Origin of the sequence: Paenibacillus sp. FSL P2-0173 (assembly GCF_038008045.1) — a bacterium.
In the GTDB taxonomy this organism is placed as follows: Bacteria; Bacillota; Bacilli; order Paenibacillales; family Paenibacillaceae; genus Paenibacillus; species Paenibacillus polymyxa_B.
In genome coordinates this window covers 807,400-865,070 of sequence record NZ_JBBOYK010000001.1, presented here as the reverse complement: position 1 = coordinate 865,070, position 57,671 = coordinate 807,400, and the positions used below count along the sequence as shown (strand labels likewise).

Sequence of the window (57,671 nt, the reverse complement as noted above, 5' to 3'; positions counted from 1 at the left end):
ATTAGTAAACTCATGAGAAAGCCCCAGCTTCCTCTCCATAGCATATCCACAATCCCATATGCACCCAAAGCAAGGGTAAGCCAGAAAATAACGGCATGTCTGTTCATTATTCACTCATCCTTTCACAGGATCAAGGACCGGACTGTTGAAGGTCTCCTTTACAGGTACGTTTTCCAACTCAGCATCCAATTCAAGCATACGCTTAAATGAGGCAATGGATACCTCCACTTGATCATCAGTCGGTTCTTTGGTGGTAAGTAGTTGCAGCCACAGACCGGGGTAACCTAAATAACGAAGTAACGGAATTTCACGAAGAGCATTGGTCAGCTTGAGAAATTCAAAAGAAAGCCCCAGTACGATCGGAAGCAGTAGAAGCCGTTGCCCCATGCGCTCCCACAGATTATCGTAGGTAAATAGGGAATAGACAAGTACTCCGATGATCACGGTCAGCATAATAAAGCTACTACCGCAGCGGTAATGCAGACGGCTGTATTTTTGTACATTGGCCGGGGTTAGTTCTTCCCCTGCTTCGAATGCTGTAATTACTTTATGCTCTGCGCCGTGATATTGAAACAGTCGCTTAATTAACGGAGTTTGGGAAATACTCCACAAATAAGCCAGTAGCAGAATCAGCTTAATAGCTCCTTCTGCGAGGTTATGCAAAATTTGGCTGTGAAACAAGCTTCCGAACAGGAAATTCTCTACAATAACCGGAACGAGAGTCAATACAATTTTGCCAAACAGGAATGACAAAATACCGACTGCCGCCACACCGATCATCATACTCAGACTCCAGCGAGATTCTTCTTTTTTCTTTTGCTCAGCGCGTTCTTCCGGATCTACTTCATCATCAGCATACGCATCGGCTGAATAGTTTAAATGCTTGGTACCCTTGGCGCTGGAGTCGATGATGCTTACAATCCCCCGCAATAAAGGAATTCTGCGGAATTTGGATACCCAGGATTGCTCCTTGCGTGGTACTTCCAAATATGTGATTTCGCCAGTTTTGCGGCGAACTGCCGTGACATTGACACGCTTGCCGCCGAACATGACACCTTCAATGACTGCCTGACCGCCGTAGCTCACAGGCTTGGATGCTTGTGACAACCGTCTCACCTCTCTTAATACATGCTTTTTTGTATATTGTATCGAATTTGGAAGGGAATATCTAGTTAGATGAAACTGAGTGTAGTAATTAGGCCACTCCAAGCTAAGATTCTGCTTTTAAAGGAGAAGGTAGAAATTCTTATCGTGGAGAAAGCTCATGCCACAGGCTTATAAAAAAAGCATTTATGGAGCTCAGACTGCTCACATAAATGCTACTCATTATAAAACCGAATGAATATTTGGAGACAACTTATTGCGTAATTGCCCCGACAACCTGGTCAACCAGCCCTTTTGAAGAGAGGGGGCCGCCAAATGTCCATGTCGTACCGCTCAGTGAATAGGTACGTTTTTCTTTAACGAAATTTAGACCATTCCAGACCGAATTATTTTTCATGGGTGCGCCGAAAACATTATCGTCCGGCTGAACAATATAGATAAAGTTGCTGTCCTGAACGGCAGACAGAGCTTCAATGCCTACGGTTGAAAAGCCATACTGTTCAACTTTGCTCGGTTTCCAATCGTTAATCATGCCGATCTTCGCCAGTGTTGCCACGACGACTGAGTTATCTGAAAACATACGAAGGCTGGCCGCATTTTGCGAAGTGAAAGCCTGTGTCAGTATATAATGATAATCCGACTTGCCAGCAGCGGTGAGCTTTTCTTTGGCTTCAGCATAATGCTGATCCAGTTCGGCAAGCACCTGCTTAGCTTTGTCTTCTTTTCCAAGAGCACCTGCGATGCTATTAAAAATTTCTAGCATTTTATCATGATCGTAGCCGTTACCATCGTTCAGATTATATTCGATCGTTGGAGCGATGGCCTTGAGTTGCTCATAGATAGCCTCATTTCCATCAACATTTGAAATGATCAGATCCGGCTTCAATGCAGCAATCGCTTCCAGATTCGGCTCGTTACGCGTGCCGACATCGACCACGCTACTATCGAGAGCCGCCTCCGGTGTCACGTACACCTTGTAGTTGGCATTGTCTGCATTACCAACCGGCTGAACGCCCAGCGCAATCAAATCCTCTGTAAATGTCCATTCCAGCACTACGACACGCTGTGCGGGCTTGTTGAGCGTGACCTCACCACGATTATGCTTTACCGTCACAGGACCAGTCGCTGTGTCAGTCGGTTTGCTACCCGACGTGGCTGTCTGATCTTTATCCGATGCTTTGTCGGCTGCTCCGCAACCTGCCAGAGTGAGCGTAAAAACCATTAACAATAAAATCCCGATTAATCCCTTTTTCATAGAAGCGTTCTCCCGTATATATGTTTTTAGGAAATGATAATGATTATCATTTTCATCATTATATTATGATAGAGGATTGAAATTTTGTCAATGTAAAAAACGGGTCCGTACCCTCAATTGGAAAGCTGCCATTATTCAGCATTCCTGTTCATTGTTAAACTATTCCCCCTTGGAGCATACTACCTAGCAAAATGGAATGCAGAATCCGATGGACGTACATGCATTTCCGATTGCAATTGTCTTTACGATGGGAAAAGTTTGCATATTGAAAGGGGATTAAACAACATGAGTGAAACCTACTCTATACCCAAGATAGGACATGAACAGGAGCAGTCTCGCGGATCTCAGGATCAACGTCATCATAACGACAGTGGTAGAGGCAGGCAGCAGTCAGGCAAAATACATACGCCTCTCATTCCTTTTGCACTTGAGTTGGGTTTTTTTGCGGGTTTACTCTGGGGATTGCTGCGCTGGCTGTTTTATAAGTTGCATTTTACGGTAGTAGCGCCTGGCTTTCTCGCGGAGCCTTTTTTCAAGCATTCGTTTATGAACACCATGGCGGGACATCTGGTAGGGCTACTTTTTTTTATTGGATTATCCGTCGTAGCTTCACTGGTGTACACTCTGTTGCTGCGCAGATTTAAGGGTCCTATACCCGGAATTGTGTATGGTCTGATTTGGTGGGTTGTTTTATTTGTATTAACAGGTCCTAAGCTAGGAATGATGAATGCTCCTGATCGGTTAACATGGAATTCCTTATATACGGAAATTTGTGTGTTTATACTGTGGGGACTATTTATCGGATATACCGTTGCTGTCGAGTATACGGATGAAAGAAAGCGCGAGCCTGAGAAAGCTGAGGGCTGAACGTAACAAAAACTTCTCAAGCGCCTATCCCCTGTGTTAAAATAGCATTTGGTTATTTGACAGAGGGGAGCGGAATGAAAGATGAAGAATGACCGGGTGTTAAAGCTGCGGCAGGCGCTGGGCGAGCATAATCTGCGGGCTATGCTGATTACTAGCCCTGTCAATCGTCGATATTTGACAGGCTTCACAGGTTCGGCGGGTTATGTGCTGATTACGGAATCCCATAGCTATTTGCTGACTGACTTTCGCTATATGACACAAGCGACCGAACAAGCCGAAGGCTTCACGGTGGTGCAGCACGCTGCACAGGTCATGGAAACGGTGAAAGAATTACTGTCTTCCCATCAGATCAGCGAAACAGGCTTCGAGCAAGACGCTGTAACTGTTGCGACGCATAAAGCTTATAGCGAAGATTTGTCACCTATTTCACTGGTTCCGGTGTCGGGCATTGTGGAGAAGCTACGGGTGTACAAGGATGCAGAAGAGCTGGAAGTGATGCAGCGGGCAGCGGATTTGGCAGATGCTACTTTTGCACACATTTTACCTTACATCAAGCCAGGTGTCAGCGAGCGTGAGCTGGATCTGGAAATGGAATTCTTCATGCGCAAGCAGGGAGCTACATCCTCTTCATTTGACACCATTGTGGCTTCCGGGGTTCGTTCGGCATTGCCTCATGGCGTAGCCAGTGCTAAGTTAGTACAAGCAGGCGAGCTAATTACGTTTGATTTTGGTGCGTTGCTGGATGGCTACTGCTCCGATTTGACACGTACAGTGGCTACACAAGGGGATTTAGCGCCTCAGTTGCGTGAGATCTACGATATTGTGCTTAAGGCGCAACTTCACGCACTCGAACATATTAAGCCGGGCATGACAGGCCGTGAAGCGGATGCACTGACCCGGGATATTATTGCTGGCCATGGCTATGGAGACAATTTCGGTCACAGCACAGGTCATGGTCTGGGTCTGGAAGTACATGAATCTACACGCCTGTCTAAGGTAAGCGATGATATTCTGGAGCCGGGTATGGTTGTAACGGTCGAGCCAGGTATTTATGTGCCTGGATTGGGCGGTGTACGGATCGAGGATGATATCGTTATTACAGATAGCGGCATCAAGGTATTAACACATTCGAGCAAAGAATTTACAGTCGTTTAATAACGATAACAGTCCTGTAGGAGGGGTATTTTAGTGATTAACGTTAATGATTTTAAAACAGGATTGACCGTCGAGGTAGACGGAGATATTTTTACGGTGCTGGATTTCCAACACGTAAAACCGGGTAAAGGTGCGGCATTCGTGCGCTCTAAGCTTAAAAACCTGCGTAACGGCAACACTGTTGAACGTACATTCCGTGCGGGTGAAACGATCGGCCGCGCGCAAATTGAAAACCGTGGTGTGTCTTACCTCTATGCGAGCGCAGACGAGCATACATTCATGGATAATGAAACATATGATCAATTCACACTTTCCAGCGATCAACTGAAATGGGAACTTAACTTCCTGCAAGAAAACATGAATGTAAACATCATTAGCTATAATGGTGAAATTCTCGGGATTAACCTGCCTAACAGCGTAGAGCTGAAGGTTATTGACACTGAGCCGGGTATTAAAGGTAACACCGCTACAGGTGCTACTAAAAATGCAAAAGTTGAAACAGGACTGAACGTTCAGGTTCCATTGTTTATCAACCAGGACGACGTATTGCTGATTGATACACGCGATGGTAAATACATTTCCCGCGCATAAATTTTGCAGCTTTTAGATTTCCTCTGTCCTTGTTAAGGGCAGGGGATATTTTTATAAGCACTAATATTAAAAAACAATGGCTCCGTACAGCACTTTCGTATTATACTGTACTAAAGTTATGCCGCAGGATGTCACGTTCAAGTCGTTTGGTGCCATCTCAAGGTTACATACTGTTGAGTCTGAGGGAGTGAATATCGTTGTCATTGTATGTCATGAAATTCGGAGGCAGTTCCGTCGGTGACACGGAGCGCATGAAACGCGTGGCAAAACGCGTTGTGGAGAAACAGAGTGAAGGGCATCAATGTGTAGTGGTCGTTTCCGCAATGGGAGACACGACAGACGAACTGATTGACCAGGCCAAATTGTTGAATGAGGAGTTGCCTGCACGTGAGCTGGATATGTTGATGACGACAGGTGAACAAATTTCAATCGCCTTGTTGTCGATGGCTATTCAGCAGTTGGGTCATGAAGCGGTATCGTTTACGGGATGGCAGGCTGGTTTCCGTACTGAATCTGACTTTGGTCGAGCACGGATTACGGATATTCAACCTCAGCGTGTGCTGGATGCACTGAGCAGCAACAAGATCGTTGTTGTAGCTGGTTTCCAAGGGATGTCTGCAGAGGGAGACATTACGACGCTGGGACGTGGTGGATCTGATACGACGGCGGTTGCGCTGGCGGCGGCAATTCAAGCGGACGCCTGTGAAATTTACACGGATGTGGACGGCATATATTCAACAGATCCACGGATCGTGAAGGTTGCTCGTAAGCTAAAAGAAATTTCTTATGATGAAATGCTGGAATTAGCTAATCTGGGTGCAGCTGTATTGCATCCTCGTGCGGTAGAATATGCCAAACATAACCGGGTACCGCTGATTGTGCGGTCCAGTTTTAACCATAATGAAGGAACGGTCGTAAAGGAGGATGCAGTAATGGAACAAGGCGTTGTAGTCAGTGGGATTGCATATGATAAAAATGTAGCAAGAATCAGTATTTTGGGCGTCGCCGATATCCCCGGTGTACTGGCGAAAGTATTTGGAACACTGGCGGCAGCCAAAATTGATGTAGACATTATTGTACAAAGCGGGGTTGAAGCTGGTAAAGCGGATTTCTCCTTTACAGTAGCTCTGACGGATCGTGAAGCAGCACTGAAGACGCTGGAAGGTATTCGTGGAGAGCTTCCGTACCGTGAAGTAACGTCTGAGGAAAACCTGGTGAAGGTGTCCATTGTAGGTGCAGGAATGGTTAGTCATCCGGGTGTTGCTGCGCAAATGTTTGCCGTACTGGCAGAGCAAGGCGTTAGCATTAAAATGGTAAGCACATCTGAGATCAAAGTATCGTGTGTAATTGAAGCGGGTAAACTTCATGAGGTTATTCAGGCGTTGCATACAGCTTATAACCTGGACACCGAGGAGCAAGCGTTTGTGGGTGGACCGCAGGACCGTCGTTAATAACTGCAACGTGAGATCTAGACACTGAATATGTCTAATGTGAACGATGCTTATGATAGGTAAAGGTTGATACAGGCCCTCTATTTATAGTTTGATAAATCATAGAATACAGCAGTAGGTTAAGAGGTTGTTCCATCAGTGAGAGTTAGACTGAGGGGCAGCCTCTTTTTTTGCTGAATCTATCTTTTCTACCCAAGGGTATCCCTTAGCCGACAAGGCTTTGAGAGGCCCTTTTTTATTGTGCGAATTAGAGAATGGTGCTTAAACAAGCGGGAGAAAGGTCTGTTGAGTGTTGATAGGAGTTAGCAAAAGTTTGCCTAGGTTTTCAATATATTTTCGGCATAAAAAGCGAGAGTCAACCATAGACTTGTCTTAAAGAAAAAGGACAACTGTGAGGGGGCGGCATCGGTATGGAATGGCTGGAATTATTTCCCGAACCGTTGCACGGTATACTCGGAAGGCTTCCAGAAACGGTATTTAAGCAACTGGAAGAAATCCGGGTCAGGGAAGGAAGGCCGTTGGAAATTAATGCAAATGGTGATCATCATTTTGTAACGTCTGCTGGTCGGCTGACTTTGAACCATGTGGAAGCCTATAAGCCTGACCGTGAGGATGCCCACCGACTGCTGGATTTTATCAGCAATCATTCCCTGTATACCATGGAAGAGGAGCTTCGTAAAGGGTTTATTACGATCCCTGGCGGTCATCGTATTGGCTTGGCAGGGAGAACCGTGCTCAACCGAGGACGAGTGGAGCATTTGAGGGATATAAGCAGCTTTAATGTAAGAATTGCTCGTGCAATTCCCGGCATAGCTGATCGGATATTGCCTTATGTAGCAGATCGAATGTCCGGGAAAATCCGGCACACCCTCATTTTGTCCCCTCCTCAGCATGGCAAAACGACACTGCTTAGGGACTTGGCTCGGCAACTCAGTTACGGAGGGATGGAAAGCAACGGGGGGCGACGGAATGGACTCAAGGTAGGCATTATAGACGAACGCTCTGAGATCGCTGGTAGTCACAAAGGTATCCCCGGTTTTGATGTCGGGCCTCGCACCGATGTATTGGACGGATGTCCGAAAGCAGAAGGCATGATGATGATGATCCGCTCGATGTCACCGGATGTCCTCATTGTTGATGAAATCGGACGACCGGAAGATGCGGAGGCGGTGCGCGAAGCGCTTCATGCAGGCATTGCAGTCATTGCTTCCGCACATGGCCGCGATGTGGCTGAAATGGCGACCCGGTCTGCGTTTGCTGGATTAACTACAGGACAAGAGCTGTTTCAACTCTACGTCATGCTGGAGCGGACGAGCCGGGGCGTCTCATTCCGGCTGGCAGATGCCAAGCAGCGCAGGCTTACACTGCCTGGAGAAGGGCAGAATGGGGGCATCTCCTATGCTTAAGCTGCTGGGTGCAGCCTTGGTTATACTGGCCGCTACGCTGGCAGGCTGGCAGCGGGCAAGACAGTTTGCGATGAGGCCGCGGCAAATCAGGGAGTTGATTCTTGCGCTGCAAAGATTGACCACCGAGGTTTCCTACGGGGTGTCTCCGCTACCAGATGCTTTCGCCAAGACAGGAGAGCCCTTGCGAGAGCCGCTGCGCACTCTGTTTCAGCAAGCCTCACGCTGGATGCACCCCTCTTTTGGCCTGACTGCCAGAGAAAGCTTGCATAAAGCTATTGAAGACTCGTGGAACCGTTCCTCTATGAAGCAAGCCGAGAAGGAAGCGATGCGGCAGCTTGCTTACAGTCTTGGAACCAGCGACCGTGAAGACCAGATCAAGCACATTGCGCTGACCATCCAACAGTTATCCCATGAGGAAGCGCAGGCGCAGGCAGATCAGGTGAGGTACGAGCGTATGAGCAGGAGCCTGGGACTGCTGATCGGAGCATTGATCGTCATTTTGATCTATTAGCGGGGTGCTCGAATGAATTTAGAAGTGAACGCAATTTTCCAGATTGCCGGAATTGGCATTATTATCGCTATGATTCATACCGTATTAAAGCAAATGGGCAAAGAAGACATGGCCCACTGGGTAACGGTCATTGGTTTCGTCGTGGTCCTGTTCATGGTGGTGCGAATGCTGGATAACCTTCTGCAAGAGATCAAATCTATCTTTCTTTTTCAGTAGGTGGACACATGGAAATCATTCAGGTGGTGGGCTTCGCCCTCATTGCCACAGTCCTCATTTTAGTCATTAAGGAACAGAAGCCGATGTTTGCCTTTTTGATTGCAACAGCTGCGGGAATCGTCATTTTTTTGCTGCTGATTGGCAAGATCGGATCTGTGGTTGCTGTACTGGAGCGACTGGCCCGGTCTTCAGGCATGGATATGATCTATTTTAAAACCGTATTGAAAATAATCGGTATCGCTTATATTGCTGAATTTGGAGCGCAAATCGTTCGGGATGCAGGACAAGACGGGATTGCTTCCAAAATTGAGCTTACCGGAAAGGTACTCATTATGGTGCTCGCAATCCCGATTATCAGCATTATTATTGATACCATTCTGAAGCTGATGCCCGCCTGAGGGGGTGATGCCATGAAAAGGCTAGGGGGCATGCCGAATCTCAAAGTAATTGCAATGTTGCTGCTATGTCTCTGGTGTGCCTCAGCTGCGGTCCTCTTTGCAGATACACCGACAAACGAATGGATCAGACAGCAGGCGGAGCAAATGCCCAAAGATGAAGTAGAACATTATTGGGACGGGCTCATGCAGCAATACGGCGGATTTTTCCCTGATCAGAAAACGCCTTCCTTCATGGACATGCTGCTTCCAGGCGGTGAAGGGTTCAGCATAAAGGGTGTATTGAGCGCTATAGCTGATTTTTTCATCCATGAAATCCGGGTAAATGCCAAGTTGCTCGTCACCATCGTCATGCTCAGCATTATGAGTATGGTGCTGGAAACGCTGCAAAGTGCTTTTGAAAGCAAACAGGTCAGCAAAGTGGCCTACGCTATCGTATACATGGTCATTATCATTCTGGCGATTAATAGCTTTAGTGTAGCGATTGGTTATGCCAAAGAAGCGATTGATAGCATGATTCACTTCATGATGGCAATGTTGCCTTTGTTGTTTACCATGTTAGCCTCGATGGGTAACGTCGTAACAGTTTCGGTGACCCACCCGCTGATTGTATTTATGATCAACACAGTCGGAACAGTCATTCATACGCTGGTTTTCCCGCTACTGTTTTTCTCGGCTGTGCTCTACTTGGTCAACTCGCTGACAGGCAAATACAAACTGACCCAGCTAGCCGACCTGTTGCGGAACGCTGGAGTAGCAGTGCTGGGAGTGTTGCTGACCATATTTCTAGGAGTCATTTCGGTACAAGGCTTGACATCGTCAGTTACTGACGGATTAACGATCCGCACAGCCAAATATATTACAGGTAGCTTTGTTCCGGTGGTCGGCAAGGCGTTGGCAGATGCGACAGATACAGTCATTTCGGCTTCGCTGCTCGTTAAAAATGCCATTGGTCTGGTAGGAGTCATTATTATTTTGTTCCTGTGCGCATTTCCTGCTCTCAAGATTCTGACACTGGCTCTCATTTATAAAGTGACAGCAGCGATCATGCAGCCTTTGGGTGATACGCCTATCGTGGAATGTCTCGATGCGATCGGCAAGAGTATGATTTATGTTTTCGCGGCACTGGCGGCAGTGGGTTTAATGTCCTTCCTTGCGATTACAATCATGCTCGCAGCAGGAAATATGACGGTCATGATGAGGTGAACCAATGCACGTAAACCAACAAGGGGGGAGGGGAGTGACGTGACCTGGCTGGGAGGTTGGCTTAAGGAACTGGTGCTAATCGTGTTGCTGGCTTCTTTTGTCGATATGATCTTACCGAGCCGATCTATGGAAAGGTATGTCAAACTCGTTCTCAGCCTGCTTATTCTGCTGACGTTGCTGTCTCCGGTCGTGCGCTTACTGAGCAGCAGCCCCTCCGAGGTTTTAGGGCGAGCATTGGATCTTCAACGTCAGGCTGAGACAGGCAAGAGGGAACCGACATTGGAGGAGATTTTGGCAAAAGGCAGCCAGTTAAAGCAACAGCAAGAACAAAGCTCCATGCAATGGGCTGGCAAAGAGGTAGCTAAGGAAATGAAAGGACAATTGGAACAGTATACTGGGTTAGCAATTCAGTCGGTCCAGGTTACCCTTGCAAAGATTCAACAGAAGGAATCGGGGCTGGAGGCAGGAACGGGTGTCCAGTCGGTAGTGGTCAAATTGGCGGAGCAGCAGCCAGAAAAAGAAAAGAAAAACACAGACGTCTCGCCTGGTGCAGATGCTAAGCCGATTATGGTGGAGCCTGTGGCCGAAAAGACAGTGAATATTCGTGTGGAGCCGACACATACAAAAACTTCAGATTTTAATGAAGGAACGCGAGAAGATGATCGTAATCCTGATAAAACTGCTGAGGACGGAAAGCCAACGGATACGAAAGCTTTTGACTTAATTACAGGACTTCTACGTGAAAAATGGGGGATAGACAGCAAAAATGTTCAGGTGGTTTCTTCGCAGGATGGAACACATGAATGGTAACAGGAGGTGAGCAGAAATGAGCAAATGGCTGAAAAAGCTCGAGCGATGGCTGGGTGGAGGGGCGGATGGGGCGAAAAGATTCAACTCATTTCGTTGGCTGCTTATACTTGGCCTTATCGGTGTAGCGATCATGCTTTTTAATTCATTCGTTAATGTGAAAAAGGTCGATCCAGAAAACGTAGGGCGTGAGCCGCCTGGCGTGATGAAAAATGAGCCTACATTAGAGACAACAACAGGTGAAGAAAGTTCCTTTGCCGGGATCGAGAAGGTTTTTGAGGACAATATGAAACAGATGCTGGAGCAGATTGTTGGCGTAGGAACCGTCGATGTCATGGTTACGGTAGATTCCACCGAAGAAGTTATCGTTCAACGCAATGTAAAAGATATGCAGGAAGAGAACAACGAGACGGACGCCAATGGTGGACAACGGCACACTACTCAATATACACGTGATGGCGAGATTGTCACCTATGAGTCATCAGGTGGTCAGCACACCCCGATTGTGACAAAAAAAGTAAAACCGCAGGTGAGGGGAGTGCTTGTTGTGGCTATGGGGGCAGAAAACCCTACAGTGAAGCAGCTAATTGTCGATGCTGTACAGAAGGGACTAAATGTACCTTCCTACAAAATTTCAGTCGTACCGCGCAAGCAGGGATAATATGGAATTGAGGAACAAAGAAGTTTATATTTTAAACCATTAATGAATATGGAGGACGGAACATGAATAATAAAAGACAAACCGTTTGGCTGGTGTCCATGCTGAGTTTAATGGTCGTGCTGTCTGCGTATTATTTGTTTACGGAGGACTCGAGCCCTGCAAATCCACCAGTAGCCGATAGTGAGCAAGTGAGCAAGGTTAAGCAGGATGCCGCACAGGAAGCAACGACGAAGGCAGAGGAACAATTGAACGAACTGAAGGTAAATGAAGTAGTGACGAATGGCGAAGTAACTGATGGAGCATCAGCAACTTCCACAAAATCGGATACGGCTTCCACAACTGACCCAGCAACGGAAAACTCAAAAGGCGATAAAGATACGGCAGCTGCCCCTACTACTGAACCGGCGACATCCGATCAAAACACAACTGCGACTAAAACGGACGCGACAGCACAAAGTGACGACAAAGCAACCTCTACAGCCAAAACCGACCAGCAGGTACTGGATCAAGTGGCAACCGATCAAGCTGCCCAACCTACAGCAGCAGCAGTGATTGACAACTATTTGCTGGAACGGGATGTGGAAAATCAGAAGAAAAATGATGAACTGACTACCGCAATGAACGACAGCACACCAAAGAAAGCTGCTGAGGCTCAAAAGGAATTACATGTACTTGAAGATAAGCAGGCTAAAATTACTGGAATTGAAGAAGAGCTTCAGCAGCAGTTCGCCAATGCGGTCGTCCGTGAGGAAGATGCTGATAAATACAAAGTAGTGGTTCTGAGTGAAAAATTGGATGCTAAGCAAGCGGTAACAATTGTCGATAAAGTCATGAAGGAACTGAATGTAACGCAGGATAAGATCAGTGTCCAGTATGTTACACAATAAGACAAAAAACGCGAAAAAGCCCGGATTTCTGCATTATTCCGGGCTCTTTCTATTTTTAATGATTGTGATATAATACATAAAGCTGTTTCAACAATGTTATCAGCAACCGGCAAAATGCTGAAGGAGTGATTAATAGAGATGTTTAAATTAAGCGAGATTAAGGAATTGATCAAGCTGGTGGATGAAACGTCTGTGCATGAGCTTGAAATTGAAAATGAAGGAACTCGCCTGTTGATCCGGAAACCGGGCAAAAGCGAGATCGTTACGGTACAGGCTCCTGTGGCAACACCTGCTTATGCAGTGGCACCACAAGCTGTTATTCCAAATCCACAAGTACAGTCCGATGTTGGACTTGCTGGGGAACCGAGGGAATATGCAAGCAATCTACATAAAATCGTATCTCCGATGGTAGGCACTTTCTATAGTTCTTCATCTCCGGATACGGCTCCGTATGTGAGTATCGGCAGCAAAGTGGGCGAAAAAACAACGGTATGTATCATTGAAGCGATGAAGCTGATGAACGAGCTGGAAGCTGAAGTGAAGGGCGAAATTGTGGAAATTTTGGCCGAAAACGGACAGTTGGTCGAGTATGGCCAGCCATTGTTCCTTGTGAAACCGGAGTAAAAAGCTTGTTTGAACCCTCTTTTGAGGGTTCGGCAAGACTACTCCCAGGGAGGATAAAGTCATGACATTTCAAAAAGTATTGATTGCGAATCGTGGAGAAATTGCGGTTCGTATCATTCGCGCTTGCCGCGAAATGAATATTTCGACAGTTGCCGTATATTCGGAAGCTGACAAGGATTCGTTACATGTGCGTCTCGCAGATGAGGCTTACTGTATCGGACCGACGCTATCTAAGGACAGCTACCTTAATTTTACGAATCTGATGAGCGTTGCTACATTGACTGAATGTGATGCCATTCATCCAGGTTACGGATTTTTGGCGGAAAACGCAGACTTCGCTGAAATTTGCGAATCGTGTAATATTACGTTTATTGGTCCTTCTCCTGAAGCCATTAACAAAATGGGAGATAAGGCCGTAGCCAAACAGACCATGAAGGATGCCGGAGTTCCGGTTATTCCGGGTTCAGACGGGCTGGTTGAGGATTTGCAGGATGCGATCAGCATCGCACGTGATATCGGATATCCGGTAATTATCAAGGCCACAGCAGGTGGCGGAGGTAAAGGTATTCGTATCGCCGAAGATGAGGATAACCTTATTCAGCAAATCACTACTGCTCAGCAGGAGGCGCAAAAAGCATTTGGCAATGCGGGTGTCTACCTGGAAAAATACTTGACCGGTATGAAACACGTGGAAATACAGATCATAGCGGACAAGCATGGTAATGTTGCCCATTTGGGCGAACGGGACTGCTCTGTGCAGCGTCGTCGTCAGAAGTTATTGGAGGAAGCACCATGTCCTGTACTATCGCAGGATGTTCGTGAAGAAATGGGTCAGGCAGCTGTTCGTGCAGCTTTGGCCGTTCAATACTCTGGTGCAGGTACTCTCGAATTTTTGCTTGGCCCGGACAATAATTTCTATTTCATGGAAATGAATACACGTATTCAGGTAGAACATCCAGTAACAGAAATGATTACTGGTGTAGACCTGATTAAGGAAATGATTTCTGTCGCTGAAGGACATCCGCTTTCCTTTACGCAGGAAGAAGTCACCATCAATGGCTGGGCGATAGAGTGTCGTATTAATGCTGAGGATCCGGATCGTAATTTTATGCCTGCACCGGGTAAAATCGGATTTTATCTGCCTCCAGGCGGTCCTGGAGTACGGGTAGACAGCGCAGCATATCCAGGTTATAGCATTCCTCCTTATTATGACTCTATGATCGCCAAGCTGATTGTGTGGGCACCTACACGGCAAGATGCAATTGCCAAAATGAAGCGGGCTTTGTCTGAGTTTGCTATTGAGGGCATACCCACAACGATTTCTTTTCATCAGCGCTTGCTAGAGCATCCTACCTTTATTAAAGGCGATTTTGATATTAAATTTTTGGAGGAAAACGAAGTTTAATCGGTATATTTCCTCAGTTTGTCATAATGAACGCCAAATGATATAGTATGGATAATAAGTGAGCATGTCTGCTTTGAAATCCAAAGCTGGAATGAAACTTATTTTGACCGAAAGGTGTTGAAGGTATGAGCACAGTGCCAACCGAATTCGAACGTACAGAAATTGGGGAGATTCAAATTGCCCCAGAAGTTATTGAAGTCATTGCCGGACTGGCTACCGTTGAGGTACCGGGCGTTGCGGGAATGAGTGGCGGATTTGCTGGTGGGTTTGCCGAATTGCTAGGCCGCAAAAATTTATCTAAAGGTGTAAAAGTGGAAGTCGGACAGCGTGAAGCTGCTGTAGACGTCTCCGTCATTATTGAGTACGGTAACCGTCTGCCTGAGGTGGCTGCTGCTATTCAGCATAATGTTAAGCGTTCGATTGAGAACATGACAGGTCTTAACGTTGTTGAAGTGAACGTGCAAATTCATGATGTTCAATTCAAAAGTGCCGAAAAAGTAGAAGAGCCGGAAGTGCTGGGCGCCGGACGGGTTAAATAGAGCGATACTTTGTACAAACCCCCGACCCTTATGGGTCGAGGGTTTACTCTAATTTAAGGAGGCTGTGCGTTTCGTGGCTAAAGTTATGGACAGACTTCTGCTGTTCTTGTACAGCTTAAGTATCGGAATTATTTCCATTCTCGCCATCCTCCTCCTGAGCGGGGCCATTCCGTATGTTTTAAGTATTGAGGATGAGCGAGTGGTGTGGTTTACCAGCCTGATTATTGCAGGGGTTCTGTTGTTATTGAGTCTTCGTTTTTTTTATATCTCTATTCGACGGAACCAAACCGTACAGCATTCTATTGATCAACGAACGGAATATGGTGACATTCAGATTTCAGTGGACACCATTGAAAATTTGTGCCTCAAAGCAGCTTCCCGATTTCGCGGGATGCAGGATTTGAAAGCACGCGTTCGCGTGTTGGAATCGGGACTTGATATTACGATTCGGGCGGTTGTAGACGGGGAAAGCTCCATTCCGGTGTTAACCTCCGAGGTACAAAAGGGGGTACACGATCATGTGGAAGAAATTACAGGAATTCCTGTGTCCAATGTGTCGGTGTACATCGCTAATGTTTCTCAGTCACCCAGCTTTAAGAGTCGTGTGGAATAGAGGTGATTTTCCCTGATGCCCTGGAAAGAAATATGGGGAAGTTACAAGGGCCGGATCATGGGGATCACGGCTGGTATTTTTTTCGGTTTTATTTATTTGTGGGCAGGCTTTTGGAATATGTTGTTCTTTGCATTGATGGTGTTCATCGGATATACGCTAGGAAGACGTAGCGATTCAGCGCTTGGTTCATTCCTCCCTTGGAAGGAATGGGGCGATTGGTTGTCGCAGCGTTGGCGTCCTTTTAAATGAACCCTGTGATACGTGTTCTCCAAAATAGAGCTGTAGCTTCTTTGCGCCCAACGTTTTGGAGGATGCGTTCACAGGTTTTTTTGTGGAAATTGGTTAGAATGAAAAATAGATATAGGCAAGCGTAGGAGGCAGGGCATGAAAAGACGTCTGGCGAGGGAATTAGCGGTACAGAGTATGTACCATATGGAAATGAATGAAGTGGATGCGGCAGCAGCCGTGGACATGTTGCTTCAGGAAGCCGCTGAGGAAAACGAAGCGGAAGTTGTCGTTAAAAACGCGGCAGTTTTAAGAGCGTATGTTTTGGAGCATGTGCGGGGTACGTGGGAGCACAAGGAAGCCATTGATGGGCTGTTGGTGGATTATCTTAAAGGCTGGCAGATCAGCAGACTTTCACGTGTAGATCGTCAAATTTTGAGACTTGCGGCATATGAGATGATTTTCCGTGAGGATGTTCCAGCTAAGGTAGCTGTTAATGAAGCGATTGAATTGTCGAAGCACTTTGGTACCGAGGAATCCGGTAAATTTGTTAATGGTGTACTGGGACGAGTGATTCAAGAACTGGAGCAATTGAAAGCACGTTTTTAAGTAGAGACTACTGAATCAGGTTGGAGAGTGGATAAACATGTCAGCACCGATCATTGATGGTAAACAAATCTCTCAGGATATTCGCGCAAGCATTCAGCAAGAGGTCATTCGTCTGAAAGAGCACCGGTTTCAGCCGGGACTGGCTGTTGTATTGGTAGGCGAAGATCCCGCTTCGCAGGTATATGTTAAAAACAAGGAAAAGGCATGCCATGATCTCGGCTATTACTCAGAGGTTCACCGGTTAACAGCAGATACTTCGCAGGAAGCATTGCTGGAACTGGTGGACAAGCTGAACCATCAAAGTACTATCCATGGAATTTTGGTACAACTGCCGTTGCCAAAGCATATTCATGAAAAAGCTGTCATTGACGCGATTGCAGTGGAGAAGGATGTGGATGGATTTCATCCGGTGAACGTAGGAAATTTGGTCATCGGTGACGATAGTCTATTGCCTTGTACTCCTGCTGGAGTCATTGAGTTAATCAAGCGTGCTGGAGTGGAGATAGCTGGTAAACATGCGGTAGTTATTGGTCGCAGTAATATCGTAGGCAAGCCAGTGTCTTTATTGTTGCAGCGTGAAAATGCTACGGTTACGATGTGCCACTCCCGTACAGCGAATATCGCGGATCTAAGTCGACAAGCGGATATCTTAGTCGTTGCGATCGGCAAAGCCAACTTTATTGATGCTTCGTTCGTGAAGCCCGGAGCGGTAGTGATAGATGTGGGGATGAACCGTCTGGAGAACGGAAAGTTGGCGGGGGACGTTGATTTTGAGAGCGTGAAGCAAGTGTCTGGTCCGATTACGCCTGTTCCCGGCGGAGTAGGCCCGATGACAATTACGATGCTGATGCAAAATACGCTTGTAGCGGCCAAGCGGTCGCACGGTTTGGCATAAGGGCAGCTGCCTGTGGCTGAACAACGTATTTACTCTATAAAGGACCTGAATCGTTATATCCGGATGAAACTGGAATCGGATCAGGTGCTATCTGATGTATGGATACGCGGGGAAATTTCTAATTTTACGCATCATTCGAGTGGTCACATGTACTTTACGCTCAAGGATGAGGGGAGTCGCATACGTTCGATTATGTTTGCAACCCATAATCAGCGGCTCCCTTTCGTACCGAAAGAAGGTACGCGTGTTATTGCCCGGGGAAACGTATCCGTGTACGAACGAGATGGACAATATCAGTTTTATGCAACTCAAATGCAGCCTGACGGCATAGGAAGCCTTTATCTGGCTTACGAACAGCTCAAGCAAAAGCTGGATGCAGAGGGACTGTTTGATACTGCTCGTAAGCGTAATCTCCCTGCCCATCCGGCAACCATTGGCGTGATTACGTCACCGACCGGAGCGGCTGTGCGTGATATTATTACGACACTTCAACGGCGATACCCGCAGGCTGGAATTGTGTTGTATCCTGTGCTCGTACAAGGAAAAGGTGCCGCACCCTCGATAATCAAGGCAATTGAAGCTATGAATCGTATGCAAGAGGTTCAGGTGATGATCGTCGGACGGGGAGGTGGCTCGTTGGAAGAACTGTGGGCTTTTAATGAGGAAGCGGTTGCGCGCGCCATTTACGCATCGGTCATTCCGGTTATTTCGGCAGTTGGACACGAAACGGATTTTACTATTGCCGATTTTGTGGCTGACTTGCGTGCGGCAACGCCAACCGCAGCAGCCGAGTTGGCTGTGCCTAATCAGGCAGAGCTACGGGATCAGCTGCTCCAACGTGAGCAACGGTTGCGCAACGCCCTCCGGCAGCGGCTGGAAACCAGCCGTGAACGCTTGGCGAGGCTTCAGCGTTCGCCAGTCCTGCTGCACCCACGCCGTTATATGCTACAGCATGCAGAGCGAATGGACATGCTGCATCAGCGGCTGATTCGCGCAGCGGGTAACCGTTCGCGTTTGAACGCAGAAAAGAACGCACGTATGCGTCAGGTACTAGAGCGGTTTAATCCGCGTGAACAAATTCGTTCGGCACGCAAGCAGACGGATATGGCGCAACGTCAGCTGGAGTCTGCGATGCGTGCTATTACGAAAACGGGACGGCAGCAGTTGCACACGGGAATTCGTCAGCTGGATGCGCTGAGCCCACTCAAAGTCATGGCCCGAGGCTATAGCTTGGTATACGATGAGCAGGAGAAACGGCTAATTAAGTCGCTCAAAGACGTACAGCCGGGAGATTCCATCAAGATTAAAGTAAGTGATGGGCAGTTGGACTGCCAAGTATGGGGAATGAAGGAGGACGCGAAGCACGGTGGCGAATGAAACGGAATTGAATTTTGAAGCGGCTATGGCCGCTCTTGAAGAAATTGTCGGACAACTGGAGCATGGAGACGTTCCTCTGGAGCAAGCCATTGATTTGTTCCAGCGGGGGATGAAGCTGTCTCAGCTTTGCAGTCAGAAGCTGGAGCAGGTTGAACGTAAAATTGAAATGATCGTGGAAGAGGATGGAGATTTGCGCAAGAAGCCTTTTGGCGGTGGATTGGATGAAAACGGCGGTGAAGGGCTTGAATAGACCGTCGTTCAAGGAATATTTGACCGGGACGACGGATGTAGTTTCATCCGCACTGATCGAGCAGTTCCCGGTCGATTGGAACATTCCCGCTGTTCTTCGAGAATCCATGAATTACTCACTCACCGCAGGCGGAAAACGGCTGCGGCCTCTGCTTGTGATCGCTGCTGCTGAAGCATTCGGTGGAAGTAGGGAAGCTGCGCTGCCAGTGGCATGTGCGGTAGAAATGGTACATACGTACTCCCTCATTCATGACGACTTGCCAGCCATGGATGATGATGATTATCGGCGAGGTAAGCTGACGAATCATAAGGTATACGGCGAGGCGGTTGCTGTCCTTGCGGGTGATGCTTTGTTGACCCATGCCTTTTACAGCATTGTGCAAGCAGGACGGCGTCACGGTGTTTCATCCGATGCGCTATTGTCCATTGTCGAGGATTTGTCCGAAATGAGTGGCGCGCGGGGCATGGTAGGCGGACAGGTTGCCGATATGTCAGGCGAGCAAGGAATGACGGGGATCGAGGAACTGGAATATATCCATCTTCATAAAACTGCTGATTTGATTATTTTCTCGCTCTTGGCAGGTGGACGGATTGGTGGGGCGGACAAGAGTCAATTAGAGGCGCTTCGCCGTTTTGGACGAGACTTGGGGCTGGCTTTTCAGATACAGGACGATATACTGGACCTCATAGGCGATGAGAGCAAAATGGGTAAGAAAACGCAAAGTGATGTTGAACAGGAGAAGGTTACCTATCCGTATTTCATTGGTATGGACGCATCTTTGCAGCAGGTGGAGAAACTCACCGCATCTGCTAAAAAAGTGATAACAGAGAGCGGTATTCCCGATTCTTCTCGTTTGCTGGAGATAGCCGATTACCTGATGAAGCGTGATCATTAGTTGCCTTAGAGCTGTTTTGACTTGTCTGCGTTTAAGCACAGTCAAAAAGTGTGATATAATACTTGTTAACTTTACACACAAACTTGAAGGAAAGCGGGGAGATATGCGTGCTGCTTCCACACATAAAGCAACCAGGCGATCTGAAATCACTGTCGGTTGAGGAGTTGGCTTCTCTGGCCGAGGAAATCAGGAGCTTTTTGATTGAGAAGCTGTCCGTGACTGGGGGGCATCTGGCATCGAATCTGGGAGTGGTTGAGCTCACGATCGCCCTGCATTATTGCTATAACAGTCCGAAGGACAAGATGATTTATGACGTTGGGCACCAAGCCTACGTACACAAAATATTGACAGGGCGAATGGATCGTTTTGATACACTTCGTCAGCGTGATGGACTTTGTGGTTTTGTAAAAAGAAGCGAGAGTGAGCATGATGTTTGGGAAGCCGGTCATAGCAGCACTTCTCTGTCGGCCGCAATGGGAATGGCTTTGGCTCGAGATTTGAAGGGCGAGGACAATAAAGTCATTGCAATGATCGGAGACGGCGCGTTGACTGGGGGGATGGCCTTCGAAGCGTTGAATCATATCGGACATGAGCGCAAAAATTTAATGGTCATTCTGAATGACAACGAAATGTCCATAGCACCTAATGTGGGGGCCATGCATAATTATTTGAGTAAAATCCGCTCGGACCGTCATTATTTGCGAGCAAAAGATGAGCTGGAAGTTTTGCTGAAAAAAATACCCGCGATCGGCGGTAAACTTGCCAAATCGGCTGGCCGTGTCAAGGACAGTCTTAAATATATGATGGTGCCTGGTGTACTGTTTGAGGAACTGGGACTTACGTATCTCGGTCCAGTGGACGGGCATGATTTGCCGAAGCTAATCGAAACCTTCCAGCAGGCTGATAATGTCACTGGCCCTGTATTGGTGCATGTCGTAACCACCAAGGGCAAGGGCTATAAACCTGCAGAGGCAGATTCACACAAATGGCACGGAATCAGCCCTTACAAGATTGAATCGGGTCAGGTACTCAAAGCTGTAGGTAATCCGATGTATACGGAAATTTTCGGCCGAACGCTGATTGAGCTGGCTGAGCAGGATGAGCGCATCGTTGCGGTCACGCCTGCTATGCCTGGTGGATCAGGACTGGTACCGTTTAGTAAAGAGTTTCCTAGCCGTATGATTGACGTCGGCATTGCTGAACAGCATGCAGCTACCATGTGTGCTGCGTTGGCAATGGAAGGGCTGAAACCGGTGTTTGCGGTGTATTCGACTTTTATGCAGCGTGCTTATGACCAGATTGTGCATGATATCTGTCGTCATAATGCGAACGTAATGTTCGCTATTGACCGTGCAGGTTTTGTTGGGGCTGACGGAGAAACTCATCATGGCGTGTTTGATGTGGCATTCTTACGTCATATCCCGAATCTTGTGCTTATGATGCCAAAGGATGAGAACGAGCTACGCCATATGATGAAAACAGCGCTCGATTATGAAGACGGTCCAATTGCTTATCGTTACCCGCGTGTTAATGTGGTTGGCGTGCCGTTGGATAAAGAATTACAGGCTATTTCCATCGGCAGTTGGGAGCTCCTGCGTAAGGGTGAGGGCTTTGCTGTAATTGCATCAGGACCGATGCTCCAGGTGGCGACAGAGGCTGCGGAGGCGATGAAACGTGAAGGGTTGCAAGTGGGCGTAGTGAATGCCCGTTTCCTGAAGCCTTTGGACGAGGATATGTTGCGTGAGCTGGCTCGTCAGCATACGAAGCTGATCGTATTGGAAGAAGCTTCTGAAGCAGGAAGCTTGGGTAGCGCTGTACTGGAATTTTACGCCAAAGCCGAAATACAAGAGGCGCAAGTGCGCCTAATGGGGATTCCCGATCTGTTCGTGGAGCATGGCTCCATTAAAGAGCAGCGTGCTGAAGTAGGGCTTACCATTGAAGATGTATGCTTAAAGCTGCGTAAATGGGCTGCTGAACCAGCATATGGCATGGGACAGTCCGTATAGGGTAACTTGAAGCGAAGACCATGACGTTTATAAAAAGTATGACAAGAGCAGCCTGGCTGCCTAAAGGGAGATTAACATGTCTGTTCCGAAGGAACGCATTGATGTATTACTTGTAGAACAAGGCTTTTTTGAAAGCCGTGAAAAAGCTAAAGCTGCGATTATGGCTGGTCTAGTGCTGGCGGACAGCGAACGGATAGAGAAAGCGGGTATGAAGGTACCACGCGCCAGCGAGCTTAAAGTTAAGGGCTCGGTGCATCCGTATGTAAGCCGTGGAGGATTAAAGCTAGAGAAGGCCATTCGTCAATTTGAGCTGGATATGAAGGGCAGGACAATGCTGGATATTGGTTCGTCCACTGGAGGTTTTACGGATTGTGCACTTCAGCATGGAGCGGAATACGTATACGCCATTGATGTGGGTTATAATCAGCTGGATTGGTCGCTTCGTAATGATGAACGAGTATGCGTAATGGAAAAAACGAATTTCAGATATATGACACCTGCGGATTTGAATGGTTCTGTCCCGAATTTCGCAAGTATTGACGTTTCGTTTATTTCATTACGTATTATTTTGCCCCCGTTGCTTGCCTTATTGCATCAACCTGCTGATATTGTAGCTCTAATCAAGCCGCAATTCGAAGCTGGACGCGAAAAGGTTGGAAAATCCGGTGTGGTCCGTGATCCTGCTACGCATAAAGAAGTGTTGCAGACCATTCTGATGTTTGCGCATGAGCTTGGACTTACGCTGCAAGGTTTGGCTTATTCGCCTATTACAGGTGGAGAAGGCAATATTGAATTTTTAGCGCATTGGCGTTTGGATGGGCTTCCTGCTGCAGAATCGCAGCTGGAGAAGATGGATTTCAGACCACTAATTGAACGTACTGTTCAGGAAGCAGGGCAGACTTTTAATAATGGTCCATCGCGTAAGTAACATTCAGGGGTTCTCCATGAGTTCTGTGAACTTAAGGGAACCTCTTTTTGGTGTGAGGGATTGATTATAGAACTCACGTTCGCCTATAATGAGATGTACAAAGGAAAAGGAATTTTACATCTTGTCCTAGAATATGTCCATGAGGTGATCGGTCCATGGACACAAGATATGATACGATTATCATCGCTGTAATCGGGGTGATATTAGGGATATGGGCTTTATATAGCCTGCGTGCCTGGTTGAAGGAGCCAGGGCCGCTTGTGCTAAAGACAATACCGATTAACGAGGATTTGGATGAAGGGCCTGCTATAGATATACTCGAAGAAGCAGGTTATGAAGTAGTGGGTGGGAAAATGAAAATACCGCTTGCTTTTAAAGTGAATGGACATACCGTGTATAGCCGTTTGTTTATAGACTACGTGGCTGTACGAAACGGTTCGACATATATGGTCAAAACGTCACGCCGCAAGAAACCAATGGAGTGGAGTGGTCCTGATTTACGGGACAGGCTCATGCCGTATTTGTTGCTCTATCCGGGTTGCGCGGGTGTATTGTACGTTGATACGGACGAGCGAAGTATTCGCCTTATTACATTAGTGGAAGACCTCGAAGAAGAGGAATATGAAGGTTAATCCATAGGAGGATTATATGAAGGGTCAACGACATATTAAAATTAGGGAAATTATTTCACAACATGAGATTGAGACGCAGGATGATCTGGTTGAAGCATTGCGTAAGGCTGGTTTTCAGGTCACACAGGCGACCGTATCGCGTGATATCAAGGAGCTGCTGCTGATCAAGGTTCCAATGGACGATGGCAGATATAAATATTCAATGCCTTCAGATCAGCGCTACAATCCGGCCCAGAAACTGAAACGTACGTTGGTCGATAACTTTTTGCATATTGACTACACAACCAATCTGATTGTGATGAAGTGTCTGCCGGGAACAGCCAACTCGATTGCTGCTTTATTGGACAATATTGAATGGTCCGAGATTATGGGTACGATTAGCGGAGATGACACCATTTTGATTATTTGCCGATCGGAAGAAAACAGCGAAGCTATCGTGAATCGTCTTATGGGCTACATTTCCTAATTATAATGGCTACGCATATTAGGCGTTTTAATTTGTACATCATAGAGGTGAAAGAACGATGCTGGTCACTTTGTCTATACGGAATTTGGCGGTCGTAGAGGCCGTCGATGTTCATTTTTATAAAGGGTTTCATGTCTTGAGCGGGGAAACAGGTGCTGGTAAATCCATTATTATCGATGCGCTTGGGCTGATTGCAGGCGGTAGGGGCTCTGCTGATCTAGTACGTTACGGTTGTGATAAAGCAGAGATGGAAGCCTTGTTTGAGCTGCCGGTAAAACATCCAGTTTGGAAAACACTTGAGGAACAAGGGATTAAGGCCAATGCGGAGGAGCATTTGCTGATTCGTCGCGAACTTACGGTTCAGGGGAAAAGCTCTTCTCGAATTAACGGTCAGATGGTTAATTTAACGATGCTGCGTGAGGTAGGTGAGCAGCTCGTCAATATCCACGGGCAACATGAGCATCAAAGCCTGCTACGTGCAGATCGCCATCTGGCGCTGCTGGATACGTTCGGTGATTCGGTGATCGGTCCAGTCAAAACGCTTTACCGTGAGCGTTACAATGCTTTTGTCAAAGCGGAAAAAGAAGTAAGAGAACTGCAAAGCTCCAGTCAAAAGGCTTATCAGCTTTTGGATATGTACCGATTTCAATTAGAAGAGATCGCTGCGGCGGAGTTGAAATTGGGAGAAGATGAATTATTGGCAGAGGAACGGGTCAAGCTATCCCATAGTGAGAAAATGATGGATGGGATATCAGGGGCATACGAACTGCTAAGCGGCAGAGGTGGGCTGGATACGATCAATAACGTATTGTCCAGATTGAACGATGTCCAAAGCTATGACAGCAAAAGCCTTCAGCCTATTGCGGAGCAGATTCAGTCTGCTTTTTACCAGTTAGAGGACGCAGCATTCCAATTACGTTCTTATCGTGAGGATATTGAATTTAATCCAGGCAAGCTGCATGAAGTGGAGCAACGTTTGAATCAAATTACCGGATTACAGCGAAAATATGGTGATAGTATAGAGCAGATTTTGGAATACTATAGCCGTATTGAGCAGGAAACCGATCTGCTGGAAAATAAAGATGAGCGGCTGGAGCAGCTCATTGCAAAACGGGATGAGTTGCTTTCCGATTTGCTGGAGATTTCGGAAGAGCTTACAGAAGCACGTGAAATTTGTGCTGAAGAGCTTGCAGAGCAAGTGGAGCAGGAGTTAAAAGACCTGCAGATGGAAAGAACGTCACTCAAGGTGCGCATTGATCCAATTGAAGATCCACGCGGATATGAGTATAAAGGTCTGAAGGTAAGACCTACCAAGCAAGGCATAGATAATGCGGAATTTCTTATTTCCCCCAATCCAGGTGAGCCACTACGTCCACTTGGTAAGATCGCTTCAGGCGGTGAGCTATCACGTATCATGTTGGCGATGAAAAGTATTTTTGCGCGTCATGATCAAATTCCAGTACTCATTTTTGACGAGGTGGATACCGGGGTGAGTGGTCGTGCAGCTCAATCCATTGCCGAGAAGCTATATCGTTTATCTTCCGTTTGTCAGGTGTTTTCCATTACTCATTTGCCACAGGTGGCATGTATGGCAGATCATCAGTACCTTATTGAGAAAAATGTTCATGATGGACGGACCATGACTCAAATTGAGGGACTTACGGAGGACGGGCGTGTCAAGGAATTGGCACGGATGCTGGGCGGCGTGGAAATTACCGAAAAAACATTGCATCACGCACAGGAAATGCTGAATTTGGCGGAAGGAAAGAAAGCCTGAAAAGAGCGGCTGGCGTAATGTTTAACAGTTATAAAAGCCTGGGGGCAAGGTTACCTTATAGGTACGCAATTGGCGACCACCTTTACTCGTCAAGCGAAAGAAGCAAAGGGAGCGTGACAGCCATTGAATTTTTACTCCAGGATCAAATTGCTCGGTCTTTTGCTTGTTTTTCTTATGTGTTCTATCGGTAACGCTCAGTATGTGCAAGCAGCGCTGCCTCCACAAGCTTCTTTGGATTTGTTCGGCTCTAAAAGCATGAGGACAACCCAAGAAAGTGTAGTCCCCGATTTAAAAGTATACCCGGGGGGGCAGACGATTGGGGTCAAAGTAAAATCTTCAGGAGTGCTTGTCGTCGGTCACCATATCATTCAGGAAAGTAATGATCGTAAGGTGTCACCTGGTGAAACAGCAGGGATTCGCCTAGGGGATCGAATTACACACATGAACGGCAAGCCACTCAATAGCCTGGCAAGGGTTGCTGAGGCAGTAGACGAAGCAGGTAAGAACAAAAAACCGCTCGACATCACGCTTTGTCGAGGGGAGCAGACCATTTCCACCAAGTTAACACCAGCATATGATCAAGATGATAAAGCGTGGCGGCTTGGGTTGTATATTAGGGACTCGGCTGCAGGTGTAGGTACATTAACGTTTTACGCACCGGACCAGGGTGTATACGGGGCCTTGGGTCACGTAATTACCGATATGAATACCCAAACCCCTATTGTCGTGGGGAGCGGAGAGATTGTGCAATCCAATGTGACGTCAATTGCGAAAAGCCAAAGTGGGGAACCAGGAGAAAAACGCGCTCATTTTCTCAAAGATCATCGGGTATTAGGAAATATTGAACGAAATACGAATTTCGGAATTTTTGGGAAAATGTCAGATGAGCCGCAATATGGATTGTATTCGACTCCTATTCCGGTGGCCCTTGCGAATGAAGTAAAAGAAGGACCTGCAGAAATTTTGACTGTACTGGAAGGTCAACAAATTCAGCGGTTTCAGGCGGAAATTGTACACATTTCTCAGCAGGACAAACCGGCAACCAAAGGACTTGTGATTCGCATTGTAGATCCAAAGCTGCTGGATAAGACCGGGGGAATCGTGCAAGGAATGAGCGGTAGTCCGATTATCCAAAATGGTAAGCTTATCGGGGCTGTGACACATGTATTTGTGAATGATCCTAAATCAGGTTACGGTTGTTTTATCGAATGGATGCTGCGCGATGCAGGAATCATGCAGAATAACGTAAGCTTGAAATCATCTTCTAATCTTAAGGCGAGCTAGTGGCCTTAAGATTTTTTTGTCGAAAAGCAGGGGAATAACTCATAATTGCAAGATAAAGAATCAATTATAATAGAAACTCTAAAAAAAATAAATAAAAATAATTTTCGACAGAAGGAATTCATAATTCGATGTCGAAATCATATACTCCGACAAGAAATATTTATATACTGTAAACAGATATCACAATGGAATATCACTCAATGAGGAGGAAGTACATTGCAAAAAATTGAGGTATTGTTGGCTGATGACAACCGGGAATTTACGAATTTGCTTGCTGAATATATTTCCGATCAGGAGGATATGGAAGTTACAGGAATCGCCTATAACGGCGAAGAAGTGCTCCAACGCATCGCAGAATCCCGCAACATACCTGATGTACTTATTTTAGATATTATTATGCCTCACCTGGATGGTCTCGGTGTGTTGGAGCGTTTGAGAGAAATGAACCTGACTCCACAGCCGAAAATCATTATGCTGACTGCATTCGGTCAAGAAAATATTACACAGAGGGCCGTACAGCTCGGGGCATCTTATTATATTTTGAAGCCGTTTGACATGGAAGTGCTGGCTAACCGTGTTCGCCAATTGGTGGGACCGCAGTTAGTTAGCAGCAGTCCGGTAACCATTTCATCCATGCGGTCCAACGTAGTACCTATGGGTAAGACGAAAAACCTGGATGCCAGTATCACGGCCATCATACATGAAATTGGTGTACCAGCTCACATCAAGGGCTATCAATATTTACGCGAAGCCATTACGATGGTGTACAATAATATCGAAATCTTGGGAGCCATCACCAAAACATTATATCCGGCAATCGCCGAAAAGTTCAAAACGACGGCATCTCGCGTAGAACGCGCCATTCGTCATGCTATCGAGGTAGCATGGACCCGTGGAAATATCGACAGCATTTCACACCTGTTCGGTTACACCATTAATATCAGTAAGTCCAAACCAACCAATAGTGAATTCATAGCGATGGTGGCAGATAAGCTGCGGATTGAGAATAAGGTGTCCTGAAAGAGTCAGAATGATTGATGAAGCAAGGGATTTTTGGGGTTTGACGTTTATCAATGATAATTGCAGGGATGGCTTCTAATCTCCAAAACAGCCGCCCAGATTACCGATAAACTTCTGAATAGTAGAAAACTAATACCGCCTTTTTATTGGTTCTTCCAAGAACCAGTAAAGGAGCGGTATTTTTTATGAACGATTTTCAATTTCAACTGGACAATTTAAAGTTTTCTTCAATTATCGTCATTTCATTGCTATCAGTCGTCGTTCTACCAAGGGAGAGAGTTGGAATTGTTATTGAACTATTGCTTGATCGACAAGCTCTATAAGAAATATAATTAAAACAATCTTTCAAATGAGGTGAATCGGATGTCATTCCGTATTGTTCGAGGTATTTAGTTTCCGGGCTGGAAAAAACGCGTACCAGCCGTCAAGGGAGAAGTCTATCCTTTTGGCTACAAAAACTAAAATTCTGAATGATATCGGTCTGCTAACTCGTAGTTTTTATCCTTAATTGGAAGGTGGAAGAAAAATGAATTCAATAGAATATAAAGAGTTTTATGATAAGGTTGGAAAAATCAACGGATGGGATTTCAGCAATGTGAAATGTATCTCCAAAGGAGTAAAATGGGACTTCTACAATGAAGTGGCGAAGACATGCAAGAAGTCGGATATATTGCTTGATATCGGTACTGGCGGCGGGGAAGCAATTTTATCAATAGCAGATTCTGCATTACTTCTAGTTGGGATTGACCATTCCACCGGAATGATTGAAACAGCAACCAAGAATTCTGCTGAATCAGACATAGCAAATGTTCGTTTTCTCCAGATGGATGCTGAAAATCTGAATTTTCCTGAGAACTTCTTTAATGTAACCTCTTCTCGACATTCATGTTTTTATGCAAAAGAAATAGCAAAGGTGTTAGTAAAGGGTGGTATGTTCCTGACACAGCAAGTAAGCGAAAACGACAAATTAAATATTAAAGAAGCGTTTGGAAGAGGACAGGCATGGGGTGCTAAGAAAGACTCGTTAAAAGCTAAATATATTACCGAATTAAGTGATGCGGGCTTTAACGATATACAGTCATTTGAATTCAATGCAAACGAATATTATCAGACTCCTGCAGACTTAATATTCCTCTTGAAACACACTCCAATTATTCCTAACTTCGGAGAAAAAGAAATTGATTTTCAAATACTCCAACAATTTATTGTGGACAATCAAACCGAAATAGGAATAAGAACAAATTCAGAACGATTTATGGTGATTGCTAGGAAGTAAAACATAAAGGGATACCCGTTTCTGGGTATCCTTTTTTTAGAACTTATAAGTTTGATGGAATAAGTGAATAAAGATTTTCAGCATCTCCCTCGCTATATGACGATACAATTGTTGGGGATTCTAAAACATAATGCTCTCCACGAGGTTATAAAATAAACCTGAATCAGTTGCACCAACCATCACGAAGGGAAATTTTCCTTTTGTAAACAGTTCTGAAATTCTCTTTAATTTTGATATAAACAAAGTGTCGTTTCTTGTCGATATAGTATCTAATATAAAGAGAACTGAGGAGCGAATATATGAAATTTAACATTCGAACAAAATTGATATTGGGTTTTCTTGCGGTAATAACCCTGCTGATCGTGATTAGTACAGTATCTATCTCAAAAATGAAAAACCTAGGTGACACTTCGATGGCAATTGATAGCCATTGGATGCCAAGTGTGACCATACTGGGAACACTAAATGGTGATGTATCTGATGTAGAGCGGATTTCATTAAACATTATTGTAGAACGTGACCCAGAGGAAATGGAGAAGGTTCAGGCCGAATATGATAAGGTTTTAAAAAAGGTCGAGGACGGCCGCAAAACATACGAAAAATTAATTGCTACCCCTAAAGAACGCGAAATGTACGAAGAATTCTCCAAAAATTATACGGAGTATTTGGCTAAGTTGCCTGAAGTGATCGAAGCAGGTAAAGCTAATGATTATGCTCAATCAAGCATCCTTCATCAAGAGTCCTATAAGTTATGGTATAGTTCAAACGATATGATCAGTCAGCTCATTAAATTGAATGCAGATGGATCTAAACAGACTACGAAAGAAGCTGTTGACAACTTTATTTCAGGGAGACAATTGATCATCGTTTTGAGTATAGCAGCCGTTATATTAGCATTGATCATGGCAATCATCATAGCCCAAATTATTTCTAAACCTATCTTGCGGATCAGTCGTGCTGCTGAAAGTATTGCATCGGGTGATCTTACAAGTGAAGCTATCATTGTGAAGGGCAAGGACGAGATCAGTACGTTGGCACATTCCTTCAATGTCATGGTTGAGAACCTTCGTCAACTGATTCAATCTGTGAGTAAGACGACTGAGTTGGTAACCACTTCCTCAGAAGAATTGACGGCCAGCGCAGAGCAAAATAGCCAAGCTTCTGCACAAATAACCGAAACGGTGCAAGAAGTAGCTACTGGAACAGGAGACCAGGTAGATATGGTGACGAAATCGTCCCAAGCTATTGAGGAAATGTCTATCGGTGTTGAGCAAATCGCCATCCGCGCGCAAAATGTATTCGCATCTGCGCAAGATGCGGCCCATAAATCGGCTGAAGGTAACCAGATGATTCAACAGGCAGTTACGCAGATGAATGCCGTGAATGATTCGATGAATGGATTGGCAGATCTCATGGCTGGATTGGGAGAGCGCTCAGACGAAATTGGCAAGATCATTGATGTTATCACCAATATTTCTAGTCAGACCAACCTTCTTGCCTTGAACGCTGCGATTGAAGCGGCCCGTGCAGGAGAACATGGTCGCGGATTTGCTGTAGTTGCAGGCGAAGTTCGCAAGTTGGCTGAACAATCGGCTCATTCAGCTCAACAAATTACGGAGCTAGTGGGATTGATTCAAAAGGATACTACCCATGCTATTGAGGCGGTAGCGTCTAACGGGAAGGATGTCATGACAGGTCGTGAAGTTGTACAAAATGCAGGCGCATCCTTTGAACTCATTCAGGAAACCGTAAATAAAGTGGCCAGTGAAATTGAAGAGGTTTCTGCCGGATCAGAACAAATGTCTGCAAGTACAGATGAGATTGTTGGTTTTGTCAGACAAATTTCAGCGATTGCTGAGGAAGCCGCAGCAGGGACACAACACGTATCTGCCGCAACTCAGGAACAGCTGGCGTCCATGGAGGAAATTGCTTCATCTGCAAGAAACCTGTCTACGATGGCAGAGGATCTGCAAGGGCAAATTGGTAAATTCAAAGTATAATTCGTATACTGCTTTTTATGTTTCAGAGGAACTAGCTGCTCTATTGTGAGCGGCTTTTTTCTTTTTTTATTAATATATTGTGATTAAAGGGTGGAGATATGAGGAATCTGTAATTGGAAAGATATGATATAATGGTGGGAACTTCTTTGGGTTGGAGTGACATCATGGACAATAAGACTGAACTTAAAGCAAGTGACCTACGTCAGTTAGCGATAGAAAAAATCATAGCTACACCATTTTTGAATGATTTTAAATATCTGAAAAGCAGAAAAGTTTTGAAAAAAGAAACCAAGGAATTTATATTTGGAATTTGTTTTGGTGCGACGAAATATGGTGCATTAAAAGTTTATATTATCGTAGAATCCAAAAGAATAAAAAAGAAGTATAGTACTGGGGCTTGTTTTCACAGTGAGCTGATTGCTCTCACCAAGAAATATACGGGAAACAGGGATTACCTTGTGTCCACAGAAGCAGAAAGAGAACGGGTGATCCAAGAGATTATTGAAGATATCTACACTTTCGCGTTGCCCTTTTTCAAGCGATTTGAACATGTAGAAACACTAGCAGAACAAGTACATAAGTCAGGCTTTTTACCGCATCGCAAACGCTTTGATAAGTTTAATCCGTTGACGAAAAGATTCATTGATTTTTATTATCAAGGGGAGTAATGTAGCCATCTGGGCCATTTTTATTCTCACCATTGGGCTATGATAAGGAGAACGATCTTCATAGAGGGGATATTATCGTTTTTCAAAAGGATGATGTACAATTTGTAAAACGGATCAATGTACCCCTCAGGAAAAGATGATTTATCTAACATGCTCAATTTCTTGCTTAGAGGCGAGTCGGATGTTGCAATGGAGGGTACGATTTTTATATGGGTAGACAATCGGATGAACAGCACAGAGGCTGTATAACGGGTATATTTCAATGAATAAAGCTATAGGCTAAGTCATCGCATTGAACGGGCTAGTGGTATTAACCCAATTAATTCTAAAGCAAAGGCGGGGATGAGAGCATGTGGAATAGTCTGACTTGGGTGTTCTTCGGCGTGTTGTTGGTGGCGTTGGGTTGGATTGTTAAAGCAAGGCGTAGTCGCAGCAGCAACAAACAAGTGAATGAACAGCGGGGCAGTAATGTCGTTGAATTTCGTCCTCGTAAGTCCGCTCGACAATCCCGCACCGGAAATGAACCTAAGTCTAAAGTGTCTTCCGGTTCATGCGCGAATGCAAAAGCAGCAGGTATTCAGGCCCCAACTGGATTTGGACTGTCTGACTCTATCCAGGGTACAGGCAAGCAAAAATGCTCCTTTTGTAAAAAAGAAGACAAATTAACCTTCTATGCGGATGACAATGGTTCGCTGTACGGGGTGTGTAAAGAGTGTAAGCATAAGGCGGAAAGACAGGATATGTTGCCACTTTAGTTTATACAGACGATTGAGGACCATCATTAAAAAATTCTTATAATTAATAAAAACTCCCAACCGATGCAGTAAATTGGTTAGGAGTTTTTTTGTTTGTGCTTTACATTGTTATCTAATTTGCCTGTCAATCAATTCCTCAAGCGCATCTGCTATGTGATCTGGTCCATAGGATAGCTCTTCCCGGCTTAAGCTCAACCAGGCATGACGCTCATCCATATCAAAGGCAGTCTCCAGCCAACCAGATAACCCTCTGCCCCTGCGGTCTACTTCTACAAGCACATGCACACCCTCGGGTTCCAACTGCATAATCAGCTCCAGCTCCTCGATATCACGTGCATACTCTGATCCGGGCGTAAATTCAAATTCCTGTACGTACGGAACACCGCGTCCCAGCTTAGGGTGACGTTCGCAGGTGGAGGAACGGAATCGGAAGCCCAACAGGTGAACCGCCTCAAAGACTGTATTCATATAGGGATGTGGCTCGATTTTGAGTGAATCACGATCGGTTGGGTCCAAAGCCATGCCAATATCTAATGCTGTTTCCAGCCAGACGGGCTGTTTGGCATGAGTAACAGGAGTTTCCAACGGCAATCTGAAGGAAAAAGGAATTTCAAGCTCCTGTCCTTGCTGTAGATGAAAGCCATCTGATACCTTGATCCGTGCAATGCAGCAGGTGGTGGTAGTTTTTTTATCATCGTGCTCCACGATATATTCAGTCTTGAGCTCAATGTCAATTTTGCCGATTTCCTGATCAATTTTGCCGCCTTTGATGCGCATGATGCCACTAAGTTCTTCCCCAGGCACATATACGGCTTGATCTACCAGTGTATCGACTTTAGCTGAACCGATTCCTGCGCTTGCTAAGATTTTGTTGAAAAAACTCATTATTCCGTCCCCCCAGATAACCTCATGGTCATGATATACAAACGAAAACTAAAAACTTGTACAGCTTAACCGGATATACGGGGCAATGGTTCGAATCGTTCCAAAAAAATGCAAGAAAAAAGTAACTGGTACTCACGTAGGCATATTGCAGCTTGTCGATCTATCTGTCTACTAATCGCAGTTCACTTTATGAGGAGGTATAAAGCAATTTCGACAGCGAGGCTCATAAGCCTCAGAGTCACCGATCATCACAATAGGTCCTACAGTGGAAGGTTTACCATTTACCATACGTTGCGTAAATACTGCTTCCGAGCTACCGCATACAGCGCAAAAGGAAGTCAGCTTCTCGATGTCATCCGCCATGGCGAGCAGACCACCGACATAGCCGAACTCCTTGCCCCGATAATCCAGATTCAGCCCATCGGCAATTACATGCTTGCCGCAATAAGCTAACTCTTGTACGAGCGACATAATATGACGACTGAAAAACTGGACTTCGTCAAAGGCAACCACGTCGGCATCTTTTGTTTCTTGCAAAATACGCTGAACGAGCTCATCTGTGAGTTTTCTGGGGATAGAGATAGCGGGCAGCCGATATCCGATCCGGCTTACTATTTCGTCCTCGGCATAGCGGTTATCTTCAGCGGGTTTGTAAGCGACCACTTTACGATGCCCGTATTGGATTAGTTTTTGACAGCGGCGAATCAATTCGCCGGATTTTTCACTGAACATGGGGCCTGTAATAATCGTAATTCGTCCTGTAGGCAAAGCGAATTCCCCTCTCTGTAACATGTACATAACACTGTAAAACTTCTTCTCCGAAAGAAAACGCCATTATAGATTACCATAACCAGCCGCATACAGACTAGAGAAAATATATTGTTTTTCGACATGTTGTTGTATGTCTATTCCTAAAACGTAAATGTGGTCGTCATTGCTCTGCCGCCTCTGGCATGATATGGTGAAGCGTAGTGGAATGAAGGGAAGAGTGAAAGGCATGGACGAAAAAAATACGGATTATAGTGCCAAAAAAGGAGCATTACTGGAGCAAGGGCTGATCAGCCCGCAAGCTCTAGAACTCATCACTGAGCTGGAGACAGAGCTGAACTTTCTGCGCAAGCAAAATGAATCATTTCGCAAGGCGCTGCGAGCCAAATCAGCACAAAGTCCAAGGATGTCTACTAAATTACGAGATGCGCTGTATGAATGATATGGAAAGATATCTGGATTAAAGGGTTATCTTTTTTGTAGCCTATGCCTAAATGCTATATTTTGTACAGTGAAATAAAGAGAGTACAATAAGCTATATATAATCAATTGTTAATGGAGGAGAAACATGACTATACATTGTGATGTCGCTATTTTGGGTGGAGGAACCGGGGGATATGTAGCAGCCATTCGTGCCGCCCAGCTAGGCAAGGAAGTGGTTATCATCGAAAAGGACAAGCTTGGCGGAACCTGTCTGCACCGTGGTTGCATTCCGAGTAAAGCCTTGCTGCGCAGTGCGGAAGTATATGCGACGATTAAGGAAAGTGCACAATACGGTATTGAGACATCGGGAGCACAGCTTGTATTTCCTAAGGTTCAGGAGCGTAAGGAAGCCGTTGTGGAGCAACTGCATCAAGGCGTTCAATTTTTGATGCGTAAAAATAAAATTACGGTGCTGAGCGGTAAGGGACGCGTGATTGGGCCGTCTATATTTTCTCCAAAAAGCGGGGCAGTTGCTGTGGAACTAGAAGATGGTGAGATGGAAACGATTGTTCCTACACATCTCATTATCGCAACGGGATCACGCCCGCGTGTGCTGTCCGGACTGGAGCCAGATGGCGAATTTATCCTGAGCAGTGACGAAGCGTTAACTATGGAGGAGCTACCAGCATCCCTGATTATCGTGGGCGGTGGTGTTATTGGCGTAGAGTGGGCTTCCATGCTAAATGATTTTGGCGTGGAGGTTACGGTGGTTGAAGCCGCGAATCGACTTATTCCCACGGAAGACGAAGACGTTTCGCGTGAAATGCAGCGCTTGTTAACCAAGCGTGGTGTCAAGGTGCTGACGGGTTCACAAGTGCTGGCTAAAACATACGGCAAAGATGAGGAAGGCGTACAGATTGACGTGCAAAAAGGGGAAGAAACCGAAACCCTCAGCGCTTCCAAACTGCTCATTTCTGTAGGGCGTCAGGCAAATGTGGAAAATATCGGGCTGGAAAATACGGATATCCGCGTAGAGGGTGGCTTTATCTCGGTTAATGAGCATTTGCAGACGAATGAACCACATATTTACGCCATTGGAGATTGCATCGGCGGCTTACAACTGGCGCATGCGGCGAGCCATGAAGGTTTGCAGGCGGTTCATCATATGGCGGGTGAAGAGTTTCACAGTGTACCTAACCATCTGATTCCGCGGTGTATTTATACACGTCCTGAAGCCGCGAGCGTCGGCTTAACGGAGCAAGAAGCCCGTGAGCGTGGACATCAGGTGAAGACAGGGAAGTTCCCTTTTCAAGCTATCGGAAAATCGCTAGTATACGGCAGTCGGGACGGCTTCGTCAAAGTAGTGGCCGACGAGAAGACCAATGATATTCTCGGTGTACATATGATCGGTACGCATGTGACGGATCTGATCAGCGAGGCCGCTCTTGCGCAACTACTGGATGCTACGCCGTGGGAAGTCGGACAACTTATTCATCCGCATCCGACGTTGTCGGAGATTTTGGGAGAAGCGATGTTGGCCGTTGATGGACAGGCGATTGGCATATAAACGTTTCAAATAAATCGGTGCTTTTCTTTTTGGGGAGAAAAGGATTATAATGGGGTTAGCTAGAGTTTAGTACCAGGTTTTAAGACAAGATGGTACTAGGTACTGGAAGTAGGATGTTTGACACTTAAGGAGGTGCCTCAATGAGTTCTAAAGGCGCTGTAGACGCTGGCTTCAGACATGAACAGCTGGGACTTACTCACGGACAAGTTATTGATATGTACAGATATATGTTGCTCGCAAGAAGATTTGACGAGCGCAACATGCTCCTGCAACGGGCAGGGAAAATTAATTTCCACGTTTCTGGCATTGGACAGGAGGCGGCACAAGTAGGTGCAGCTTTCGGCCTTGACCGGGAAAAGGACTATTTTCTTCCCTATTATCGGGATTATGGATTCGTGCTTGCGGTAGGAATGACGCCGCGCGAACTAATGCTGTCGGCATTTGCCAAGGCAGATGATCCCAATAGCGGTGGTCGTCAGATGCCAGGACATTTTGGTAGTAAACGGCTGCGTATTGTGACTGGCTCCAGCCCAGTAACGACACAGGTTCCGCATGCAGTAGGTGTAGCTTTGGCTGCCAAAATGCAGAAAAAGGATTTTGTTTCGTTTGTTACGTTTGGGGAAGGCTCCAGCAATCAGGGAGATTTTCACGAAGGCTGTAACTTTGCTGGTGTACAGAAGCTGCCAGTCATCATTATGTGCGAGAACAATCAATATGCGATATCGGTTCCGATTCATAAACAGTTGGCAGGCAAGGTAAGCGACCGTGCTTTGGGATATGGTTTTCCAGGGATTCGAGTCGATGGTAATGATGCGTTGGCGGTATATGCGGCGGTGAAGGAAGCACGGGAACGTGCTGTCCGCGGTGAAGGTCCTACGCTGATCGAAGCCATGATGTACCGTCTGTCTCCTCACTCCACCTCGGATAATGATCTGGCTTACCGGACCAAGGAGGAAGTGGATGAGAACTGGGCCAAGGATGGCGTAGCCCGTATGAAAAACTACTTGATTGAATGCGGCATTTGGGATGAGGCCAAGGATGCGGATCTGTCGGCTGAGCTGCTGCTCGAAGTCAAGGAAGCGATTGAATATGCAGATAAAGCGCCTTTTCCAAAGCCCGAAGATACGCTGCTGCATGTGTATGCAGATAGCGATGGGGAGGGCCGGTAACAATGGCGATTATGGAATATATTGATGCGATTCGTCTTGCCATGAAAGAAGAGATGGAGCAGGATGAAACGGTTTTTGTATTAGGTGAGGATGTCGGGGTGAAGGGCGGCGTCTTTACAACGACAAAGGGGCTTATGGACCAATTCGGTGAGCAACGTGTCATGGATACGCCATTGGCTGAGTCTGCTATTGCCGGGGTTGCGATTGGTGCAGCCATGTACGGAATGAAGCCGATTGCCGAAATGCAATATTCGGACTTCATGCTTCCGGCGACAAATCAGATTATTAGTGAAGCAGCTAAAATCCGTTACCGCTCTAACAACGATTGGAACTGTCCTGTGGTAATCCGCGCGCCAATCGGTGGTGGTATCTTTGGTGGTTTGTATCACTCTCAGTGTCCAGAATCTATCTTTTTTGGTACGCCGGGTTTGAAAATTGTTGCTCCATTTACACCTTATGACGCAAAAGGATTGCTGAAAGCAGCCATTCGTGACCCTGATCCAGTGCTGTTTTTTGAAAATAAAAAATCCTACAAGCTGATCAAGGGTGAAGTGCCTGAGGATGATTATATCGTTCCGATTGGCAAGGCTAATCTATTACGTGAGGGTGACGATATTACGGTCATCGGATATAGCCAGCCTTTGCATTTTGTCATGCAGGCTGCTGAGGAATTGGAGAAGGAAGAGGGCATTACCGCACATGTTGTGGATTTGCGCACACTCCAACCGCTGGACCGCGAAGCCATTATTGAGGCTGCACGACATACAGGTAAGGTATTAATCGTGCATGAGGACAACAAAACGGGCGGCATCGGTGCCGAGGTATCGGCAATTATTAATGAGGAGTGTCTGTTCGAGCTGGATGCGCCGATTGAGCGTCTATGTGCTCCTGATGTACCAGCCATGCCGATCAGTCCACCGATGGAGAAGTTTTATATGTTAAACAAGGATAAAGTTAAGGAAGCCATGCGCCGTCTTGCAATGTATTAATAAAAGCTAGATTGGACGAAAGCATTCCAAAAGTATAGCGGGGGCAGCGGTAAAACGCGCCCTCCTATGATGTTAAGGAGTTGAAAAAATGTCAGACCAAACACAATGGAACGACGTGACCATGCCACAATTGGCAGAATCGCTCGTATCGGCGACAATTGCCAAATGGCTCAAACAACCTGGTGAAACGGTAGAGCAATTCGAGCCGATTTGCGAGGTTATTACAGATAAAGTGAATGCAGAAATCCCATCCACATTGGACGGCATTATGGGTGATCTGTTGGCAGAGGAAGGTCAGACAGTAGCGGTAGGCGATTTAATTTGCCGTATCCAGACGAAGTCGACTGCACCTGCGGCGGCAACAGGAGCGACACCTGTTGCACCAGCATCTCAAAGTACCGTACAAACACAATCTCAGCAGAGTGCTGGATCGGACCAGTCCATGAGAGGACGTTTTTCCCCAGCGGTGCAAACCCTGGCTGCTGAGCATAATGTCGACTTAAGCCAAGTACCAGGCACGGGCATGGGGGGAAGAATTACCCGCAAAGACGTGCTGAATTATGTGCAGCAGGGCGGTTCTGCTCCCACTGGAGTATCTGGACAGCCGACTGCGACAACATCAGGACAAGGCTCTCCTTTTGCAGGAAGACAGCAGTCTGCCACTCAGCACAGCACACCGATTCAAAATATGGACCCTGCTATTCCGGTTCGTAACAGTGGGATTCATTTGACGGAGGCTCCAAAGGCTCCTGTGATCGAAGTTGAGGGTGGCAACAATAACAGATCCGAGTATTTTATTGATGTTACACCCATTCGCAGTGCAATTGCTCGCAATATGCGACAAAGCGTTTCCGAAATTCCACATGCATGGACGACGATTGAGGTGGATGTGACCAACCTGGTAATGCTCCGCAACAAGATCAAAAACGAGTTCAAGCAAAAAGAAGGCATCAATATTACGTATCTGGCTTTCCTCATGAAAGCAGTCGTGAATGCAATCAAAGAATATCCGATCATGAATTCGGTGTGGGCTGTGGACAAAATTATCGTTAAAAGAGATATCAATATTTCGCTAGCCGTGGGTACAGAGGACTCCGTTCTTACTCCTGTTATTAAAAAAGCGGACCAGAAAAATATTGCTGGATTAGCTCGTGAAATTGACGATTTGGCACGTAAAACCCGGGAAGGCACGCTCAAACTGGACGACATGCAAGGCGGAACGTTCACTGTAAACAACACAGGCTCCTTTGGTTCGATTTTATCTTATCCGGTAATTAACTATCCGCAGGCTGCAATTCTTACCTTTGAATCCATTGTCAAAAGACCAGTGGTTATTGATGATATGATTGCGGTTCGCTCGATGGCTAATCTGTGCTTGTCGCTGGATCATCGCATTTTGGACGGAGTGATTTGCGGACGATTCCTGCAACGGGTTAAAGAAAATCTAGAAGGCTACACTTTGGATACGAAGCTGTACTAATCATCCGAACAGTGGGGGAAATGTACGGAGAGGAAGTGACAGGCCGTGAACAGACGACCGCTTGATGTAACCTATACGAATAGGATGGAATATGCCCATGCATGGGATGTCCAGAAGGAGATTGTGGGAAAGCTGGATGCGGGAGAGGCAAGAGAAACGCTTATGCTTCTCCAGCATCCACCGACCTACACGATTGGTTCTCAGCGGCATCCTGAACATTTGCTCCTCACACCAGAGCAACTGAAGGAGCAGGGAATCAGCGTCTTTCAGATTGACCGTGGGGGAGACATTACATATCATGGGCCGGGGCAGCTTGTCGGATATCCTCTACTTATGCTCGGCAACCGGGAGGCGCTGAATCTGCACGGATACCTTCGAAGTCTGGAAGAAGTGATCATCCAGTTGTTGGCATCTTATGGGGTTGAGGGAAGCCGTAAGCCTGAATATACGGGGGTATGGATCGGGAATCTAAAAATTGCGGCCATTGGCGTCAAATTCAACAAGTGTAAGCACCGTCGGGGCTTCGTAACCAGCCATGGCTTTGCCTTTAACATCAAATCAGGGATACAGCATGAGGGCTTTGAGGGCATTGTCCCGTGCGGAATTCAGGAATACGGTGTGACATCATTGGAGGACTGCATACAGAAGCCTATGTCGGTGGAGCAGATTGCGAAGGAAATTGTACCGTTCTTTGAACAGCAATTTTCATTTGCTGCGCAATGGCAAACGCATTCTTTCCAATAAAGGTAAGGCGGGCTATTGTGTATGTACACGAAAGCCCGCCTGTTTGCTTTACGTAACAGCTCGTCCACTCAAGGCTTCAATAGTGCCTTAGAGCAGCCGGATACCTTGAGCGGTATAGTTATTATAGTGGCATAATAAACGGCTCAATTACCATGAACAGCGTAGAACCAATCATAGCTGCGAGCATAATGTAGACGAAAAAACGAACCCATTTTTTGTTCGACATGTGTAACTCCTTTAGGATAGGTTTAAGTCATAGATAAGAACATCTATCCGTATTGTAGCGTAATCGGGAAAGAGAGGAAAGTTTAATGACAGTAAAAGTAGTAAAAGACCGAATTGTACAGGAATTTATGGAACTCGTACAGGTGGATAGTGAAACGAAAAATGAGCAGGAAATATCACGTGTTCTAAAAGAAAAGTTTAATGCACTCGGGCTGGAAGTAATGGAAGACGATTCTCGTGAAAGAACCGGACATGGTTCAGGCAATCTGATCGTCACCTGGAAAGCGGAAGGTGTGGAGCAAGCACCCAAATTATTTTTTACCTGCCATATGGATACCGTTACTCCGGGTAAAGGCATTAAGCCACAGTTGGGTGAGGATGGCTGGATTCGTAGTGACGGTTCAACGATTCTGGGTTCTGACGACAAGGCGGGAATTGCTGCTTTGTTCGAGGCGATTCGTGTCGTGCGCGAGCAGAATATTCCCCATGGTCAAATCCAGTTCGTGATTACGGCTGGCGAGGAATCTGGTTTGATGGGTGCACGGGCGATGAAGCCAGAAGTGCTAGATTCTGATTTCGGATATGCTTTGGATTCGAATGGTGAAGTTGGCTCTATTTGTATAGCTGCCCCAACGCAGGCACGTATTGAAATGAAGATAACTGGGAAGTCCGCTCATGCGGGGGTAAATCCAGAAGATGGCATTAGTGCCATTCAGGTCGCTTCTAAAGCCATTTCTAAAATGAAACTAGGACGGATTGATAAGGAAACGACCGCTAACATCGGCAGTTTCGAGGGCGGCGGCGCGACGAATGTGGTATGCGATTTTGTATTGATCCGTGCAGAGGCACGTAGTATTGTGCAGGAAAAGGTTAATCATCAAATCCAGCATATGCGTGAAGCGCTGGAAACCACCACACGCGAATTTGGTGCACAGGGAGAGTTCCGCAGTGAAGTCATCTATCCGGCATTCAGCTTTACGGAGCATGACGAAGTTGTACAGGTTGCACAGCGTGCAATTCAAGGACTGGGACTGGCAACGCCGACCTTCCATTCCGGTGGTGGCTCAGATGCTAATGTATTCAACGGGCTTGGAATTCCAACGGTGAATTTGGCTGTGGGCTACCAGAACATCCATACAACAGAGGAAAAAATCAAGGCCGATGACCTGGTGAAGGTTGCTGAAGTTGTCATAGCTCTGATTCAAGAAACCACAAAATAAACTTGTATCATACACTTGCAACATACTGAAAAAAGGTTCAGGTTAAAGACAGGAACAGCGTTCCTTCGTCTTTAGACCTGAACCTTTTTTGGAACAGCTAGTGAAGCGATGGTGGCGGTAGGTCCGTGTTCCTTTTGCCACTGACGCAAGAGTGCTTGAATCTGCCAGGCTTTACCAACGATATGGAGGGTGCTTTCAGTACGGTAGCTTTTCATTTCTGCATCTCCTCATGACAGGAAGTTTGTTATCCTACCACCAGCATATGTACAAAGTGGACAAGTTAGACTAACTTTGGTGATAATTAATAAAGAAAGATAGATATGAAGGAGGAAACTTACCGATGAACGAGCAAACGAACGGACAATTAAACAAACCAACAAACGATGCACATCGCAAGCCTTATTCCAATCCTGCGCTGGAGGAAAAGACCGTGTCTACACAGCCTATCTTTGAGGGGAAGGTCATTACATTACAGGTAGACACGGTAGAGCTTCCCGACGGCTCCACTGGAAAGCGTGAGATCGTAAAGCATCCAGGGGCGGTGGCTGTTTTGGCTCTACACGAAGGGAAAATGCTGGTCGTGGACCAGTACAGACAGGCGATGGGGCGCTGTGAGGTAGAAATTCCTGCAGGTAAGCTAGAGCGGGGTGAAGATCCGATGGAAGCAGCGGGGCGTGAGCTGAGAGAAGAGACAGGTTATACTGCCAAGTCGTTGAAGCTGCTGCACTCCTTTTATACCTCTCCTGGCTTTGCGGATGAAATCATTCATCTGTATGTTGCCGAAGAACTGGAGTTAGGTGAGATGGAACCGGATGAGGATGAATTTCTGGAGTTGTTTGAGGTGACGCTGGAAGAAGCACAGACGCTCATTCGTGAAGGACGGATTAGTGATGCCAAAACGATTCTGGCCGTCTATGCGTGGCAACACCGCCAACATACAGGGAGCTTCTAAGCGGATGGATGAAAATATAGTAGAACTTAACGACTACTTTGCAGACTTGCATATTCATATTGGCAGAACAGAGAAGGGAAATCCGGTCAAAATTAGTGGCAGCCGCGATCTGACCTTTGCCAACATAGCTAAGGAAGCCTCCGGTCGTAAAGGAATTGGGCTGATCGGTATCATTGACTGCCATGCACCTAATGTACAGGAGGATATTCGTACCTATTTACATACGGGTGAAATGAAGGAAATCAGCGGCGGCGGTATCGCTTACCGGGATACGGTTATTCTCCTTGGCACGGAGCTGGAAATACGTGCTGAAGGTCGCCCTGAGGCGCACGTACTGGCCTATTTTCCAGATCTGGCGGCGATGGAGGATTTTACCCAATGGCTGGCCCGGCATATGAAAAATGTTAATCTTAGCTCACAACGAATCTATGCGCCGCCACGCGAGTTGCAGCAGCAAATTTACGGACGTGGAGGCATTATGGTGCCTGCGCACGTGTTTACTCCTCATAAGGGCATATACGGCAGCTCAGCGGCCCGTATGGAGGAATTGCTGGATATGGAGCTCGTTAGCGGGGTGGAGCTGGGGCTGAGCGCAGATTCATCTATGGCCGGTTTGATTTCGGAACTGGATCGCTTCAGCTTTCTCACGAATTCAGATGCCCATTCACTTGGGAAAATAGGACGAGAATACAACAAATTATCACTGGCAAAGCCGTGTTTTGATGAATTCAGAATGGCTTTGGAGCGGCGGGAAGGACGACGGGTGCGTGCCAACTACGGATTAAATCCGAAACTGGGCAAATACCATCGTTCTTACTGTCAAAGCTGCGGTACGATTATTGACGAGCAACAGATGGCGGATGAACGTTGTCCTGACTGTGGTCATACCAAGCTGGTGCGAGGTGTGCTGGATCGAATATGGAGCATTGCCGACCGTGAACAGTCCATGATTCCTTCCCATCGTCCGCCATACATTTACCAGATTCCACTGGAGTTTATTCCAGGTCTGGGCAAAGCCAAGCTGAACCAGCTATTGGTTGCATTTGGAACAGAAATGAATATTTTACATGAGGTTACGCAGGAGGAGTTAGCAGCAGTCGTCGGAAAAGTGCTAGCAGAGCAAATTGTGCTTTCACGCGAGGGGAGACTGTCGCTTGTATCCGGTGGTGGTGGAACATACGGCAAAATAGCTAAGTCCTAGTAAAGTCTTGTCCCTCTAAAGGCATATCAGCGTCTGCTTGTTCATAACCATAAATTATCTATGCCGCTGGCTTGGCACATCATTCGTGATGCTTGATCTGCAGTGAAAGCTGCCCCATTTCTAGCCATCAGCCGTCGGATTACGGTTGTTTTTTGGACAAACAAGCAGATGAAAGGGGCAGGACGCCGATGCAATGGTTTCGTCATACGTTAAAAGATCAGACGCCGTATTATGTTTTCTTGGCTGTGCTGTTTCTGGTGGGAGTCGTCTTTGGCGCACTTATGGTAAACGCACTCTCGCTGGAGCAGTTACAGGATTTGTCCCGTTACCTGAAGGATTTTTTTGTAACAGTCAATCAAAACGAACAGGGCTTCGCTGATTCGCAGGCGGCTTCGACCTTTTGGGATAGCGTATCTTTACATCTGAAATGGGTCGGCCTAATTTGGGTGTGTGGCCTTTCGGTTATTGGTCTACCGGGCATTCTTGTATTGAATTTCCTCAAGGGTGTGCTAATCGGATTTTCAGTAGGTTATATGGTGGGGCAATATTCGTGGAAAGGACTGCTATTTTCTTTGGTTTCAGTTGCTCCCCATAACCTGCTCGTCATTCCGGTACTGCTCGTCTGCAGCGTGGCTGCGATGACTTTTTCCATCCATATGATCAAAACCAAAATACTCGCTACCCGGCCGTCAGACGGGATGCTGCGTCCGTTGCTGTCTTATGCAGGATTGACTGCTGTGATGATGGTGCTTCTTATCGGTAGCGCGTCCTTTGAAACTTGGATCACCCCGGTTATGATGCAATGGGTCACTCCTATGCTGACAGCTTCCGTATCATCTTGATCCGTTTCAAAATGTTTGACTTTATTTGTATAGACCCCCTATAATAATAGGAGTGAAAAAAGTGCAGTAGGCAGTAGCTTTGCAGGGGGAGGGAGACACATGGAAGCACGGATCGAAAAAATTAAGCAGCAGCTGCAATCCCAGGGCTACAAACTAACGCCTCAGCGGGAAGCCACCGTCAGAGTTTTACTTGAGAACGAAGATGATCATCTGAGTGCGGAAGATGTATTTATGCTCGTCAAAGAGAAAGCTCCCGAAATCGGTCTGGCAACCGTATACCGTACCCTAGAACTGCTAAGTGAACTGCATGTCGTGGAGAAAATTAATTTTGGTGATGGCGTTGCGCGTTATGATTTGCGCGGCGATACAACCAAACATCACCATCACCATTTGATATGTGTGCAGTGTGGCAGTGTAGATGAAATACTGGAAGATTGGCTTGGACCATTGGAGGAGCGTCTGGAACGGGAATATAATTTTACCGTAGTGGATCATCGTTTGGACTTCCACGGTATCTGTTATCGTTGTAAGGCGAAGAACGATACGACGGCTCAGAAATCTTTGGGCAAATCCAGAAAACACAAATCTCAGGACTAAAAGCTGACTACCCAAGCTCTCACCGACGAAGATGCGTTCGGGAGAGCTTTTTTGGTTAGGAATCTGTTGTTCGAGATTAAGTGGTATAAAAAGGAATAGCTTGTCATACCCTTCCATAGAGAGTCCTAATAGGGACTATATTCTGAGGAAAAGGCGGCTGATCCACATGGTACTATCGTTGCGGAGAGGACTAAAATGGCTGCGTTTGGTAATATTGTTCGGAGTGCTGGCATGTATGTTCTTTTATAGCCTCAGGCTGTTTACAGATTGGATAACACCTGTAGATCATTACCGAATACCGGAAGGACATGCAGTTAAGGTATTTGGCGGGCAAAAAGTAAATGAAGGGTCCGAGCATCGAATAGCAGTGTTGGAACGTTTACGTTTCTTTTACTGGTATGGTGAATAGTCTAAGTAATCGGTCTTGATGAGCTTATGATATGAACGCACACGAAGAAGCAGACGCTGAGACTGAACCGTTGTATGCAGAACAAGGAGACTTTTGGAACTCATGAAAATGTACATTCAACCTTTCGTTCAATATATGGAAGAGGAAAAGGGCTTGTCGCGCAGCACATTGGAAGCGTATCAACGGGACGTACAGCAGTTTACCGAGTTCGCAGAAAGCTGTGGTATTGAGCAGCCGGATAACGTCCAACGGTCACATCTGGTACTGTATTTGGGCCGTTTGAAGGAACAGGGAAAAGCTGCGGCGACGATATCACGTAGCGTCGCCTCCATTCGCTCCTTTTTTCATTTTCTTATTCGGGAGGGAATTACGATCCATGATCCGTCCGTTCTGCTGGAGATGCCCAAAGCGACTAAAAAGAAGCCCTCGGTGCTAACGCAGGATGAGATAGAGCGTTTGCTGGACGCGCCGGATGTGACTGCCCCGCAAGGGGTGCGAGACAAGGCGATGCTGGAGTTGCTGTATGCGACGGGCATTCGTGTATCGGAGCTGATTGCCCTAAACGTGCGTGATGTCCGCACCGATCTGCGCTTTGTGCACTGTGGCGGCGAGGCAGGCAAGGAGCGTGTTGTACCGATCAGCCGTGAGGCATCACAGTGGGCACAAGCCTACATGGACGAGCAGCGTCTATTATTGCTGAGATCCGGGCAGGGTGAAGAAGCTCAGGTAGAGCAGGAAGCCATGTTCCTGAACGTATCTGGTCAGCGTCTCAGTAGACAGGGCTTCTGGAAAATGATTAAGAAGTACGGCCAGGAAGCAGGCATAAGCGAGGATATCACGCCCCACACGTTGCGGCATTCCTTTGCGGTACATATGCTGGAGGGCGGAGCGGACTTACGCTCTGTACAGGAAATGCTGGGTCATGCTGATCTGTCAACGACGCAGGTATATGCGCAGACGGCCAGACGGAATATGAAGGAAGTATATGAAAAGCATCACCCGCACGGCGGCAACCGCACTTCTCATGAAAGCAAAGATCGAACGTAACGATACTTTGCTTTCATAGAAAATGTGATAATGACTATAACTTTACGATTGTACAAGTCAGGAGAGATATTAATGTCAACAGCCAACCAATCTACAATTCAGGAAGCAGCAGATTATATCCGTGCCAAGAGCGGAATACGTCCAGAGATTGGTCTTATTCTGGGATCAGGTCTCGGTATTCTGGCCGATTTAATTCAGGATGGAATTAGTATTCCTTATCAGGATATTCCCCATTTTCCTGTATCGACGGTAGAAGGTCACGAGGGAGAATTACTGTTAGGCACGATTGAAGGTCGCGCTGTCGTCATGATGAAAGGGCGCTTTCATATGTATGAGGGATATGGCCCGCAGCTGACGGCTTTCCCAGTTCGGGTGATGAAGCAATTGGGGATTCAAAGTCTGCTGGTGACGAATGCAGCAGGTGGTGTAAACACTTCCTACGAAGCAGGCGATCTGATGGTCATCTCGGATCATCTTAATCTGACAGGACAAAATCCATTGATCGGACCGAACGATGCTGGTCTAGGCGTTCGTTTTCCAGACATGTCGGAGGCGTACAGCCGCCGCTTGCGTGAAATTGCCAAGCAAACGGCTAACCAACAGGGCTTCAGTCTGCAAGAAGGTGTATATGCTGGATTGCTGGGGCCTAACTATGAAACGCCTGCTGAAATCGTTATGCTGCGTACACTGGGTGCAGATGCGGTGGGTATGTCGACCGTATCTGAGGTTATTGTAGCCCGTCATGCAGGTATTGAGGTACTGGGCTTCTCCTGTATCACGAATATGGCCGCAGGCATTCTGGATCAGCCTTTGTCCCATGGTGAAGTGATGGAGACGGCAGAGAAAGTACGTGAGCAATTTTTAAAACTTGTGCTAGCGATTATTCCACAAATGTAGATTGGGGATCATGTTCAACCGAAGCGGTGGACATATATCCCAAGAACCCCATATCCGATCGCCTTTTGATGGCGTGGATATGGGGTTCTTTTTTACATCAACGGTTGAGCTGAGTATGATCTCCTAATGAAGAGGTGGTGTGCTCAATGCAGTTGAATTCGCTTTTTCTGCTACAGCCAGTTTATGTCGTTCTTGCACCTTGATCACAATAACCATAAAAATGATCCAGTAAATGGCTAGCGAGTTCAGGAAACGGCTGTCCGTTATATTGTTCAATACGATAAATAGGAAAAAAACCACTGCCGTCAGCCATGTATACATATCTGCTTTGCCAATTCTGAATTTAAATAAAGTTGTTATGGCGAGTGTAATTGTTGCCAGTAGTCCTGTAAGGCCCACATCGATCCACAGATCACGGAAACCGCTATGGCTGCTTGTCAGATCAAATCGGATGCCGTTCGCATAGATACTGGGTCGGGCTGCCCAGTAGGAGCCGTAACCATGTCCGAACCAGTAATGGCTCTGAATAGCACCACCAATCCCCTGCCAGATTTCCGTTCTTCCAGTTAAGGTCGTTGTTTTTCCGAATTCCGACGCAATCGCATCTCCATAAGTAAAGGTGAGTACCAAACCCAAAAGAACGAGCAAGCAGGAACAGCTAATGAAGAAACCGCGCAACGCAATGCTTCGGATTCTCTTGAATAGCAGTATAAACAATATAAATATGAAGAGCGAAGATGTAAGTACCAAAGAGGTGGTAGATTGGCACTCGATGAGCAATAGGGCATTGAGTAAGATAAAGCCAATATGCAAAACTTTACGTTTACCCCTGAAAAAATAAATGACATGTGAAACAAAACTTAACAGAGAGAGAGTTCCAAGTGTATTTTTATGACCAGAGATGCCCTTCCATAGCCCAGTATGTTCTACTCCACCATGAATGGCAAAGGAGGGAACGAGCAAAACGGCGAGTAGATTGAGTATGCTCAAAATACTTAACGTAACGACTAAGAGGCGAATGCAGCCCTGAGTTGTATAATGGGTGACCAAATAGAGCCCAAAGGTAGAGAAGGCAAGGAATTTGAGAACCATCAGCAAGGAAGAGGTCTGTTCTTGTTCAGCCCATAAGCAGGAGGCAGCGATGTACAGCGTGAGTAGAGTCAGTAACGGATTGTCGGCTAAGGTTGCGATCAATGACTTGAGTGAAGGTAGTAGCATGGTATAGCTGAACAACAGGATAAGCACGGAAATCGTGATAACTCTGGGGGACAAACCCTGACAAGCATAAGGAATCGAAAAAGCCAGTAAACCAGCTACTGTAAGTACATGTTTCACGATTTCACCACCTGGATACATTATGTATCTATAATATACAAAACGTATCTTCTTGTACAATAATAATAAAATATTTATTTTCATTTTTCTCAAGCCTAGAGCAAGCCCTCTTGTGCATATACTCAGTCCATGCTAAGAAAATGAAGAATTCTTCGGCTTGGTCAAAAAAGGAACTTTTTACGTTTTTAAACATGGGGGGTGTTCGGGTGGCGGATCATTTTACAGACCGTTTGAAGTTGAATTTGAGTGGTACGGGCAAAGAGTTAACGCCGCAGCAATTAAATGAAAATTTTAAAACCATTGAAAAAGAATTCATTGAACGAAGTGTAAACGTAAGCTGGTTTGGAGCTGCTGGTGATGGTATTCAGGATGACACGGCAGCTTTACAGGAATTGATTAATAAGACCCCCGATTATTCCATTCTTCACATCCCCAGTGGACGATACAAAATAACCTCTACCTTACAGATTCGCAAGCAGGGTGTGCGCATTTTTGGCATTCATAAGGGCAGATACCGACAAGGCAAAGGTGTTACGTCGATTGAATATTATGGTACGGGTCCTTGTTTTCAAATTGGAGATGAAAGTCTACCATCGTTTAGCGGATATCAAAATGTGCAGTTTCATGACTTATCGATCCGGTACGAGGGGGCTGACATAGGCACATTAAATAATCCGTTTTCGCAGTCAGTGAAGCGTGGATATTATGGCAAAGGTACTTTGGGTATTCAGGATTGGAAGGGTGGCGGAGTTGTCCTGGATAACGTCCTAATTGAGCATTTTGAAACGGCTTTTTGGGGCTATGAAAGTGATGTGAATTTATTTAAATGCACGGAGATTAATTACAATAAAACAGGGATTCACTTGCAGAACAGAAGTTCACAGTTTACTAGCATAGCGCTTTTTACATTGGGGAACGATACGGCATTGGATCTGAATAGCTCCAATGGGGCCAGATTTTTGGCTAGCCAGCACATTAAGGATGGAAGCTCCAATGATATTCCCATTCTAATTAATGATTTTATGAACGCTGAATTTATAGGTTGCTGGTTTGAGGGACTAAGCAGAGAGCATAAGATGACAGTGCCTTCTTTTATTCAAATTGGTGCTACCAAAGAAACAAAAAATGTGGCCTTGCGTGACTCCATTTTAGCGATAGCGGACAAATTCGATGACACCCAATCCGTATGTAACTATTTTGTGGATGTGGTCATTGGCAAAAAAGTTTTGGTGGACGAGGTGGGAGGGTATCCCCGTAATCTAAAGCAGCTTATTTCTTTCTCTGGTAGCTCTTCCACACAGCAGGTGACACTTCGCTCACATTTGGATTTTAGCTATAGCAATAATCGTTATGGCGAGAATAATGGGACAGGGCAGGCTTTGCTGCTTGTCGAGAAATACTCAAACAACGGGATTGAGCATTTGGACGAAACCTTTGTTAAAGCCTACCTGGGAGCAAGGCAAAATCTTCCCGCAGGTAGCTGGCAGAAGGTGAAGTTTAATCAAATCAACCATGATGAGCTGATCGAATTCGATGCGGTGAATAGCCGATGGCGAGCCAAGCGAGCTGGGAAATACAGAATACAAGTCTACATTTCGACCGATCCCCAAGTGGATGGCAATCGCACACGGCTGGCACTTCACCTGAATGATGAGCAGCTTACCGGAAGTTCCGCCTATGCGTATCTCGATGATAGGGTAATTGGCGGACTGAACTATAGTGCATTGAGTGGAGCTATGGAACTTAGATTGGAAGCGAATTCTTTTATTGATATACGGGTGTTCAGTCAAAATACGATGGATATTCTACCCGGTGGAGGAATCACATATCTCACTATAAGCCGAATTTAAACAATTATTTCACAGACGATAGATGTTCTGTCATTTTATATATTGGAAAATGCGCACCATGCTGACTCAGCTTGGTGCTATTTGATGTTTTTATTCATATGGAATATTTTTCTTTCATTCTGACGACAATGGTTAGCAGCACGCGAATAGGCCGGAGGGGTAAGTAAATGGGCTCCGGTGCTTTACGCCAATATGTTGAGGAGGGAACCGATTGTGAAGAAAAAAGTGGTGGCGTTCATCCTGGCTTGTCTGGTAGCCTTGACTGCCGTCCCTGTCGGCGGTTGGGCCGAAGAAAGCAGACCTGAAAGCAAACCCAAAGAGGGATCAGCGGCTGAGCTGGCTCCCGAGGCTCTCTCGGCGATCCTGATGGATGCAGATACGGGCACAGTCATCTATGAAAAAAACAGTCGTGAAAAGCTTCCTCCAGCGAGCATCACCAAGATTATGACGATGTTGCTGACAATGGAGGCTATTCAAGATGGCAAGCTCAAGCTGACCGATAAAGTTCGGGCCAGCGAATATGCGTCTTCAATGGGAGGCTCGCAAATTTTCTTGGAGCCCGGTGAAGAAATGACGGTCGATGAGATGCTGAAGGGAATTGCAATGGCTTCCGGCAACGACGCCTCTGTGGCGATGGCTGAGAAAATTGCAGGATCTGAACAGGCTTTTGTCGAGATGATGAATGCGAAGGTGCAACAGCTCGGGCTCAAGGATACGCATTTTGCCAATTGCAACGGTTTACCCGTAGAGAATCACTATTCTTCTGCGCATGATATTGCGGTTATGAGCCGAGAGTTGTTGAAATACCCGCAAATTACGAAATATACGGGAGCCTATCAGGACTATTTGCGCAAATCCTCAGTCAAACCCTTTTGGCTGGTGAATACGAATAAGCTTGTCCGTTTCTATACTGGAGCAGACGGGCTGAAAACAGGCTATACGGCAGAAGCAAAGTTCTGTCTTTCCGCTACTGCGAAGCGTGATGGCTTGCGTGTCGTAGCTGTGGTGCTCGGGGAGCCAAATACGAAGATACGCAACAATGAAGTATCTTCCATGTTCGACTATGCATTTTCTCAATATACAATGAAATCCATATACAAGCCGGGTGAATTGCTGGGCAGCGTAAAAGTTGAAAAAGGCGTATTGCCAGAGCTGAAAATTCAGGCTGACCGTTCTTACAGTGTACTGGTGAAAAAAGGTGGCAACAAACAAACGTTGCGTCATGAATTGCAACTGGCCCCAAGCCTCAAAGCTCCTGTCCGGGCTGGTGACCCAATCGGTAAGCTGGTCGTCTATCAGGATGGACAACAGCTTAAGGAGTTTAATATCACTTCGCCTGTGGCTATCGAAAAGGCCGGATGGTGGAAATTGTTTAAACGTACCATGTCGAACCTATTTTCTTTGTAGATTTTACGGGGTTTTCTTCTAGTTTTGTCGGAGGGCAGGAATCGTCTGCGGCTACGTAGAAATCCTTGTCCAAGACCGGGAGGAGAGTGAGTAAGCATGAACCTGCAAATTGAAATGGAGCATCACCGGGGGGTACTGATTGTAAGGCTGTCTGGTGAGCTTGATCACCATACGTCGGACATGGTCCGTATGCAAATGGACGAGGCGATTCAGCGCCGGCAATGCGAGCATATTGTGCTCAGCCTGAAGAATCTTCAGTTTATGGATAGCTCCGGCCTTGGCGTTATCTTGGGACGGTACAAACTGATCAAGCAAAAGGGCGGAAAAATGGCAGTCTGTGATGTCAATCCGCCAGTACACCGACTGCTGGATATGTCAGGGCTGTTCAAAATCATGCCCATATATGACAACGAGGGAAATGCGCTCACGGAACTGGAGGTTGTGTCATGAGAGAAGGCACGGGAAACAATTTCATGAGCTTGCAGTTTGCTGCCAAATCGGAGAATGAAGCATTTGCTCGTGTGGCTGTCGCGGCCTTTATTTCCAGGCTTGATCCCACAATGGATGAGCTAAGCGATTTGAAAACCGTGGTGTCTGAAGCGGTGACAAACAGTATTATTCACGGTTATGACAGCGATCCGTCAGGTGTCGTAACGATCAAAGTCGGGATTGAAGCGGACGTGATCACGTTGGTTGTTGAGGACGCAGGGCGAGGAATTGAGGATATAGAGCTAGCCAAGCAACCTCTATATACGTCCAAACCTGAATTGGAACGCTCCGGCATGGGCTTTACGATTATGGAAAATTTCATGGATGAGTTTGAAGCAGTCAGTGAGCCGGGCGGAGGCACGTCGGTCCGGATGAAGAAAAGGATTGAATCCAAGAAAGCTTTATATAATTAGGAGTTGATCCTATGGAAGCAGGAGGAAAAAAAACTTCGCACAGCTATTTGGAGGATGCGGAAGTCAAGCGGCTTATTGCACTGAGTCAATCTGGTGATAATGAGGCTCGTGAGACACTGGTCAATAGTAATATCCGGCTCGTCTGGTCTGTCGTGCAGCGCTTTATGAACCGGGGGTATGAACCTGACGATCTTTTTCAAATTGGTTGCATCGGCTTGTTAAAATCGGTGGATAAATTCGATCTCAGCTACGAAGTCAAATTTTCAACATATGCAGTACCGATGATTATCGGTGAGATTCAACGGTTTCTGCGTGATGACGGTACACTCAAGGTTAGCCGTTCCTTGAAGGAAACGGCCAATAAGGTCCGCAAAATGAAGGACGAGCTATCCAAACGACTCAACCGCCTGCCTACAGTCAAGGAAGTTGCTGATGAGCTGGGAGTGACACCGGAGGATGTTGTTTTTGCGCAGGAGGCCAATAAGCCGCCTACTTCAATTCACGAAACGGTGTTCGAAAATGACGGTGATCCGATTACACTTATGGATCAGATTGCTGACGAATCACAGGAAAGATGGTTCGACAAGCTGGCACTCAATGAGGCCATTGGCGGACTATCTGAGCGGGAGCGGTTGATTGTGTACCTGCGCTACTACCGGGATCAGACTCAATCAGAGGTTGCAAGTCGGCTTGGTATTTCTCAGGTGCAGGTATCACGGCTGGAAAAAAAGATTTTACAACTGATCCGCGATCAGATTGCCCAATAATTACAGTCAGGATCTTAGTGAAATCCTTATGCTTACGTATTACTAAAGGGTATTCCAAAGCCATTTTAATGGCAAAGGGTACTCTTTTTTGCGTGGGATAAAAGACAATACACAGAATAGGTTTCCTTGCTTTGTTCCATACTAATCGATAATTACGAGGATAAGGAGGGGATCGGATGACTCATAGTCCGGCTCCTACAGTAGCTCCTATTGTCTACTTGCGGCTCCGCAGCCGTGTCCGCATGATACAAGGGCAGGATTTACATTTGGGTGATGTAGCCCAACTGCTGACTAATCCTGAATGGGAAAAGGATTTGCTTGAGCTTGTTCTCAAGCGGCCGCAGCACCAGGACGGTAATCTGATACTGATAGACATGCTGCAGATTATAGCAAAAATTAGAGATCATATTCCGGGGGTCGTAGTTGAATCTCTCGGGAAGCCGCATGTACTTGTGGAACTCGTGGAGAAACCCCGTAAGCCGTCCAAAATACTGTTTGTTTTGGTATGGGTGCTTCTGTTTTTTGGCTCTGCGCTGACAATTATGAATTTTCATGCTGACGTTAGCATGATGGAGGTACAGGTTCGGATTGTAGAGATGATTACGGGACGTAAGGATGAGCATCCGTACCTGTTTCAAATTGCTTACTCGATCGGCATCGGCTTTGGCATGATCGTTTTTTTTAATCACTTGTTCAAGAAAAATTGGAACGAGGAGCCGACGCCGCTGGAGGTGGAGATGTATCTGTACCAGGAAAATGTGGATCAGTATGTTGTGGCAGAGGAATATGAAAAGATGGCCCGTCTGCAGACAAAGGATAAGAAACCATGATATTTGTACAGGCTGCACTTCAGATTATTTTAGGTATTGCTGGGGGCCTTGCGGTGGGTAGCGGTGTAATTGCTTTTTTTATTGTGCTGGATATCATGCCGCGATTAGCACAACTCACCCGTACGTATAAAAAATCACGTGCATACGAAAAGGCAATGATCGTAGGTTCAGTACTGGGAACTGTGGTCGATTTTTGGAACATTTGCTTGCCACTACCGGGCATATTTACATGGATACCTGGGTTATTTTGCGGAGTGTTTATTGGCTTGCTCGCCGCGGCTCTAACGGAGGTGTTGAATCTCCTGCCTATACTCGCCAAGCGACTCCACATGACCGTGTATATGCTCGGTCTGTTAATGGCAATGGTGCTTGGGAAGGTGACGGGTTCCTTATTTGACTGGTTTGTATACAACCGTTAACAACGAAAGCGAAGGGGGCAAGGAGTATGGATCACAGAGCGGATCAAGAGCATCAGGAGCAGCATCAAGAAGACGGGGGAATTGGAAAGGAAAACCATACCGGCGAAGAAGAGTTAAGTCCATGGCAGAAAAAGCAGGCGCAGGAATCAGCACGTTTTAAACACAAGAAAGAGAGTGAGCGGTCTGATAACGTAGAGGAGTCCGTTCGCTACTGGCAGGCCGAAGATGATATATCGCCGAGGATGAAGGATAATAAGAATACACTTGAAACAGTATTAGGTTTGGGAGAAACCTTTGATGTCGTATTCAGGGAAATGACGCTGGGTGGGCGTCATACCGGATATCTGTTCCTAAATACCTTTGCGAAGGATCAGATCATGCTTGAAGTGCTAAAGCGGCTCACCTATCTGACGCCGGATAATCTCTCTTCGGATGGACTACAAGCGTATTTTGAAAATTTTATTCCACATATTCAGGTGGAGAAGACAGATAAGATGTCTGTCGTCATTAACAAGGTGCTGACGGGGATGAGTGCCTTTTTCATGGAAGGCGAGCGCTTTTCCCTTATTCTGGATACTCGTAATTACCCGGTGCGTAATCCGGAGGAACCTTCTTTGGAGCGGGTTGTGCGCGGTGCTCGCGACGGGTTTACTGAAACAATGCTTACAAATGTAGGTCTGGTGCGCCGGCGTTTGCGGGACCCAGGGCTTAAATTTGAGGCTATGCAGGTCGGACGTCGAACCCGAACAGACGTATGTTTGGGTTACATTGACGATATTGTGGATAAGGTGATGGTGGATACTGTACGAGACAAAATTAAAAATGTTAATTTGGATGGTATTCCGCTGGCCGACAAGCAATTAGAGGAGACTATTATCAATAAAGGTTGGAATCCATATCCATTAGTACGATATTCGGAGCGACCAGATGTCGTGGCATCGCATATCATGGAAGGAAGGCTCGTTATTTTCGTCGATACCTCACCCAGCGTGATGATTTTGCCTACCACTTTTTTTGACTTGTGTCAGCATGCAGAAGAGAATCGGCAAACCGCTTTTATGGGAAGTTATTTGCGCTGGGTACGTTTTATAGGTATATTCGCCTCGATGTTTCTGCTTCCGATGTGGCTGCTAATGGTCATCAATCCCGAATTAAAACCGGCGTTTCTTGATTTTATTGGTCCTCAAAAGGAAGCACATCTTCCGCTGATTGCCCAGTTTATCATTGTAGAACTAGGGGTCGATCTTATGCGAATGGCGGCTGTGCATACTCCGACACCACTGGCTTCCGCTATGGGCTTGATCGCAGCGATTCTGGTCGGTGATATAGCGGTTAAGACGGGACTTTTCGTGAATGAGGTCGTGCTGTATATGGCTGTCGCTGCCATAGGAATGTTCGCAACACCGAGCTATGAGCTGGGGTTGGCGAATAGACTGATTCGACTATTCCTGCTGGTTGCTGTTGCAATTTTTCACGTACCGGGCTTTGTCGTGGGTACGACACTGATCATTTTGATGCTGACGCTGCATCGGTCATATAATTCTTCGTATTTGTGGCCGTTCATTCCTTTTAATGCCAAAGCGTTAGCTTCCATCTTGTTCCGTATGCCTGTACTAGATGCGCCTAACCGCCCGTCATCTAACAAAACGAGGGACAATACGCGTATGCCCCATACGGATGCCGACACAGATTCGAACTCAGGCAATGGACAGGAGCATTAATATAAATGATCTGCATAAAAATCCATTGTTCTTGATGTTTTTTTTGCTATACTGGTGTAAACATTCGATGGAATATGACTAGCTTGTTCCAGAAAGAGAGGCGCCAGAACATGTATTTGCATGGAAGCAGTAAAATTAACAGCAATGGACATTTGGAGATCGGCGGTTGTGATACAACGCTTTTGAAAGAGCGTTTTGGCACGCCGCTATATATTGTTGACGAACAGTTAGTCCGCCGGCGCTGCCGGGAATTCATAGAAGCTTTTCGT

64 protein-coding genes (2 of these 64 only partly in view) are annotated in these 57,671 nt (G+C 46.3%); 56 read left to right on the top strand and 8 right to left on the bottom strand.

Annotated elements, in window-relative coordinates; translation table 11 throughout:
* The 3 genes from MKX30_RS03830 to MKX30_RS03820 form a co-directional block, all read right to left on the bottom strand.
* A protein-coding gene (locus MKX30_RS03830; protein WP_023989265.1) for a hypothetical protein crosses the window boundary here: on the bottom strand, positions 1-107 show its start. 214 nt of this gene lie to the left of the window's left edge; only the first 107 of its 321 coding nucleotides appear in the window; the start codon lies at positions 105-107; its stop codon lies off the left edge, out of view.
* A gap of 7 nt (positions 108-114) precedes the next feature.
* Positions 115-1,107, bottom strand: a complete 993-nt coding sequence (locus tag MKX30_RS03825; protein ID WP_053325700.1) for a DUF1385 domain-containing protein — start codon at positions 1,105-1,107, stop codon at positions 115-117.
* A 250-nt stretch (positions 1,108-1,357) separates the two neighbouring features.
* Positions 1,358-2,359: an ABC transporter substrate-binding protein gene (locus tag MKX30_RS03820; RefSeq protein WP_341062454.1), complete on the bottom strand. Its 1,002-nt coding sequence runs from the start codon at positions 2,357-2,359 to the stop codon at positions 1,358-1,360.
* Positions 2,360-2,644: 285 nt separating this feature from the next.
* Between MKX30_RS03820 and MKX30_RS03815 the strand changes: the two genes are divergently transcribed.
* The 33 genes from MKX30_RS03815 (at position 2,645) to MKX30_RS03655 (ending at position 32,756) form a co-directional block, all read left to right on the top strand.
* Positions 2,645-3,226, top strand: coding sequence for a YqhR family membrane protein (locus MKX30_RS03815; protein ID WP_023989261.1), 582 nt, complete (start codon positions 2,645-2,647; stop codon positions 3,224-3,226).
* A gap of 81 nt (positions 3,227-3,307) precedes the next feature.
* Complete coding sequence (locus tag MKX30_RS03810) at positions 3,308-4,381, top strand: M24 family metallopeptidase (RefSeq protein ID WP_023989260.1); 1,074 nt, start codon at positions 3,308-3,310, stop codon at positions 4,379-4,381.
* A 33-nt stretch (positions 4,382-4,414) separates the two neighbouring features.
* The gene (gene efp, locus MKX30_RS03805) at positions 4,415-4,972 is read left to right on the top strand and encodes an elongation factor P (RefSeq protein WP_023989259.1); all 558 of its coding nucleotides are present in this window, start codon (positions 4,415-4,417) and stop codon (positions 4,970-4,972) included.
* Positions 4,973-5,169: 197 nt separating this feature from the next.
* Positions 5,170-6,423 carry an aspartate kinase gene (locus tag MKX30_RS03800; RefSeq protein WP_071558530.1) on the top strand — a complete coding sequence of 418 codons (1,254 nt, stop codon included), beginning with the start codon at positions 5,170-5,172 and terminating at the stop codon, positions 6,421-6,423.
* Positions 6,424-6,833: 410 nt separating this feature from the next.
* Positions 6,834-7,829: a stage III sporulation protein AA gene (gene spoIIIAA / locus MKX30_RS03795; RefSeq protein WP_023989257.1), complete on the top strand. Its 996-nt coding sequence runs from the start codon at positions 6,834-6,836 to the stop codon at positions 7,827-7,829.
* Positions 7,822-8,340: a stage III sporulation protein SpoIIIAB gene (spoIIIAB, locus tag MKX30_RS03790; protein ID WP_023989256.1), complete on the top strand. Its 519-nt coding sequence runs from the start codon at positions 7,822-7,824 to the stop codon at positions 8,338-8,340. The genes spoIIIAA and spoIIIAB overlap by 8 nt, the downstream gene beginning before the upstream one ends.
* Before the next feature lie 12 nt (positions 8,341-8,352).
* Positions 8,353-8,556: a stage III sporulation protein AC gene (gene spoIIIAC / locus MKX30_RS03785; RefSeq protein ID WP_010345636.1), complete on the top strand. Its 204-nt coding sequence runs from the start codon at positions 8,353-8,355 to the stop codon at positions 8,554-8,556.
* An 8-nt stretch (positions 8,557-8,564) separates the two neighbouring features.
* The gene (spoIIIAD, locus tag MKX30_RS03780; protein ID WP_013310826.1) at positions 8,565-8,954 is read left to right on the top strand and encodes a stage III sporulation protein AD; all 390 of its coding nucleotides are present in this window, start codon (positions 8,565-8,567) and stop codon (positions 8,952-8,954) included.
* Positions 8,955-8,966: 12 nt separating this feature from the next.
* Positions 8,967-10,157 carry a stage III sporulation protein AE gene (spoIIIAE, locus tag MKX30_RS03775; protein ID WP_023989255.1) on the top strand — a complete coding sequence of 397 codons (1,191 nt, stop codon included), beginning with the start codon at positions 8,967-8,969 and terminating at the stop codon, positions 10,155-10,157.
* A 39-nt stretch (positions 10,158-10,196) separates the two neighbouring features.
* A complete protein-coding gene (gene spoIIIAF, locus MKX30_RS03770; protein WP_023989254.1) occupies positions 10,197-10,967 on the top strand; it encodes a stage III sporulation protein AF in 771 nt (256 codons plus the stop codon).
* Between the two features lie 16 nt (positions 10,968-10,983).
* Entirely contained in the window at positions 10,984-11,625 is a 642-nt protein-coding gene (gene spoIIIAG, locus MKX30_RS03765) for a stage III sporulation protein AG (RefSeq protein WP_023989253.1), read from the top strand.
* 62 nt (positions 11,626-11,687) lie between these two features.
* The gene (locus MKX30_RS03760; protein WP_053325695.1) at positions 11,688-12,512 is read left to right on the top strand and encodes a SpoIIIAH-like family protein; all 825 of its coding nucleotides are present in this window, start codon (positions 11,688-11,690) and stop codon (positions 12,510-12,512) included.
* A gap of 138 nt (positions 12,513-12,650) precedes the next feature.
* On the top strand, positions 12,651-13,136 hold the full coding sequence (accB, locus tag MKX30_RS03755) for an acetyl-CoA carboxylase biotin carboxyl carrier protein (protein ID WP_068941548.1): 486 nt from the start codon (positions 12,651-12,653) through the stop codon (positions 13,134-13,136).
* Between the two features lie 61 nt (positions 13,137-13,197).
* Positions 13,198-14,541 carry an acetyl-CoA carboxylase biotin carboxylase subunit gene (gene accC / locus MKX30_RS03750; RefSeq protein WP_023989250.1) on the top strand — a complete coding sequence of 448 codons (1,344 nt, stop codon included), beginning with the start codon at positions 13,198-13,200 and terminating at the stop codon, positions 14,539-14,541.
* 125 nt (positions 14,542-14,666) lie between these two features.
* Positions 14,667-15,080 (top strand): Asp23/Gls24 family envelope stress response protein, encoded by a 414-nt coding sequence (locus MKX30_RS03745; protein WP_028540595.1) that lies wholly within the window; start codon positions 14,667-14,669, stop codon positions 15,078-15,080.
* A 73-nt stretch (positions 15,081-15,153) separates the two neighbouring features.
* A complete protein-coding gene (gene amaP, locus MKX30_RS03740) occupies positions 15,154-15,693 on the top strand; it encodes an alkaline shock response membrane anchor protein AmaP (RefSeq protein WP_013310819.1) in 540 nt (179 codons plus the stop codon).
* Between the two features lie 15 nt (positions 15,694-15,708).
* The gene (locus MKX30_RS03735; protein WP_023989248.1) at positions 15,709-15,942 is read left to right on the top strand and encodes a DUF2273 domain-containing protein; all 234 of its coding nucleotides are present in this window, start codon (positions 15,709-15,711) and stop codon (positions 15,940-15,942) included.
* Positions 15,943-16,077: 135 nt separating this feature from the next.
* A complete protein-coding gene (gene nusB / locus MKX30_RS03730) occupies positions 16,078-16,527 on the top strand; it encodes a transcription antitermination factor NusB (RefSeq protein WP_013310817.1) in 450 nt (149 codons plus the stop codon).
* A gap of 37 nt (positions 16,528-16,564) precedes the next feature.
* Entirely contained in the window at positions 16,565-17,422 is an 858-nt protein-coding gene (gene folD, locus MKX30_RS03725; protein WP_071558532.1) for a bifunctional methylenetetrahydrofolate dehydrogenase/methenyltetrahydrofolate cyclohydrolase FolD, read from the top strand.
* Positions 17,423-17,434: 12 nt separating this feature from the next.
* Positions 17,435-18,799: an exodeoxyribonuclease VII large subunit gene (gene xseA, locus MKX30_RS03720; RefSeq protein ID WP_023989246.1), complete on the top strand. Its 1,365-nt coding sequence runs from the start codon at positions 17,435-17,437 to the stop codon at positions 18,797-18,799.
* Positions 18,789-19,049, top strand: coding sequence for an exodeoxyribonuclease VII small subunit (gene xseB, locus MKX30_RS03715; protein WP_013310814.1), 261 nt, complete (start codon positions 18,789-18,791; stop codon positions 19,047-19,049). Before xseA ends, xseB begins: the two co-directional genes overlap by 11 nt.
* A complete protein-coding gene (locus MKX30_RS03710) occupies positions 19,021-19,944 on the top strand; it encodes a polyprenyl synthetase family protein (RefSeq protein ID WP_068941553.1) in 924 nt (307 codons plus the stop codon). The genes xseB and MKX30_RS03710 overlap by 29 nt, the downstream gene beginning before the upstream one ends.
* 107 nt (positions 19,945-20,051) lie before the next feature.
* Positions 20,052-21,950 (top strand): 1-deoxy-D-xylulose-5-phosphate synthase, encoded by a 1,899-nt coding sequence (dxs, locus tag MKX30_RS03705; protein ID WP_023989244.1) that lies wholly within the window; start codon positions 20,052-20,054, stop codon positions 21,948-21,950.
* Between the two features lie 76 nt (positions 21,951-22,026).
* On the top strand, positions 22,027-22,878 hold the full coding sequence (locus MKX30_RS03700; RefSeq protein ID WP_023989243.1) for a TlyA family RNA methyltransferase: 852 nt from the start codon (positions 22,027-22,029) through the stop codon (positions 22,876-22,878).
* Positions 22,879-23,033: 155 nt separating this feature from the next.
* On the top strand, positions 23,034-23,510 hold the full coding sequence (locus tag MKX30_RS03695) for a hypothetical protein (RefSeq protein WP_028540597.1): 477 nt from the start codon (positions 23,034-23,036) through the stop codon (positions 23,508-23,510).
* Between the two features lie 16 nt (positions 23,511-23,526).
* Positions 23,527-23,976 carry a transcriptional regulator AhrC/ArgR gene (gene ahrC / locus MKX30_RS03690; protein ID WP_013310809.1) on the top strand — a complete coding sequence of 150 codons (450 nt, stop codon included), beginning with the start codon at positions 23,527-23,529 and terminating at the stop codon, positions 23,974-23,976.
* Between the two features lie 58 nt (positions 23,977-24,034).
* A complete protein-coding gene (recN, locus tag MKX30_RS03685; RefSeq protein ID WP_023989241.1) occupies positions 24,035-25,753 on the top strand; it encodes a DNA repair protein RecN in 1,719 nt (572 codons plus the stop codon).
* Positions 25,754-25,876: 123 nt separating this feature from the next.
* Complete coding sequence (spoIVB, locus tag MKX30_RS03680; RefSeq protein ID WP_023989240.1) at positions 25,877-27,037, top strand: SpoIVB peptidase; 1,161 nt, start codon at positions 25,877-25,879, stop codon at positions 27,035-27,037.
* Between the two features lie 216 nt (positions 27,038-27,253).
* Positions 27,254-28,057, top strand: a complete 804-nt coding sequence (gene spo0A, locus MKX30_RS03675) for a sporulation transcription factor Spo0A (protein WP_023989239.1) — start codon at positions 27,254-27,256, stop codon at positions 28,055-28,057.
* A 526-nt stretch (positions 28,058-28,583) separates the two neighbouring features.
* Positions 28,584-29,333, top strand: coding sequence for a class I SAM-dependent methyltransferase (locus tag MKX30_RS03670; protein ID WP_068941555.1), 750 nt, complete (start codon positions 28,584-28,586; stop codon positions 29,331-29,333).
* A 299-nt stretch (positions 29,334-29,632) separates the two neighbouring features.
* Positions 29,633-31,333: a methyl-accepting chemotaxis protein gene (locus tag MKX30_RS03665; RefSeq protein ID WP_341062451.1), complete on the top strand. Its 1,701-nt coding sequence runs from the start codon at positions 29,633-29,635 to the stop codon at positions 31,331-31,333.
* Between the two features lie 113 nt (positions 31,334-31,446).
* Entirely contained in the window at positions 31,447-32,001 is a 555-nt protein-coding gene (locus MKX30_RS03660; RefSeq protein ID WP_233903742.1) for a hypothetical protein, read from the top strand.
* 350 nt (positions 32,002-32,351) lie between these two features.
* A complete protein-coding gene (locus tag MKX30_RS03655) occupies positions 32,352-32,756 on the top strand; it encodes a hypothetical protein (protein WP_076264829.1) in 405 nt (134 codons plus the stop codon).
* 108 nt (positions 32,757-32,864) lie between these two features.
* Here MKX30_RS03655 and MKX30_RS03650 read toward each other — a convergent pair whose 3' ends face one another.
* On the bottom strand, positions 32,865-33,641 hold the full coding sequence (locus tag MKX30_RS03650) for a sporulation protein (RefSeq protein WP_023989233.1): 777 nt from the start codon (positions 33,639-33,641) through the stop codon (positions 32,865-32,867).
* A gap of 171 nt (positions 33,642-33,812) precedes the next feature.
* Positions 33,813-34,409 (bottom strand): thymidine kinase, encoded by a 597-nt coding sequence (locus MKX30_RS03645; RefSeq protein ID WP_023989232.1) that lies wholly within the window; start codon positions 34,407-34,409, stop codon positions 33,813-33,815.
* A gap of 208 nt (positions 34,410-34,617) precedes the next feature.
* Here MKX30_RS03645 and MKX30_RS03640 point away from each other — a divergent pair, with 208 nt between their 5' ends.
* The 6 genes from MKX30_RS03640 to lipB all read left to right on the top strand — a co-directional run bounded on the left by MKX30_RS03640 (position 34,618) and on the right by lipB (position 40,781).
* Entirely contained in the window at positions 34,618-34,851 is a 234-nt protein-coding gene (locus MKX30_RS03640; protein WP_013310799.1) for a hypothetical protein, read from the top strand.
* A gap of 126 nt (positions 34,852-34,977) precedes the next feature.
* Entirely contained in the window at positions 34,978-36,399 is a 1,422-nt protein-coding gene (gene lpdA / locus MKX30_RS03635) for a dihydrolipoyl dehydrogenase (RefSeq protein ID WP_069079987.1), read from the top strand.
* Positions 36,400-36,539: 140 nt separating this feature from the next.
* A complete protein-coding gene (locus MKX30_RS03630; RefSeq protein ID WP_023989229.1) occupies positions 36,540-37,568 on the top strand; it encodes a thiamine pyrophosphate-dependent dehydrogenase E1 component subunit alpha in 1,029 nt (342 codons plus the stop codon).
* A gap of 2 nt (positions 37,569-37,570) precedes the next feature.
* Positions 37,571-38,557, top strand: a complete 987-nt coding sequence (locus MKX30_RS03625) for an alpha-ketoacid dehydrogenase subunit beta (protein ID WP_013310796.1) — start codon at positions 37,571-37,573, stop codon at positions 38,555-38,557.
* 88 nt (positions 38,558-38,645) lie between these two features.
* On the top strand, positions 38,646-40,037 hold the full coding sequence (locus MKX30_RS03620; protein WP_279832645.1) for a dihydrolipoamide acetyltransferase family protein: 1,392 nt from the start codon (positions 38,646-38,648) through the stop codon (positions 40,035-40,037).
* A 45-nt stretch (positions 40,038-40,082) separates the two neighbouring features.
* Positions 40,083-40,781, top strand: coding sequence for a lipoyl(octanoyl) transferase LipB (lipB, locus tag MKX30_RS03615; protein ID WP_068941567.1), 699 nt, complete (start codon positions 40,083-40,085; stop codon positions 40,779-40,781).
* A 121-nt stretch (positions 40,782-40,902) separates the two neighbouring features.
* Here lipB and prli42 read toward each other — a convergent pair whose 3' ends face one another.
* Positions 40,903-41,007 (bottom strand): stressosome-associated protein Prli42, encoded by a 105-nt coding sequence (gene prli42 / locus MKX30_RS03610; RefSeq protein WP_023989226.1) that lies wholly within the window; start codon positions 41,005-41,007, stop codon positions 40,903-40,905.
* A gap of 85 nt (positions 41,008-41,092) precedes the next feature.
* Here prli42 and MKX30_RS03605 point away from each other — a divergent pair, with 85 nt between their 5' ends.
* Positions 41,093-42,226 (top strand): tripeptidase T, encoded by a 1,134-nt coding sequence (locus tag MKX30_RS03605; RefSeq protein WP_023989225.1) that lies wholly within the window; start codon positions 41,093-41,095, stop codon positions 42,224-42,226.
* A 71-nt stretch (positions 42,227-42,297) separates the two neighbouring features.
* Here MKX30_RS03605 and mciZ read toward each other — a convergent pair whose 3' ends face one another.
* Entirely contained in the window at positions 42,298-42,441 is a 144-nt protein-coding gene (gene mciZ / locus MKX30_RS03600) for a Z-ring formation inhibitor MciZ (RefSeq protein WP_076159536.1), read from the bottom strand.
* Positions 42,442-42,566: 125 nt separating this feature from the next.
* Here mciZ and MKX30_RS03595 point away from each other — a divergent pair, with 125 nt between their 5' ends.
* The 7 genes from MKX30_RS03595 to MKX30_RS03565 all read left to right on the top strand — a co-directional run bounded on the left by MKX30_RS03595 (position 42,567) and on the right by MKX30_RS03565 (position 48,171).
* On the top strand, positions 42,567-43,178 hold the full coding sequence (locus MKX30_RS03595; protein ID WP_023989223.1) for an NUDIX domain-containing protein: 612 nt from the start codon (positions 42,567-42,569) through the stop codon (positions 43,176-43,178).
* Positions 43,179-43,182: 4 nt separating this feature from the next.
* Positions 43,183-44,379: an endonuclease Q family protein gene (locus MKX30_RS03590; protein WP_254347635.1), complete on the top strand. Its 1,197-nt coding sequence runs from the start codon at positions 43,183-43,185 to the stop codon at positions 44,377-44,379.
* A gap of 188 nt (positions 44,380-44,567) precedes the next feature.
* Positions 44,568-45,221: a stage II sporulation protein M gene (gene spoIIM / locus MKX30_RS03585; protein WP_023989222.1), complete on the top strand. Its 654-nt coding sequence runs from the start codon at positions 44,568-44,570 to the stop codon at positions 45,219-45,221.
* Between the two features lie 99 nt (positions 45,222-45,320).
* Positions 45,321-45,818, top strand: coding sequence for a ferric iron uptake transcriptional regulator (gene fur, locus MKX30_RS03580; protein ID WP_023989221.1), 498 nt, complete (start codon positions 45,321-45,323; stop codon positions 45,816-45,818).
* Between the two features lie 166 nt (positions 45,819-45,984).
* Complete coding sequence (locus MKX30_RS03575; RefSeq protein WP_023989220.1) at positions 45,985-46,227, top strand: YqzK family protein; 243 nt, start codon at positions 45,985-45,987, stop codon at positions 46,225-46,227.
* A 102-nt stretch (positions 46,228-46,329) separates the two neighbouring features.
* On the top strand, positions 46,330-47,274 hold the full coding sequence (xerD, locus tag MKX30_RS03570; protein WP_254347451.1) for a site-specific tyrosine recombinase XerD: 945 nt from the start codon (positions 46,330-46,332) through the stop codon (positions 47,272-47,274).
* Positions 47,275-47,346: 72 nt separating this feature from the next.
* A complete protein-coding gene (locus MKX30_RS03565; protein ID WP_023989218.1) occupies positions 47,347-48,171 on the top strand; it encodes a purine-nucleoside phosphorylase in 825 nt (274 codons plus the stop codon).
* A 123-nt stretch (positions 48,172-48,294) separates the two neighbouring features.
* Here the strand turns inward: MKX30_RS03565 and MKX30_RS03560 are convergent, their stop codons facing one another.
* Positions 48,295-49,506, bottom strand: a complete 1,212-nt coding sequence (locus MKX30_RS03560; protein ID WP_076159357.1) for an O-antigen ligase family protein — start codon at positions 49,504-49,506, stop codon at positions 48,295-48,297.
* A 206-nt stretch (positions 49,507-49,712) separates the two neighbouring features.
* Between MKX30_RS03560 and MKX30_RS03555 the strand changes: the two genes are divergently transcribed.
* The 9 genes from MKX30_RS03555 to lysA all read left to right on the top strand — a co-directional run.
* Positions 49,713-51,356 carry a glycosyl hydrolase family 28-related protein gene (locus MKX30_RS03555; RefSeq protein WP_068941573.1) on the top strand — a complete coding sequence of 548 codons (1,644 nt, stop codon included), beginning with the start codon at positions 49,713-49,715 and terminating at the stop codon, positions 51,354-51,356.
* A gap of 213 nt (positions 51,357-51,569) precedes the next feature.
* Positions 51,570-52,763 carry a D-alanyl-D-alanine carboxypeptidase family protein gene (locus tag MKX30_RS03550; protein WP_068941575.1) on the top strand — a complete coding sequence of 398 codons (1,194 nt, stop codon included), beginning with the start codon at positions 51,570-51,572 and terminating at the stop codon, positions 52,761-52,763.
* 96 nt (positions 52,764-52,859) lie between these two features.
* Positions 52,860-53,213: an anti-sigma F factor antagonist gene (gene spoIIAA / locus MKX30_RS03545; RefSeq protein WP_013310782.1), complete on the top strand. Its 354-nt coding sequence runs from the start codon at positions 52,860-52,862 to the stop codon at positions 53,211-53,213.
* Positions 53,210-53,665, top strand: coding sequence for an anti-sigma F factor (gene spoIIAB / locus MKX30_RS03540; protein WP_023989214.1), 456 nt, complete (start codon positions 53,210-53,212; stop codon positions 53,663-53,665). Before spoIIAA ends, spoIIAB begins: the two co-directional genes overlap by 4 nt.
* Before the next feature lie 11 nt (positions 53,666-53,676).
* Entirely contained in the window at positions 53,677-54,432 is a 756-nt protein-coding gene (gene sigF, locus MKX30_RS03535; protein ID WP_023989213.1) for an RNA polymerase sporulation sigma factor SigF, read from the top strand.
* Positions 54,433-54,608: 176 nt separating this feature from the next.
* Positions 54,609-55,262 carry a stage V sporulation protein AA gene (locus tag MKX30_RS03530; protein ID WP_023989212.1) on the top strand — a complete coding sequence of 218 codons (654 nt, stop codon included), beginning with the start codon at positions 54,609-54,611 and terminating at the stop codon, positions 55,260-55,262.
* Positions 55,259-55,681, top strand: coding sequence for a stage V sporulation protein AB (locus tag MKX30_RS03525; protein WP_023989211.1), 423 nt, complete (start codon positions 55,259-55,261; stop codon positions 55,679-55,681). Before MKX30_RS03530 ends, MKX30_RS03525 begins: the two co-directional genes overlap by 4 nt.
* Before the next feature lie 26 nt (positions 55,682-55,707).
* A complete protein-coding gene (locus tag MKX30_RS03520) occupies positions 55,708-57,402 on the top strand; it encodes a spore germination protein (RefSeq protein WP_341062449.1) in 1,695 nt (564 codons plus the stop codon).
* 110 nt (positions 57,403-57,512) lie between these two features.
* On the top strand, positions 57,513-57,671 hold the 5' portion of the coding sequence (gene lysA, locus MKX30_RS03515) for a diaminopimelate decarboxylase (RefSeq protein ID WP_013310776.1). The gene runs 1,209 nt beyond the window's last position; 159 of the gene's 1,368 nt are visible here — the first part of the coding sequence; the start codon lies at positions 57,513-57,515; its stop codon lies off the right edge, out of view.

Excerpts from the sequence above, each read along its gene's own strand:
- spoIIIAA (WP_023989257.1), top strand. The coding sequence starts at position 6,834 with ATGGAATGGCTGGAATTATTTCCCGAACCGTTGCACGGTATACTCGGA.
- MKX30_RS03695 (WP_028540597.1), top strand. The coding sequence starts at position 23,034 with ATGGACACAAGATATGATACGATTATCATCGCTGTAATCGGGGTGATA.
- MKX30_RS03710 (WP_068941553.1), top strand. The coding sequence starts at position 19,021 with ATGAAAACGGCGGTGAAGGGCTTGAATAGACCGTCGTTCAAGGAATAT.
- sigF (WP_023989213.1), top strand. The coding sequence starts at position 53,677 with ATGGAAGCAGGAGGAAAAAAAACTTCGCACAGCTATTTGGAGGATGCG.
- MKX30_RS03625 (WP_013310796.1), top strand. The coding sequence starts at position 37,571 with ATGGCGATTATGGAATATATTGATGCGATTCGTCTTGCCATGAAAGAA.
- MKX30_RS03735 (WP_023989248.1), top strand. The coding sequence starts at position 15,709 with ATGCCCTGGAAAGAAATATGGGGAAGTTACAAGGGCCGGATCATGGGG.
- MKX30_RS03530 (WP_023989212.1), top strand. The coding sequence starts at position 54,609 with ATGACTCATAGTCCGGCTCCTACAGTAGCTCCTATTGTCTACTTGCGG.
- prli42 (WP_023989226.1), bottom strand. The coding sequence starts at position 41,007 with ATGTCGAACAAAAAATGGGTTCGTTTTTTCGTCTACATTATGCTCGCA.
- spoIIIAE (WP_023989255.1), top strand. The coding sequence starts at position 8,967 with ATGAAAAGGCTAGGGGGCATGCCGAATCTCAAAGTAATTGCAATGTTG.
- xerD (WP_254347451.1), top strand. The coding sequence starts at position 46,330 with ATGAAAATGTACATTCAACCTTTCGTTCAATATATGGAAGAGGAAAAG.
- fur (WP_023989221.1), top strand. The coding sequence starts at position 45,321 with ATGGAAGCACGGATCGAAAAAATTAAGCAGCAGCTGCAATCCCAGGGC.
- spoIIIAD (WP_013310826.1), top strand. The coding sequence starts at position 8,565 with ATGGAAATCATTCAGGTGGTGGGCTTCGCCCTCATTGCCACAGTCCTC.
- MKX30_RS03590 (WP_254347635.1), top strand. The coding sequence starts at position 43,183 with ATGGATGAAAATATAGTAGAACTTAACGACTACTTTGCAGACTTGCAT.
- MKX30_RS03520 (WP_341062449.1), top strand. The coding sequence starts at position 55,708 with ATGGATCACAGAGCGGATCAAGAGCATCAGGAGCAGCATCAAGAAGAC.
- MKX30_RS03630 (WP_023989229.1), top strand. The coding sequence starts at position 36,540 with ATGAGTTCTAAAGGCGCTGTAGACGCTGGCTTCAGACATGAACAGCTG.
- MKX30_RS03605 (WP_023989225.1), top strand. The coding sequence starts at position 41,093 with ATGACAGTAAAAGTAGTAAAAGACCGAATTGTACAGGAATTTATGGAA.
- nusB (WP_013310817.1), top strand. The coding sequence starts at position 16,078 with ATGAAAAGACGTCTGGCGAGGGAATTAGCGGTACAGAGTATGTACCAT.
- MKX30_RS03815 (WP_023989261.1), top strand. The coding sequence starts at position 2,645 with ATGAGTGAAACCTACTCTATACCCAAGATAGGACATGAACAGGAGCAG.
- spoIIIAB (WP_023989256.1), top strand. The coding sequence starts at position 7,822 with ATGCTTAAGCTGCTGGGTGCAGCCTTGGTTATACTGGCCGCTACGCTG.
- spoIIAA (WP_013310782.1), top strand. The coding sequence starts at position 52,860 with ATGAACCTGCAAATTGAAATGGAGCATCACCGGGGGGTACTGATTGTA.
- spoIIIAC (WP_010345636.1), top strand. The coding sequence starts at position 8,353 with ATGAATTTAGAAGTGAACGCAATTTTCCAGATTGCCGGAATTGGCATT.
- MKX30_RS03650 (WP_023989233.1), bottom strand. The coding sequence starts at position 33,641 with ATGAGTTTTTTCAACAAAATCTTAGCAAGCGCAGGAATCGGTTCAGCT.
- MKX30_RS03595 (WP_023989223.1), top strand. The coding sequence starts at position 42,567 with ATGAACGAGCAAACGAACGGACAATTAAACAAACCAACAAACGATGCA.
- MKX30_RS03655 (WP_076264829.1), top strand. The coding sequence starts at position 32,352 with ATGTGGAATAGTCTGACTTGGGTGTTCTTCGGCGTGTTGTTGGTGGCG.
- MKX30_RS03620 (WP_279832645.1), top strand. The coding sequence starts at position 38,646 with ATGTCAGACCAAACACAATGGAACGACGTGACCATGCCACAATTGGCA.
- MKX30_RS03810 (WP_023989260.1), top strand. The coding sequence starts at position 3,308 with ATGAAGAATGACCGGGTGTTAAAGCTGCGGCAGGCGCTGGGCGAGCAT.
- spoIIIAG (WP_023989253.1), top strand. The coding sequence starts at position 10,984 with ATGAGCAAATGGCTGAAAAAGCTCGAGCGATGGCTGGGTGGAGGGGCG.
- MKX30_RS03575 (WP_023989220.1), top strand. The coding sequence starts at position 45,985 with ATGGTACTATCGTTGCGGAGAGGACTAAAATGGCTGCGTTTGGTAATA.
- MKX30_RS03525 (WP_023989211.1), top strand. The coding sequence starts at position 55,259 with ATGATATTTGTACAGGCTGCACTTCAGATTATTTTAGGTATTGCTGGG.
- accB (WP_068941548.1), top strand. The coding sequence starts at position 12,651 with ATGTTTAAATTAAGCGAGATTAAGGAATTGATCAAGCTGGTGGATGAA.
- ahrC (WP_013310809.1), top strand. The coding sequence starts at position 23,527 with ATGAAGGGTCAACGACATATTAAAATTAGGGAAATTATTTCACAACAT.
- MKX30_RS03760 (WP_053325695.1), top strand. The coding sequence starts at position 11,688 with ATGAATAATAAAAGACAAACCGTTTGGCTGGTGTCCATGCTGAGTTTA.
- MKX30_RS03820 (WP_341062454.1), bottom strand. The coding sequence starts at position 2,359 with ATGAAAAAGGGATTAATCGGGATTTTATTGTTAATGGTTTTTACGCTC.
- mciZ (WP_076159536.1), bottom strand. The coding sequence starts at position 42,441 with ATGAAAAGCTACCGTACTGAAAGCACCCTCCATATCGTTGGTAAAGCC.
- folD (WP_071558532.1), top strand. The coding sequence starts at position 16,565 with ATGTCAGCACCGATCATTGATGGTAAACAAATCTCTCAGGATATTCGC.
- accC (WP_023989250.1), top strand. The coding sequence starts at position 13,198 with ATGACATTTCAAAAAGTATTGATTGCGAATCGTGGAGAAATTGCGGTT.
- spoIIAB (WP_023989214.1), top strand. The coding sequence starts at position 53,210 with ATGAGAGAAGGCACGGGAAACAATTTCATGAGCTTGCAGTTTGCTGCC.
- MKX30_RS03565 (WP_023989218.1), top strand. The coding sequence starts at position 47,347 with ATGTCAACAGCCAACCAATCTACAATTCAGGAAGCAGCAGATTATATC.
- MKX30_RS03670 (WP_068941555.1), top strand. The coding sequence starts at position 28,584 with ATGAATTCAATAGAATATAAAGAGTTTTATGATAAGGTTGGAAAAATC.
- MKX30_RS03700 (WP_023989243.1), top strand. The coding sequence starts at position 22,027 with ATGTCTGTTCCGAAGGAACGCATTGATGTATTACTTGTAGAACAAGGC.
- spoIIM (WP_023989222.1), top strand. The coding sequence starts at position 44,568 with ATGCAATGGTTTCGTCATACGTTAAAAGATCAGACGCCGTATTATGTT.
- MKX30_RS03640 (WP_013310799.1), top strand. The coding sequence starts at position 34,618 with ATGAAGGGAAGAGTGAAAGGCATGGACGAAAAAAATACGGATTATAGT.
- MKX30_RS03665 (WP_341062451.1), top strand. The coding sequence starts at position 29,633 with ATGAAATTTAACATTCGAACAAAATTGATATTGGGTTTTCTTGCGGTA.
- MKX30_RS03745 (WP_028540595.1), top strand. The coding sequence starts at position 14,667 with ATGAGCACAGTGCCAACCGAATTCGAACGTACAGAAATTGGGGAGATT.
- lpdA (WP_069079987.1), top strand. The coding sequence starts at position 34,978 with ATGACTATACATTGTGATGTCGCTATTTTGGGTGGAGGAACCGGGGGA.
- recN (WP_023989241.1), top strand. The coding sequence starts at position 24,035 with ATGCTGGTCACTTTGTCTATACGGAATTTGGCGGTCGTAGAGGCCGTC.